The organism is Enhygromyxa salina (assembly GCF_002994635.1).
Classification (GTDB): Bacteria; Myxococcota_A; Polyangia; order Nannocystales; family Nannocystaceae; genus Plesiocystis; species Plesiocystis salina_B.
On record NZ_PVNL01000002.1, the window covers coordinates 1 to 57,671 of the forward strand.

A 57,671-nucleotide genomic window follows, 5' to 3' on the forward strand; every position below is an offset into this window, starting at 1 on the left:
CCAGTCGAACCCGACGCGACCCGTGCTCGGCTGCGCCTCCGCGCGGGTCGCCACCCTCGCTTCGCTCGGGCTCGAGGTCGGGTCCGCCTGTGGGAACGCTTCGCTTTCTCTTTTTACCCCCAGTCGAACCCGACGCGACCCGTGCTCGGCTGCGCCCCCGCGCGGGTCGCCACCCTCGCTTCGCTCGGGCTCGAGGTCGGGTCCGCCTGTGGGAACGCTTCGCTTTCTCTTTTTACCCCCAGTCGAACCCGACGCGACCCGTGCTCGGCTGCGCCTCCGCGCGGGTCGCCACCCTCGCTTCGCTCGGGCTCGAGGTCGGGTCCGCCTGTGGGAACGCTTCGCTTTCTCTTTTTACCCCCAGTCGACCGCTTCGCTTTTTCTCACTCGCGCGATGTGCGTTCAACCCACAGACAAGCCGGACATCGGTGGGTTAGCGTCCCCGCATGCGCAGGCCCTCGTCGTCCCCGCTCGTGCTCGCTGCTCTCGCGTCTTCGCTGACGCTGCTCGGTTGCTCGCCGAAACCGACCGACAGCAAGGCCGCGGCCAAGGCTGACACCAAGTCTGACAGCAAGCCCGCTGAGGAGGTTGGCGTCGAGGCTGGCGCCGACGCGCCCACGGCCGAGCAGGCCAAGGCGTTCGTGACCGAGGTCGACGCCAAGCTGCGCGAGCTGTGGACGGCCGAGTCCAAGGCCGCGTGGACCAACGCGACCGACATCACCGATGAGCACGCGGCAGCCGTGGCTGCGGCGAGTGAGCAGTCGATGGCGTACATCGGCCAGGCGATCAAGGACGCGCGCAAGTTCGATGGCGTCGCGGCGGACCCCGAGACGCTCCGCCAGCTGCACCTTTTAAAGGTAGCGACCACGCTGCCGGCTCCCAACGATCCGGCCAAGCGCAAGGAGCTGGCCGAGACGGCGACCAAGCTCGACAGCATGTATGGGTCGGCCAAGTGGGGCGACTGCACCGACCCCGAGGCCGACTCATGCAAGGACATGGGCGACGCGATGGAGATCATCTCGAGCAGCGACGACTACGACGAGCTGCTCGCCGCGTGGGAGGGCTGGCGGTCCATCGCGCCGCCGATGCGACCGCTCTATCAGCGCTTCGCCGAGCTCGGCAACGAGGGCGCGCGCGACATCGGCTACAAGGACGTCGGCGAGCTGTGGCGCTCGGGCTACGACATGAGCCCCGCGCAGTTCGAGGCCGAGATGGAGCGGCTGTGGCAACAGGTCAAGCCGCTCTACACCCAGCTGCATTGCCACGCTCGGGCCAAGCTCGGGGAGAAGTACGGCGTCGACAAGGTCCCGGCCGACGGCATGATCCCCGCGCACCTGGTCGGCAACCTGTGGGCGCAAGAGTGGCCCAACATCTATGACGACATGGTCCCCTACGCGGACCAGCCCAGCATCGACGTGACCGAGGGCTTGAAGAACGCCAAGTTCGACGAGCACAAGATGGTCAAGACCGCCGAGGGGTTCTTTGTCTCACTCGGCATGGACCCGCTGCCCGACACCTTCTGGGAGCGCTCGCTGTTCGTCCAGCCCGAGGGCCGCGACGTGCAGTGCCACGCGAGCGCGTGGGACGTCGACTACAACAACGATCTGCGCATCAAGATGTGCATCAAGATCGACATGGAGGACTTCGTCACGATCCACCATGAGCTCGGGCACAACTACTACTATCAGAACTACTACACCAAGCCGATGCTGTTTCAGAGCGGGGCCAACGACGGCTTCCACGAGGGCATCGGCGACACCCTGGCGCTCTCGGTCACGCCTGCGTACCTGCAGAGCATGGGGCTGCTCGACGAGATCAGCGAAGACCCCAAGGCCGTGATCAACAAGCAGCTCGCGGACGGCCTCGAGAAGATCGCGTTCTTGCCGTTCGGCCTGCTGATCGATCGCTGGCGCTGGGGCGTGTTCTCGGGCGAGATCAAGCCCGAGGACTACAACGCCGCGTGGTGGAAGCTGCGCAACGAGTATCAGGGCGTGGCCGCGCCGGTCGAGCGCAGCGAGGCCGACTTCGACCCTGGCGCGAAGTATCACATCCCCGCCAATACGCCCTACGCTCGCTACTTCCTCGCGAGGATCCTGCAGTTCCAATTTCACAAGGCGCTGTGTGACGCCGCGGGTCACGAAGGACCGCTGCACACCTGCTCGATCTACGCCAGCAAGGAAGCCGGGAAGAAGTTGAAGGCCATGCTCGCCATGGGCGCCAGCCAACCCTGGCCCGACGCGCTCGAGGCGATCGCGGGCACCCGCAAGATGGACGCGGGGCCGATGCTCGAGTACTTCGAGCCGCTGCAGGAGTACCTGAGCCAACAAAACCAGGGCCGCACCTGCGGCTGGTAGCCGGATGCGTACGCCGCGCGGCGTATGACCCCCCTAGGAGTCAGGCGATTTTGGCCGTGGAGCGGGACCCCACAAAACTACCCTGGCGCAAGCGCCCTTTGGCGGTTGGCGCCCGGTGCGGGCCGCAAATCGGTCTGAATCGCAAGTTCTTGCGCACTTTGAGGTTGTTCATGAGCTGCTATAAACGTAGTTCAGGGCACGCTATTATTGCTGGCATATGTCACCCACAATGCGAAACAGGCGCATGTTTGCCAGGTGACAATCTGCGCGTAATGATGCTGGGCATGCCAGGAACCGGACACAACCAGTCAAGAGGTCGCAGCGATGTCTAGAAAGAAGACCTTTCCGTGCGGACACAACGGAAAGGGCCGGTTTTGTCACCACTGTGCGGCGCTCAAGGCCAGCGAAGGCGCCTCAAACGCTGGCAAGGGTGACACGTCATCCTCTAAGGACGAGCCCGACCCCGCCGAAGATAAAGAGGCGTGGCGAGAGACCTTCGAGCAAGACCCGATCCCGTTGGCGCATCTGCCCAACAAAGGGCTTGTACGCAAGGCCAGGGTGATCCTGGAAGAGATCGGTAAGGGTGCGCCATGGCACCAGTTCAACGGTAAGCGGCTGCAGCACGACCGAAACGTGGTCAGCATACCGTTAGGGCGACGCTATCGGATCCTGTTTAGGACCGATGACGGCGCGCCCCAGCCTGTCGAGGTGATGTCACACGAGTCTTATAACGGCACCAAGCCGGGACGTCGCTGAGGCGCGGGACGGGTCACCCCGGTCTACGAAGTCGTCTACGAGGTCGTCTGGGAAGTCGCTGGGATGAACACGACGCGGCCGCGCACGCCGGGTTGCTCGGCCAGATCTAGCGCCGCCGGCCACTGATCCAGCGTGAAGCGGGCGGCGATCTGTTCGTGGAGATCCATGGCGACGAGCACCTCGAGCTCCGTTCGCAGCCGTGCATACCCGGCGGTCTCGGCCCAGCGGTGCAGCCAGAACCCGCGCGCCTTGATGTCGCGGAACACGAGCTGGTCGACGGGTAGCTGGATCGGCTTGCGGCTCGCGGCCCCGTAGATCGTCAGCTCACCGCCGACGCGCAGGCACGAGCCCAGCATGCCCGAGGTCTCGCCGCCGCTGCCGTCGAACGCGACACGCGGGAGCCCGAGCCCGAGCGCGGCGAGTCGCGCTTGCACGCCCGGCTCACGGACCAGGACGTTGTCGGCACCGAGTCCCCACAGCTCGGCGACCGGCTCGCGCGTGCCCACCAACGCGATGCTTCGCAGTCCACGATCGCGGGCCAGCACCGTCAAGTAGCGACCGACCGAGCCAGCTCCTGGCGAGTGCAAGAAGCACTCACCGGGCTCGAGATCTGCGAGCAGCACCGCGGCGGTCAGCGCTTCGATCCGCAGGGTGCACGACGCGACGGGATCTCGATGCGCCGAGAGGGGGACCAGCGTGACCGCGGGCGTCACCAGCCGCTCACGCCACGCACCCACTCGCACGGGCAGCAGCACGACGCTGCCCACCTCCGGCTCGCGCACGCCCGGACCATGCTCGACCACCAGCCCCACACCTTGCGCGCCCGGGATCCCAGACGCGGGATCCAGCGGGTACAGGCCGCGCAGGCTCAGTCGATCGATCGGGGAGATCGGCGAGGCGAGCACCTCGACGAGCACCTCGCCCGCACGCGGCTGCGGCTCGGGCAACTCGACGAGCTCGAGCAGCGGCCCCGAGTGGCCAGAAGGTGTGCAGCGGAGCGCTCGCAAGACGCCGACCTTAGCTTCCCCACGTGCAGTTTGGCAGCTCGCCGACTGCAGCCGCTTCGCGTCGGGTCAGTGGCTCTGAACGTTCGTGTGGGGATGGGCCGCGCTCGTCGGAGCAAGGTGCGGGTGGCGTCAGAGCAGGGCTTCGATCTGCGCTTCGATCGCGGGGACGATCAGCTGGGTGAAGCGCTCGGCTTCGTCGCCGGTCAGCCACCAGGCGATCAGGGCCTCGAGCGCGGTCGCGGCTCGGTAGGCGCGGACGTCTCGGCCGCCGCGGCCGCTGCCGCGGACGCTGGTGTTGCGCGCGCGACCGACGACGTTGAGCTCGTCCTCGCGCAGTGAGCCGGCGTCGAGCAGGCCCGCGAGCAGCTCGGCCTGGGCCTCGGCGTTGACGATGCGCGCGCGCAGCTTGTCGAGGCGGTCGGTTGGGTAGTCCCCGCGCCGGCTCAGCCGCAGTCTGACCTCGCGCTCGAACTCGGCGTCGCCGAGCCACGCCAGCGTGCGGATCGATCGACCGCGCAGGTTGGGTGCGGACATCGCCGGAAGGTAACATGGGGCCGGAGCATGAGCGCGAGCGCCGTTGCCATCGCGTGTGGTCTGGGCGCTGCGCTGTGCTTTGGGACCGGCGACTACCTCGCGCAGCGCCTCACCCATCGACATGGGTGGTTCGCGGCGGTGTGTTCCGTGCAGATCGCCGCGGCGCTGGTGCTCGGTGCCGTGGCGATCGCGTGGCACGGGATCCCGAGCGGGCTCAGCTGGGAGAGCGTCATCGGCGTGGCCGGCGTGGGGCTGGTCAACACGCTCGGGCTCGTGGGTCTGTACCGCGCGTTCGAGCGCGGCAAGCTGTCGCTGGTCTCGCCGATCGCGGGCTCGATGGGGGCGTTCTCGGTTGGGTTCGCGTGGCTGGCCGGGACGCCGCCGCCGCTGGCGGTGGTGCCGGGGGTGGTCGCGGTGGTGGTCGGGATCGTGGGCGGCAGCGTGGTCGTCGAGCCACCGAGCGAACATCAACAAGGGCACCAACAAGGGCACCAACAAGGGCACCAACAAGGGCACCAACCAGCGAGCCCGGCGAAGCTTGGTCGCGCGCTCGGGGTCGGCTGGGCGCTGCTGTCGGCGGTCGGGTTTGGCTGGGTGTTCTTCGTGCTGGGACCGACGAGCGAGGCGCTCGGTCCGGCGTGGGCGGTGTTCGGCCTGCGGGTGGTGGCGATCATGACGTTGCTGATCCCGAGCGTGCTGTTCGCCCGTGGGCGGGTGGCCGCGGGCGCGCGTGAGCTGCGGGCGCAGTCGGGTGGGCGGCTGGTGCTGGTCGCGTTGCTCGACGCTGGCGGGATGCTCGGCTTTGCGTTTGGCACCAGTCGCGGGATTGCGCCGGCCGAGCTCGCAGTCGTTGCGGTGCTGACCTCGAGCTTCCCGCTGGTGACAGTCGCGCTTGCACACGTGCACCTGCGCGAGCGCCTGGACTGGTGGCAGTGGCTCGGGATCGCGGCGGTGGTGGCCGGAATCCTGTGGATCTCGGCCTGGTCCCAAATGGGCTGAAGGATTACTCCGAGTTCGAACCATGTGAGCTGAATTGCGTGGCGCTCATTTGCGAGTCGGCAGCACACCGCCGCGAGTTGCAGTCCGCTAGAGGTTCATCATAGGGTTTGCGGTGTGCGACGCCTCGTCATTGGTCTTTGTCTGCTCGCCTCCGTGATCCTGGTTCCCGCGACGACATCGGCGGCCGAACCGGCGGCGGCACCCGAAGCGGCGGCCGAGGGCGAGACCCACGCGGCCTACGTCAAGGTTGCGCTGACCCGCGACGGCAACACCTTCGCGCATCCCGGCTTCCTGATGGCCGACGACGAGCAGGGCGTGTTCGTGATCCAGTGCGAGGGCAAGGACCACGAGATCACGCTCAGCTTCCGCGAGCTGGGCGAGTCGCGGGCGAGGGTGCTGGTCGAGTACGGGGTCAACGGTCGGGTGCAGTGGGCCGAGGAGATCGACGTCGAGGCCGGCGACGACGCGCAGCTGGTCAAGGGCAAGAGCACGCTGACGATCAACGTCGATCCGCACGGGCAAGAGGACACGTCGCGCGGTGACGGCGACCAGATCGACGGCCCCAAGAACGACAAGGATGATCCCCTCGGCGGGCTGTGAGCGCGGCCCGGAGCTGGCAAACTAGCGGCGTTGCCAGACAGAAAGTCCAGCGGGCGGGATCCGCTTCGAGAATTTCACCCGGCGGTCCGCGGGTGGTTCGAGGCTGCGTTCGAGCGGCCGACGCTCGCGCAGCGCAAGGGCTGGCCGGCGATCCTCGACGGGGACTCGATGCTGTTGCTGGCGCCGACCGGGTCGGGCAAGACGCTCGCGGCGTTCCTCGTCGCGCTCGATCGGCTGATGTTCAAGCGCGAGCTGGCCGGGACCGAGGCCCCGTCTGCGTCGAAGTCGGTCGACATTCTGTATATCTCCCCGCTCAAGGCGCTGGGCGTCGACGTCGAGCGAAACTTGCGAGCGCCGCTGGCGGGGATTCGAGCGGTCGCCCAGCGCGACGGCGCGGCTCACTACATGCCGACGGTCGGGATTCGCTCGGGCGACACGCCGCAGCGCGAGCGGGCCCAGATGCTGCGGCGTCCGCCCGACATCCTGATCACCACGCCCGAGTCGCTGTACCTGCTGCTGAGCTCGCGCGCCCGCGAGACCCTGCGGGGGGTGTCCACGGTGATCGTCGACGAGATCCACTCGATGGTCGCGAGCAAGCGTGGCGCCCACCTGTTCGTGTCGCTCGAGCGACTGGAACACGAGCGGGGGGCGAGCGCGCCGCCGCTGCAGCGGATCGGCTTGTCGGCCACGCAGCGCCCGCTCGATGAGGTCGCGCGGCTGCTGGGTGGCTGCACGCCAAGTCCAGCCGACGCCGAGCAGATGCTCCCGCGGCCGGTCACGATCGTCGACGCGGGTCGCAAGCGGGCGCTCGAGCTCGAGGTCCAGGTCCCCGTCGAGGACATGGCCCGACTTGGGGCAGAGGGCGGGGGAGAGGGCGGGGGAGAGCTCGACGGTCCGCAGGCTGAGGTGACCGTGGTCGGCGACAAGCGCTCGATCTGGCCGTCGATCCACCCGCGCCTGGTCGAGCTGATCCGGGCCCACCGCTCGACGATGGTCTTCGTCAACAACCGCTCGCTGGCCGAGCGCCTCAGCCAGGCGATCAACGCGCTAGCGGGCGAGGAGCTGTCGCTGGCCCACCACGGCTCGCTGTCGAAGGAGATCCGCGCGGTCGTCGAAGATCGGCTCAAGCGGGGCGAGCTGCCGGCGATCATCGCCACGAGCTCGCTCGAGCTCGGGATCGACATGGGCGCGGTGGACCTGGTCATTCAGATCGAGGCCCCGCCCTCGGTCGCGTCGGGCTTGCAGCGGATCGGTCGGGCCGGGCACCAGGTCGGTGGGATCGCGCGCGGGGTGATCATTCCCAAGTACCGCCACGATCTGCTGGCCTGCGCGGCGGTGATTCAGCACATGCACGCGGGCCACGTCGAGCCGACCTTCTACCCGCGCAACCCGCTGGACGTGCTCGCGCAGCACATCGTGGCGATGGTCGGCGTCGCCGAGCAGTGGGATGTCGACGCGCTGTTCGAGCTGATCCGCCGGGCCGCGCCGTTCGCCGAGCTGGGCCGCCGCGCGTTCGAGAACACCCTCGACATGCTGGCGGGGCGCTACCCGTCGAGCGAGTTCGCCGAGCTGCGCCCGCGGGTGATCTGGGATCGGGTCAACCAGCAGATCACGGCCCGCAAGGGCGCGCAGCGGCTGGCTGTCCAGAACGCGGGCACGATCCCCGATCGCGGGCTGTACGGCGTGTTCATGCTCGGCGAGGGCGGGGCCCCGGGGACTCGCGTGGGTGAGCTCGACGAAGAGATGGTGTTCGAGTCGCGCGACGGCGACGTGTTCGTGCTCGGGGCCAGCTCGTGGAAGATCGTCGAGATCACCCGGGATCGCGTGATGGTGGTGCCGGCTCCCGGAGAGCCCGGGCGCATGCCGTTTTGGCACGGCGACGGGCCCGGGCGGCCCATGGAATTCGGCCGCGCGATCGGGGCGCTGGGCCGCAAGCTCGACAAGCTCCCGCGCGAGCGAGCCGAGGCGGTGCTGCAGGCCGACCACGCCCTCGATCCGCTCGCGGCCCGCAACCTGGTCGACTACCTGCACGATCAGCGCGAGGCCACCGGGGTCCTGCCGAGTGACAAGACCATCGTGGTCGAGCGCTGGATCGACGAGATCGGAGACTGGCGGGTGGCCGTGCTCTCGCCGTTTGGTGCCCGCGTGCACGCGCCGTGGGCGACGGCGGTGGCGGGGCGGCTGCGCGAGCACAGCGGCGTCGAGGTCGACATGTTGTGGACCGACGACGGCCTCGCGTTTCGGCTGCCAGAGGTCGAGGAGCCGCCACCCGCGGCGATGTTCTTCCCCGAACCAGACGAGGTCGAGCGCCTGGTGATCGACAACCTCTCGGGCTCGGCCCTGTTCGCTGGGGCGTTTCGTGAGAACGCCGCGCGGGCGCTGCTGTTGCCGCGCAGGCAGCCAGGCAAGCGCACGCCGCTGTGGATGCAGCGCAAGCGCTCGGCCGATCTGCTGGCGGTTGCGAGCCGCTATCGCAGCTTCCCGATCATCTTGGAGACCTACCGCGAGTGCCTGCGCGACGTGTTCGATCTGCCCGCGCTGATCGAGCTGCTGCAGCAGGTCGCGGATCGTCGGGTGCGGGTCCGCGAGGTCCAGAGCACCAGCGCCTCGCCCTACGCGGCCGCGCTGGTGTTCACCTGGATCGGCAATTTTTTATACGACGACGATCAGCCCCGGGCCGAGCGTCGGGCCCAGGCGCTGGCGCTGGACTACGCGCAGCTGCGCGAGCTGTTGGGTGACGCGCAGCTGCGAGAGCTGCTCGACCGTGACGCCGTCGACGAGGTCGAGCTGTTGCTGCAGCGCCTGGATCCGCGCCGGGCGATCCGCGACCTCGATCATGTCCACGACGCGCTGCGCGAGCTCGGGGAGCTCTCGCGTGACGAGCTGCGCGAGCGCTGCGAGGTCGAGCGGCGCGGGCAAGTCGACGCCTGGGTCGATCGGTTGATCCGCGAGCGCCGCGTGACCGAGGTGACGATCGGCGGCGAGCGACGGGTGATCGCGGCCGAGGACGCCGGTCGCTACCGCGACGCCCTGGGTGTGGTGCCGCCGATCGGGCTGCCGCAGGCGTACCTCGAATTGGTAGACGCGCCGCTCGAGGATCTCGTCGCCCGCTACGCCCGGACCCACGTGCCGTTCTCCGCTGGCGAGGTCGCGCGGCGACTCGGCGTCGGGCTGGGGCCGGTCCACACGGTGCTCGAGTCGCTGCGAACCCAAGATCGCCTGCTCGAGGGTGAGTTCCTGCCTGGCGGGCGCGAGCGCGAGTGGTGTGACGTCGAGGTCCTGCGGCGGCTCAAGCGGGCCTCGCTGGCCAAGCTCAGCGCCGCCGTCGAGGCCGTCGAGCCGCGCCTGTACGCGCGCTTCTTGCCGAGCTGGCACCGGATCGACGCCCCGGGTGAGGGGCTCGACGAGCTGGTCGCGGTGATCGAGCAGATTCAGGGCGTGCCGATCCCGTTTGGTGATCTCGAGCGCGCGGTGCTGCCGGCTCGGGTCCGCGGCTACCACCCGGGCATGCTGGATCAGCTGTGCGCGAGCGGGGAGCTGTCGTGGCGGGGCTTCGAGGCGCTGGGCAACGACGACGGCCGGATCGCGCTGTACCTCAGCGGTCACCTCGCCGCGCTGGCGCCGAGCGCCGAGCCGGTCGAGGGCGAGCTCGCGGCCAAGCTCCGCGAGCAGCTGAGCCGGCGCGGGGCCATGTTCTTCGCCGATCTCGAGCGCGCGCTCGGGGGCTTTCGCAACGAGCTGCTGGTCACGCTGTGGGACATGGTCTGGGCCGGCGAGCTGAGCAACGACACCTTCGCGCCGCTGCGCTCGCGCGCCCGCGGAGCCGGCGGCAGCGGCAAGGCCCGCAGCTTCGCGCGCCGTCGGCCGTCGCTGCACGGGCACCTGCAGCACCGTCGGGCCGGGCCGGCCGGCAGCGAGGGGCGATGGTCGCTGCTCGACCCTGCGAACAGTTTGCTGCCCACGGTGAGCCAGTCCGCGAAGGCGTCCGCAAGCGGGCGAGAAGCCCTCGCCCGAGCTGACAACAGCCTCGACCCGCGGCCCAGCGAGACCGAGCGCGCGACGGCGCTGAGCGTGCAGCTGCTCGAGCGCTTTGGGGTCGTGACCCGCGAGGCGGTCCGCAGCGCCAGCGTGCCCGGCGGGTTCACGGCCCACTATCCGATCTTCAAGGCGATGGAGCAGGCCGGGAAGATCCGCCGGGGGTACTTCATCGCGGGCATGGGCGGCGCGCAGTTTGGCCTGCCGGGCGCCGAGGATCGCCTGCGCGAGCAGGGCGACGCCACGCCGATCGTGATCTTGAGCGCGTGTGACCCCGCCAACGCCTACGGGGCTGGCCTGCCGTGGCCGCGCCGTGAGACCGGCGCCAAGCCGCAGCGGGTCGCCGGCGCCCACGTGTTCATGTTCAACGGCTACCTGCTCGGCTGGCTGTCGCGCACCGAGAAGCTGCTGTTGTGCTTCATCGAGCCCGAGCAGATCCCCGACGTCGCCGAGCGAGAGCGCTGCGCCGCCGGGCTCGCCGAGGCGCTGCTCGAGCTGCTTCATCAAGAGCAGGGCCGCCGCAAGGCGATGCTGCTCGAGAAGATCGACGACGCGTTCGCCAACGAGCACTGGCTGGCCGACGAGCTCGGCAAGCTCGGGTTTCGCAAGACCCACGACGGGCTGCTGCGCCAGCGCGATCGCAGCTGGGACCGCAACAGCGCTCGCAGCGGGTCCGGGGCGGGGAACAGGGCGATCGTCGGCGTGGTCGAGCGGCGCGCTGCGCCCGAGCCTCAGCTCTCGGGCAGCGGGTAGGAGTCCCACGGCAGGCGACCGAGCAGCCCCGCCGCGACCGGCACCCACCAGGCCAGGCCGTCGTGCCCGCCGAGCTCCTCGAGCACCAGCGTGCGCGTGAGCGAGGGGTTGCCCAGGCGCAGAGCCTCGATCGCGATGACCATCATCGGCCCCAGCTGGCGATCACGCGGGAAGTCCTTGCGCCCGAGCATGGTCAGCGCGCCCTCGAAGTCGCCGAGCAACGCCCGGATCGCCACGACCTCTTCGCGCTGCGAGTCATCTTCGCAGCGGACCCAGGCCTCGTCGAAGTGGCGATCGAGCGCCAGCGACAGGTGCGGCGGCGCAGACTTGCGCGCGTGGCTGAGCACCGAGACCGACGAGTAGGGCGGAAACATCTCGGCGAGCTCCTCGCCGTGGGGCAAGCTGGGGTCGTTGGCGGAGTGATCGTCGTCGCCCGCGTGGACGTGGCCGATCTCGGCGAGGAGACGCTCGGCCCGCGCCGCCAGACCACCGAAGCCGCCCAGGATCGCAATTGCTCCGACCTCGCGGGCCCGCCAGCCGTGACGCCGGCCATCTTCGGACTCGAGCTCGAGCCAGGTGACCGCGCTGCGTATGAGCCCACGCGCCAAGTGTTGATCGAGCGCCGTGGTGGCCGGTTCCATCGGCCGGAACATGCCACGAGTCTCCCGCGACGACCAGCGACCCTGGTCCCAGGCCGGGGCCCGGTTCACGCCGAGTCGGCCCGGTAGGGGCCGTAGCCATGCAGCTCCCGCACGTGGTGGGCGATCGCTCGCGTCTCTTCCCGCAGGAACTCCCGCACGCCGTGGTCGAGGCCCGGGTGGCGCAGCCAGTGGGCCGAGTGGCAGATCACGGGCAAAAACCCACGCAGCAGCTTGTGCTCACCCTGGGCGCCGGCCTCGAACAGCGGCAGCCCGAGCTCGATGCAGCGCTCGATCCCGGCGTAGTAGGCGGCCTCGAAGTGGAGAAATTCGAGCTCGTGATCGCAGCCCCAGTAGCGCCCGTACAGGCCTTGCTCGGTCTCGAAGAACAGCGCGCCCGCGATCGGCTCGCTGTCGCAGATCGCCTCGAGGAACCGGACCCGCTCGGGCGCGAGCTCGAGCAGCGATTGAAAAAATGTGGGCCGCAGGTACTGGCGGCCGCCGTAGAGGTTGGTGGTCCGGCGATAGAATCGATCCAACGCCGCGCGCGAGGTCGCCGTGAGCTCGGCGCCAGGGACGAAGCGGATCGCGTCGACCTGCGCCTGGGCCCGGCGTCGCTCCTTGCGGATCTGCTTGCGCTTGCGCGACGTCAGCTGCGCCAGAAATTCGTCGAAGTTCGCGTACCCGCGGTTGTGCCAGTGGAACTGAAAGCTCGAGCGCGCCGCGAAGCCGGCGGCGACCAGCTGCTCGCGCTCGTCCTCGGTCGTGAACAGCCAGTGGATCGACCCGCACTTGCGGTCGTCGGCGAGCGCCCGCACGCCCTCGATCAGGCGCTGGGTCACGGCGTGTCGGCCGGCTTCGTCGAGCGACGGGTGCAGCAAGATCCGTCGGCCGGTCGCGGGCGTCGCCGGGGCGGCGATGACCAGCTTCGGGTAGTAGGGGATCCCGGCCTGGGTCGACGCCCGCGCCCAGTGAAAATCGAAGATGTACTCGCCGTAGCTGTGATCTTTGACATAGGCAGCGACGGCGCCGAGCAGCTGGGGACCCCGCTGATCCCGCTCACCTGCTCGATCAGGGGAGTTCTCCTGCGCAGCCCGCAGCTCAGCCCGGTCCGAGGGCGGGTCCCCGTGCACCAAGAGGTAGTGCGGATCCCATCCTGCCTCGGGCCCCACGGACCCGGAGATCTCCAGGGCGCGAAGGAAACCCCACTCCAAAAACGGCGATGGCGCGTGTTCTAGCGCGTTCCAGCTCGCGCGCTCGACGCTCTCGATGCTCTTGCGCTCGGTCAGAGTCAGATCCACGAGGCCGAGCATTACCCTTGCGCGGCCCGGCGCAAACTCCGAACTCCGCTACAATGCGGCGGCCGGGATCCGGGCCACCCTCGAGTGTCCCAGATCCGGGCCACACTGAACCCAGACTGCCTGCCTCCCGCCCGGCAATTTCTCGCCAGCCGTACCCCCGCCGCTGCGCCATGTCCGACCAGCGTAAAGACGAACCTCAACGTGGTGTCGCGCTCAAGACCCGCGACAAACAAAAATCGAAGCGGCCGCGCATGTACCGCGTGCTACTCCACAACGACGACTACACGCCGATGGAATTCGTGGTCCGCCTGCTGCAGACCGTGTTCCACCACGGCGAGTCGATGGCGCAACAGATCATGCTCCACGTGCACAACTCCGGCGTCGGCGTAGCCGGTGTCTTCACCCACGAGATCGCCGAGACCAAGGTCGCACAGACCCACATGCTCGCCCGACAAAACGAGAGCCCGCTGATGGCCTCGATGGAACCAGAGGACGATCCCGATGCTGAGTCCTGAGCTGCGCGATACCCTTGATTCCGCCATCCAAGACACTCGGAGGCGGCGCCACGAATACATCACCCTCGAGCACCTGCTGCTCGCGTTGCTCGACGATCCCAGCGCCCGCGACGTGCTGACCGGGTGCAACGCCCAGATCGAGCAGCTGCGCGCGGAGCTCGAGGCGTTCCTCGAGGCCCACGTGCCCAAGCTGTCGACCGACGGCGAAGAGGACGAGGGCCAGGTCCAGCAGACCGTCGGCGTGGGCCGGGTGCTGCAGCGAGCCGTGCTGCATGTTCAGGGCGCGGGCAAGGCCGAGGTCACGGGCGCGAACCTGCTCGTGGCGCTGTTCGCCGAGCCCGAGTCGATGGCCGTGTACCTGCTCGAGCAGCAGTCCGTGCGCCGCCGCGACGTCACCCTCTACATCGCCCACGGGATCGGCAAGAACAACCAGCGGCAGGCGCCGCGGGCTCGCCCGACGGGGCTGCCGCGCGGCGAGGAGGACGAGGACGCGGTCGCCGACGATCCGCTCGAGGCCTACGCGATCGATCTCGCCGCCCGGGCCGAGCGTGGCGACATCGACCCGCTCGTCGGCCGCGACCAGGAGCTCACGCGCTTGATCCAGGTGCTGTGTCGCCGTCGCAAGAACAACCCGGTGCTCGTTGGCGAGCCCGGCGTCGGCAAGACCGCCGTGGTCGAGGGCCTCGCGCTGCGCGTGCACGAGCAGCGCGTGCCCGAGGCGATCGCGGAGATCCGCGTCTACGCCCTCGACATGGGCGCGCTGCTCGCTGGCACCAAATTCCGCGGGCAGTTCGAGGAGCGGCTCAAGGCGGTGATCTCGGCGATCGAGGCCGAGCCCGGCGCGATCTTGTTCATCGACGAGATCCACACGGTGATCGGCGCGGGCGCGACCTCGGGCGGGTCGATGGACGCCAGCAACATGCTCAAGCCCGCGCTCAACGCCGGGCGGGTGCGGTGCATCGGCGCGACCACCTACAAGGAGTTCAAGAACTTCGATCGGGATCCCGCGCTCGCGCGGCGGTTCCAGAAGATCGAGATCGTCGAGCCAACCCAGGACGAGACGATCCTGATCCTGCAGGGGCTCAAGTCGGCCTACGAGTCGCATCACCACGTCGAGTACACGCCCGACGCGATCGAGCAGTCGGTCCGGCTGGCCCACAAGCACCTGCGTGATCGTCGGCTACCCGACTCGGCGATCGACGTGATGGATGAGACCGGGGCAGCCGCGCGGCTCGGCGAGATCGACCACACCAAGCGTGCTCCCGCCACGCCAGACGCGGACGGGGATGGGGACGGCGACGGCGAGGAGCTCGACGTCGATCTCGACGAGGAGGACGAGGGCGACTCGGCTGACGCGCCCGCGCTCGAGGTTGGCGGGGCGATCCCGCTGCCGGGCGACAGTGACCACGATAATCAGCGGGATGATCTGCGGGATGATCTGCGGCTCGCCGTCGGCGAGACCACCGCGCTCGAGCGACGCGATCCCGGCCCGGTCATCCAGACCGGTCCCCGGATCGAGCGGAGCGCCGAGTCAAACGACGCGCGCGATCCAAACGCGCCGATCATCGTCGACGTGCCCCAGGTCGAGGCCGTGATCGCCCGCATGGCCAGGATCCCGCCAAAGTCGGTCTCGACCGACGATCGCGAGGTGCTCAAGAACCTCGCCGAGGGCCTCTCGCAGGTGATCTTCGGACAAGACGAGGCCGTCAGCGCGGCGACCAAGGCGATCAAGCGGGCTCGGGCTGGGCTCGCGCGGCCCGACAAGCCGATCGGTTGCTTCTTGTTCGCGGGCCCGACCGGGGTCGGCAAGACCGAGCTCGCTCGCCAGCTCGCCCGCCTGCTGGGCATGCCGTTCCTGCGCTTCGACATGTCGGAGTACATGGAGAAGCACAGCGTCAGTCGGCTGATCGGCGCGCCTCCTGGCTACGTCGGCTTTGATCAGGGCGGCCAGCTGACCGACACGGTCAGCAAGAACCCCCACTCGGTCGTGCTGCTCGACGAGATCGAGAAGGCCCACCCGGACATCTTCTCGGTGTTGTTGCAGGTGATGGACAGCGCCAACCTGACCGACACGACCGGCAAGAAGACCGACTTTCGCAACGTCATCTTGATCATGACCAGCAACGCGGGCGCGTTCGAGATGACCCAGCGCAAGATGGGCTTTGGCGGCGACGAGGGGCTGGTCGACTCGGCCGCCAACAAGGCGCTCGAGCGCACGTTCAGCCCCGAGTTCCGCAACCGGCTCGACAAGATCGTGACCTTTGGCCAGCTGCCGCAGCCGGTCGTGGACAAGGTCGCCGACAAGCTGCTGCGCGAGCTCGAGATCCAGCTCGCGGATCGGGGCGTCCGCCTGACCTGGACGCCCGCCGCCCGCGACTGGATCGCGCGCAAGGGCTACGACAAGAAGTTCGGCGCCCGGCCGATGGGGCGGGTGATCGACGACAACATCAAGGGCGCGCTCGTCGACGAGCTGCTGTTCGGGCGGCTCGAGGGCGGCGGCGAGATCCGGGTCGACTGCGACCCTGGCAAGAACGAGCTGCGCTTCGTGTTCACGGCCGAGGACGAGGACGAAGACGCGGATGAGGTTTCCGTCAGCGGCGGGGTCGACATCCACGAGCTCGTGGAGGCCTGAGCGAAGCAGCCGACGTGCTCACCCGCCGCCTTCCATGGCGGCGAGCAGGTCGGCGCGCTTGAACGGCTTGGCGAGGAACACGGCCGGCGACAGCGCCTCGATGTCGGGCGACTCGCCGTGGCCGCTGATCAGGACCACGTGGACCGTAAACCCGTGCTCGCGGATCCGACGCGCCAGGTTGACGCCGTCGAGCCTGGGCATGCGGATGTCGGTGATCAGCACGCTCCAGCCCTGGGGTGCCTGCTCGAACAGCTCCCAGGCCTCGAGCCCATCGTGGGCGATCGTGGTCTCATGGCCGTGCACTTGCAGCAGCCGCGCGAGCGACTTGGCGATGCGAGGCTCGTCGTCGACCACGAGTACCTTCACGGGATCACCTCCATCGGTGCACCGCCCTTGGCAGCCTGACCCGCATGCGGGTTCCGAGCCCGCCCGAGCCCGCGCCTGACCCCCCGACTGACCCCCCGACTGAACAGGCCGCTTCGGGGGGGTGGGCCCCGGAGTTGGTTAGCGCTTCGACGGTGCCCCCATGGCGATCGATGATCCCGTGAACGATCGAGAGACCCAGACCCGCACCCCGCCCGACGGCCTTGGTTGTGAAGAAGGGATCGAAGATTCGATCCAGGTCGGCGGCGGGGATCCCTGGGCCATTATCGGCAACTTCAAAACCAACGACATCATGCTCGACGAAGCTGCGCGCGACAATACGGGCGTCGCTGCGGCCGCGCAGGGCATCGCGCGCGTTGATCACCAAGTTGGCGACAACCTGAAGCAGCTCGTCGACCTGGCATGAGATCGGCTCGATATCGGGTGCCAGGTCGAGCTCGAACTGGATCCCCTCCGACCGCACCTGGCCGCCCAGCGCGCTCATCGCCTGGGTGAGCACGTCGTTGACGCTGGCCAGCGTCGAGTCACCACCGTCCTCGCCATGGTCATTGTAGTGGGCATCCCGGCGGCTGAAGGCGAGCAAGTGCGCGGCGACGCTGCTGCCCCGGACGACCTGCTCCTCGATCGCGTCGAGCAGCTCGAGCGCCGTGGCCATGTCCCCAGCGGCGATCGCGTCGCGCGCCTCTTCGGCCGATAGGCCGATGATCTGCAGCGGTTGGTTGAGCTCGTGGGCGACCCCGGTCGCGAGCTGGCCGAGCGCGGCGAGCTTGGCCGAGTGCACCACCTGGGCCTGCGCGTGGGCCAGATCTCGCAGCGCGAGCTCGTATTGGTCACGCCTGACGACCGTCGCCTGCAGCTCTTCCGCGAGCATGTTCAGCGCAACGCAGATACCGTCGAGATCTTCGTAGAGGTCACTGTCGTCGCCGCCGTCAGTCAACAGCTCTGGATCGACGCGAGCGTCGAGCTCGCCACGGGCGAGATCGCACATGACCGCCAAGATCTCGCCGGTTCGCCGCTGGATGAGCAGTTCAGCCATTCGAGCGCGCTCCTTCGGCGGTCGTGCGGAGAACATTTGACCAGGCCTCCATGGCGACACACGGTAGCTTACCTTGGGTACTGTAGCCTATCTCGCAGGGATATTGTGCAATATAGCGTTTTGTTGACGAGGCACGACGTGACAGGGCGGGCGGGTAGTCAGCGTGTCCTTTGGATCGCCCGCAGATAATTCGCCACATGTAGATCGCCACACACGACCGGTGCGCGCGGGACGAGTTGTTCGTTGACCCCCGCGAGCGGGCGCGCGTAGCATCGCGGTTCACCATGCCGAGCTATACGACCCCTGACGGCCTCAACATCTCTTATCGCGTCGTTGGAGAGGGCGAGCCGGTCGTGTTGGTGCATGGGTGGATGGTCGGCGGTGCGATCTTCGACGCGATCACCCCCGCGCTCGTTGGCGCTGGCAAGCAGGTGATCATCCCGGACCAGCGAGGTGTCGGTGACTCGGCGCAACCCCCGACGGGCTATACGCTCGATCTGTACGCGCGGGACCTGATCGAGCTCGTCAACGCTGCCGGGCTCAAGCGCTTCAAGCTGCTCGGTCACTCGATGGGCGGTCAGATCGCCCAGCTCGTCGCGGCCGCCCTCGGAGATCGGGTGCAGACGATGGTCCTGCTGTGCTCGGTGCCGGCAGCGGGTGTGCCGCTGCCCGATGAGATGCGGCAGATGTTTCGCAGCTCGGGCGGCAATCCAGAGGCGCAGACCAAGATCCTCCAGACGGCCTGCAAGCAGCTCGACGACGCCGGGCTCGCGACGATCCTCGCGACCGCCGCGACCGTGTTCCCCAACTGCGTCGCCGAGAGCTTCGACGCATGGACCGGCGGCGGGTTCGAGAAGCGCCTCGCCGAGATCACCTGCGAGAAGACCTACGTGATCGGCACGGACGACCCGTTCTTGCCCCGCGAGGTGCTCGAGCCGATGGTCGTTCAGCCGATCGAGAACGCCGAGTTCGTGTACATGCCAGGGCCCGGCCACTACCCGCAGATTGAAGCCACGCAGGCGACCGCCGCCAAGCTCGTCGAGCTGCTCTAGCAAGCTCGTCGAGCTGCTCTAGCAAGCTCGTCGAGCTGCTCTAGCGCCCGTTGACCAGGTCACCGAGCCGGTTGACGGCGGCGCGGGTCTGCTTGGTCAACACGTGGCCGGGGCCGCGGACCTTGTCTTCGACGAGCAGCGACTTCTCGTAGTAGCGCAGCGCGTCTTTGTACTTCTTGCGCTTCTCGGCGATCAGGCCGCAGTTGAAGTAGCTGGTCGCGGTCACGATGTTGTCGGGGCCCAGCATGTCTTCGCGGACCTTCAGCGCCTGCTCGGCGAGCGTGTTGGCCTCGTCGTATTGCTTGAGCTTGTAGTGGGCGGTCGCCATGGCATCGAGTGTCTTGGCGGTCTCGAGGTGGTGCTCGCCAAACGCCAGCTTTCGCAGGGTCAGGGCCTTGGCGTACCACTCGAGCGCGCTCGCGTAGCCCTTGCGGGCGGCCCAGACCTCGCCGATGCCGTGGAGGCTGACGGCGACCTCGGGGTGACCGGGGCCGAGGATCCGCTGCTGGACCTCGATCGCGTGGTTGAGCAGCGCGTAGGCGTCGTCGATCTTTTCTTGCAGCAGCAGCACGCTGGCGTAGTTGGCCTCGGACAGCGCGGTCGCGGGGTGATCTTTGCCGAGCGAGCGGGTCTCGGCCTCGATCGCTTTTTGGTACCAGGCGACGGCGCCCTCGACGTCGTCGAGGCCAATGTGAACGAACCCGAGGTTGTGATAGGCGCGCGAGGTGACGGGGTCGTCGGCGCCAAAGGTCTTGGTCCAGATGTCGAGCGCGCGCATGTACAGCTCGTGCGCGGTCTTGTAGCTGGCGACGGCGGCCTCGAGGTTGCCGAGCCGGTTGGCGGCGTCGGCGACCCGCGGGTGGTCTTTGCCAAAGAACGACTCGCGCTGGCGCATGGCCGACTCGAGGTGGGTGCGGGCCTCCTCGTGGTTGCCGCGGCGCAGCTCGGCGGTGCCCAGGCAGGTCAGGGCGTCGGCCTCGCCGATCGCATAGCCCAGCTTCTGGGCCTGGGTCAGCGACGGGGCGCCGTAGACGATCGCCTTGTCGTACTCACCCTGCAGGACCGCGTGGTTGCAGGCCGCGATCGTGGCGTCGAGGCTGCGGCGCTCGTCGCCCGAGCGCTTGGCCGCGATCGCGGCGTCGTTGAGCAGCCCGCTGGCGGCCTCGCTCTTGCCCAACGCGAGCAGGGTCTTGGCCTCGGCGGTCTTGCTGTCGGCCGTCTGCGCGGCCTCGGAGTCGGCGGTCTCCTCTGGGGTCTTGTAGTAGGCCAACACCGCCTGGTTTTGACAGGTCGCAATGTTCTCGGAGATGTCGAGCATCGCCCGGTCGATGTGCTCGTAGCTGGTGCGGTCGACCTCGCCGAGTTGGGTGATCAGCGTGCGCTGCTGGACCAGCGCGGTGTTGAGGCACAGCGAGACCCGCACGTAGATCTCTTCGGGCATCGTCTGCCGCTCGAGCGTGTCCTTGCAGGCGCGGCGGTTCATCATCACCCAGTCGGTCGTGATCGCGTCCATCTTGGTGACGATGCGATCGACGTTGACCACCTGGCTCTCGCCCGCGAAGGTTCGCAGCCCGTCTCGGACCTCGCGGCGCTTGGCGTTGCCCCAGATCTTCTCGACGTCGAGATCGAAGTCGTCGCACGCGCCGCGAGCTTGAGGGGGCCCAGGGGTCGCGCAGCCGGGTGTCAGGCCGAGGCCAGCGCCCGCGAGCAGGCCAGCGCTCAGGACCCAGGTAGAGAGGGGAGAGGTGCTTGGCTTGGTCACGGCTGGTCTCCAGGGTCGGGGTCGGAAGCGGTGTGGGTCTGGCAGCTCGGCGGCGCGGCCACGAGTTGATTGACCGCGCCCTCGACGGCGGCGAGCTCGCCCTCGCCAGCCAGCGCCTGCGCCAAGGTCCGCTGGCGCTCGAGGCGATCGTCGAAGCAGCGCACGCGGGCCGCGTACTCGTCCTTGCTGATCAGCGCGCGCACAAAGTGGTCCTTGCACACCGACGTTCGCATCATCACCCAGTCCTCGGAGATGCGGTCCATCTTGTTGACCACCCCGCTGCGCTTCTCGAGCTCGATCTCGCCGCCATGCTGGAGCGCCTGGGCCTTGATCGCCGCGGACCAGTAGGTCTCGACCTGGACCTCGAAGTCGGCGCAGGGGTCGGCCTGGGTCGAGCTGGTCTGCCGCGCGCCCGCGCAGCCGGTCTGCGTGGTGATCAGCATGGCCAGCGCGCAGGTGATCACGGCCCTCATGTCGCGCGGGTGCACCGCCGAATGGTCGGCAATCCTCGCGGCGCAGACAACCCCCGCGCCGCTCACCCTGCGGGTCGGCGCTCTAGCCACCCTCACGGGTAGCCTGTGGGTGCTCAGACCGGGCGCGGTGTCGCTCGAGACCGGTGACCTCGAAGGTGTGTCCCCGCGCTTCGACGTCGCGTCGCAGCTCATCGAGCTTGGTCATGACTGTGTGATCGACGAGCCGCGTACCGGACAGATCAATCACCAGATCGCGGTCGCTGTCGAGCTTGGCCAGCCGGCTGTCGAGCGCGATCCAATTGCTGAAGATCGCGGCGTCGTGGACCCTCACGACAATCGCCGGACCCTCATCCTCGATCTCGACCTTGGCGCGAAACAGTGACCGCAGCGGGGCGCCGCTGAGCACATGCAGCAGGATCTTCGCCCCGACGCCCGCACCAATCCCGAGCAAGAGATCCGTGGCGAGCGTGACCACCACCGTGGTCGTGAAGATCGCCAGCTGGTCCTTGCCAACCCGGTAGGTGTTGATGAACTCCCGCGGCGAGGCCAGGCGAAACCCGGTGTAGACAAGCATCGCAGCCAGGGCCGCGAGCGGGATCTCGTGAATCAGCCCGGGCACCAGGGCGACGAAGCCAAGCAGAAACAGCCCGTGATAGAGGTTGGAGAAGCGTGTGCGCGCGCCGTTGTTGATGTTGGCCGAGCTACGCACGATCTCCGAGATCATCGGCAGCCCACCGACGAGCGAGGCGAGCATGTTGCCAGCTCCGACCGCGACGAGATCACGGTTGAGGTTGCTCTTGCGCTGCCACGGGTCCAAGAGATCGATCGCCTTGGCGCTGAGCAGCGACTCGAGCGAGCCGACCAGCGTGAACATGACGATGTACTTGACTCCGACGGCGGTCGTGACCGCCGAGAAGTCCGGGTAGGTCATCGCGTCGAGCATGCTCGACGGCACGTCGACCAAGTAGGTGGGCCCGACGGCGTAGAGGTGATGGTTGAACAGGTAGGTGTGCTGGTGGCCGAGATCAAACAGCACGCCGAGCGGGATCGCCAACACCAGCACCACCACGGGGCCCGGGACCTTGCGGAGCTTCTCGTGCTCGATCATGGGCAGCCCAAACAAGATCAGCAGGCTGCCGACCCCGATCACCGCGACCTCCGGGTTGAGGTTCATGAGTGAATGCGGGATCTCGGCGATCAACCAAAGCGGCGCCTGGGCGGCTGGGACTACCCCGAACACGGTGTGAATCTGCTTGGTAGCAATGATGATGCCGATCGCCGCGAGCATCCCGTGGACGGCGGCGGTCGGAAAGAACTCGCCGAGCACGCCCGAGCGCAGCAGCCCAAGCACGATCTGCAGCACACCCGCGACCACGCCGACCCCAAGCGCGAGCTTGTAGCCGAGCCAGGGATCGCCCTGCCCGAGCTCGGCGATGGCCCCGACGGCGATCACGATCAAGCCAGCCGCCGGGACCCTTGATCGTCAGCTCGGAGTCCGACAAGAAGACTGTCAGGGTGCCACCAATGATCGCGGTGAAGATGCCCGCGATCGGTGGGTAGCCGCTGGCCATGGCGATCCCCAGGCACAGCGGCAGGGCGATCAAGAACACCAAGAAGCCAGCGGCCAGGTCGAAGCGGAGGTTGTCTCGCAGACCGGCGAGGGTCCCGCGTGGGGTCTCGCCAGCCGGCTTGGGGGTGGGGGCTGAAGCTGGAGCGGTCATGAGCAGCTAAACGTGGATGCACAGCCGGGCGAGCCCGACGACGTCGACAGCGAGGCGCGGCCACAGGCCAAGCCCAAACACGACAGCGGCCAAGCCCGCGACGACCCACAGCTCGCGGGCGCGCAGGTCGGCCGGAGCCGCGATCTTCACGGGGCCCAAGAACACCCGAAACAGCGCGCGGATCAGCGCGATGCCGTTGAGCGCGGTGGCCACGAGCATCAGGACCCCGAGCAGCGGATGGCTGTCGAGGACACCGTGAATCAGCAGATCTTCGCCGACAAAGCCGAGCGAGCCAGGGAACCCGACACTGGCCACGGCGAACGCCGCGAACGCGACGGTCAAGCGCGGACACGACTCGACGAGCCCACCGAGCTGGGCGATTGTCGTGGTCCCCGTCCGTGCCTGCACGGCCCAGACCGTCAGCGCCAGGCCGGTCACCGCGGTCCCGTAGCTAGTCCAGTAGACCACCGCGCCCGCGACACCGTCCGACTCGAGCGAGCAAAGCCCGATGATCATCAGACCCGCCTGGCTGACGCTGAGCCACCCGATCAGGCGGCGCAGATCGTCTTGGATCAACGAGATGACCCCACCGTAGAGGGCCGAAGCCACGCCGCCGAGCGTCAACCAGGTGGTCAAGCCGCCCGCGTCGCCGGGAAAGAACACAAACGCCACCCGCACGAACAAGTACGCGCCCGACTGCGACGCGACCAACAGCACCGTCGGGCCGAGCGGGCCGTGCTGGGTCATTGCCGGGAGCCACGAGTGCAGCGGCAGCAAGGCCATGCGAACCAACACGGTCAGCATCAGCAAGCCCAGCACCACGCTCGCGCCCCGATGGGGGAGCATGGAGATCACGCGAAGGTCGAACACGTCAGGCCCGAGCGACCCGAGGTTGGCGAACGAGATCAGCCCAACCGCCGCCGCGAGCGGGAGCGCTCCCGCGATGAACACCGCGCGATACAGGCGTGTGGTGTCGGGTCCCTCGCGCCGGCTCGGTCCGTGCGCGCCGGCCGGGCTCACCAAGCACGCGAACGCGAGCGCGAGGATCACCAAATCCAGGCTTGCGAGCATGGTCAGGATCAGCCCCTCCGTCGCGAGTAATGTGGTGATCCGGGGGCGCTCGTCGCGAGAGCGCGGGGCGCCGACGATCACCGCGAATGCCGTAATCGCGTTGGTCAGCGCCAGCACGGCGCTGAGCGCATCGAACCCAAACAGCGGACGCACGCCGAACCATCCGAGCGCGAGCGCGGGGTCCTCGACCCGGCCACCGCCGTCCTGCGCGACCACATCGAGCAAGACATACGCCAGCGCGAGCAGCACCGCGCCCGCGATCACGCCGCCGATCTGCCTGGCATGATCGGGCCCGCTCGAGCGCTTCACCAGCGCCGCGCCAAGCAGCGGCAACGCGACGATGATGAAGATGAGGGAGAACGGGTAATTCATGCCAAGTCCTCATCGTCGAGCTGCGAGCTCGAGATCGACCCACGCCCGGTGCGGGGCCGCACCAACATCGCCGTCACCGCTCGCTCGAATCGCGCAGCCCGATGCGCGACCGACAACAACGGCGCGACCAGCAGCAGATCGAGCAGACTGTCGATGTCGAAGCCCGCTCGCGCGAGCGCGTACAGGCGCAGCCGCAGCCGCGCCGGAAACATCCGCTCGAGGTGTCGCCCCGTCTCGACGTGCGCACCACCGAGCGCCCCAAGCCGGTGATGCCGGTCCGCGAGGATCGCCGGGGCACGCAGCAATTGAAAGGTGCGCAGGCTGATGTGCCCGAACAAGTGAAAGATCGCTAGCCAGCGTAGATCCAGAGCGATCCACACAAACACCAGGCCGATCTGGGTCGCCGATGCGTAGGTGAGCTGGGTCTTGGCGTCGGTCTGCACACGCCCGACGATCGTCGCATGGACAGCTGTGGCGACGCCGACCAGGCCAAGCGCAACACGAGCGACCATCGACTCGGCGAACAGCGGCGCCACCCGCAGCAGCAGATACGCGCCAGCCGAGACCGAGAGACCCCCATAGAACAGCGCGCTCGATGGTGTTGGACCCTCCATTGCGCGGGGCAGCCACCCTCCAACCGGGAACGCCCCGGCCTTGCCCATTGCGGCCAGCATGAACAAGAGCGCGATCAAGGTCGCCGCGTGTGGCTCGAGGTGCGCGGTCCCGACTGGCCAGTGCCCGGCACCAAAGGCGCCATCAAATGCGGAAGTGTGGGCGTAGTGATGGAGCAGGACCGCGCCAGCGAGCAGGCCCACGTCACAGCTGCGGTAGGTGACGAACGCTCGGAGACCAGCAGCGAGCGGCGCGTCGCGGCCATGAAAGAACGCAATCAGGAACGTCGAGGTGAGCCCGACGATCTCCCAGCCGATGAATAGCAGATCGATGGTGCCAGCCTCGAGCAGCAACATCAGGCCGGCCTCGAACAGGGCGATCAGCGCGAAGAATCGGCGAAAGCCGGGGTCGCGGTGCATATAGCTGACCGAGAAGCGGACGCCGATCAGCGTCAGGGTGGACGCGAGCACCAGCATGATCGCGCTGAGGCTGTCGACGGTCAGCCGCGCGGCGAATTTATAGTGGCCAACCTCGAACCATGGGCTGCGGTCGAGCACCAGCTCGGTCGCGGGCGAGCGGGCCAGCGCGATCGCCAGCCACACCGACCCCACCAAGGCGACGGCGGCCCCCAACCGCACGCTGCGGGCGACAACCCGCTCGCTCGCGGGCGTGGGCAAGCCCAGCTCGGCGAGCGCGACGACGACAAACGCGAGCAGCGGCGCGAGCGGGACCGCGATCATGACCTGCGCGGTCAGGTCGACGAAGCTCATGACTGGCCCCCGAGCGCGGCCAACACCCGCGCGGGCGGCAGCGGCTCACGGCGCCCGGCGTAGTACGCCCCCGAGGTCGTCGCGGTTGCCAGCGGCGCGGGCTCGTGGGTGTCGCAAGCTACGAACGCGCCAGCTTCGAACAGCTGCATCTCACCAGTGTCGGGGTCTACGCTGACCAGTCGGATCCAACCCTTGGTGATCAGCTCGGCGACAATCGGTTCACGCGCGGCGGCAGCGAGCAGCGCTTGCGGGGTCGCCTCGACGATCACCAGCAATCGCATGGGTTCGTGGATCTCGGTCATCTGGGTGCTCAGCCCGGTGCGGAGATCCCCGGAGGTCCCGTTGAGCACGCCGATGTAGCCGCACACGTTGTGCGGCAGCTTGGTCCCACAGCCGAACCGCTCGGGGTCGACCCGCGAGAAGTAGTACTCGAGGTTGATGCCTGCGCCGACCGGGGCCGCGATCGCCAGCAGGCGATCCAGGACCGCGCCCGTGCGGTCACTGTCTGGGTCGTAGGAGACCAAGAACGCGCGACGATCCAGGAACAGGCCGCGGGTCAGGCTGCGGCGGCTGACCACACACATCGCGTTGGTGCAATGGTTGTACTCGGGTCGGGTCTCGCCGAAGTGTGACGCGCGAGCCTCGACATGACGCAGCCCGACCTGGGCGCTGGACGTCAGCGCCGCGTGCTCGAACTTGCGCGAGCGCTCGTGCCCGTTGCGGGTCCGGGCCTCCTCCATGACCGCGCGGGCCCGCTCGAGCTGGCCAGCGTGACTCGCAGGCAGCAAGTCGAGATCGAACAGCTCGATCCGATCCGCGGTCGTGTCGTGCTCGCCCGCGACAAACCACGTGTCGCTCGGGATCTGGATGCCGCGCGCCGCGATGGCGACTCGCACGGCGGGATCGTTGGCGAAGCTCACCAGCAACCGACCGGTCGCGCCGCCGCGTCGTCCACCGCAGGCGCCGCAGTCGTAGGCCGCCGCGTGCGGGTTGTTCACGCTGGTCGAGCCGTGCGCGAGCAGGAACACCAGCGGCGCAACTGACTCGCGCAGGCCGATGCCCTCGAGCAGCGCATGGACCCGGTCAACCTGCTCCGCGAAGCCGTAGCCGCTGGCGAGGCCCCGCGGACTGGGCCCGCAAGCTTCGTCGTTGGTCAGGCGTGTGCGCGGCTTCGGCAGGACCCGCGCGCCGACCCAAGCGAGCGCCCGCACGCTGGCCCGGGGCGCCATGATCCGCACGCCGAGCGGCAGCCATGCAAGCGGGCCGATAGCGAGGCTGGTCAGCGCACCTCGGACGGCGCTGCGGCTGCCAAAGAACAGCTGATGGAGGAACGCCCCCCACCGCCGCCGTCGACTCCGACGCCGCTCGCCGATCGCAGCGTCCTGCGTCAGCGGATGCTCGAAGATCTCGTGGCGGGGGCGCACGCCAGCGGGCGCGAGCGGGATGTGGCCGGCGGCATCCAGGCCGCGATAGGCGATCGCAAGCCCGAACGAGCCCGCTGCGCCAAAGGTCTCCACGCTCGGATCGACCTCTTCGATGTGGCGACGAAACGACTCTTCGCGATCATCGATGCAGGTGACGAATTGCGCAGACGGTCGGGCAGCACGCAGCCCCGGCTTGGCCGGCCGGTTCGACCGCATACCGTCGAGGATCTGGGTCCGGTAGCGCAGCTCGTAGGCCTCGAGAAACACCCGGCAGCGGTCGAGCTCGTCAAACGTGTCGAGCGCGTCGAGCAGCTCGTTGGCGGCCGAAGGCGTGAGCGTGTCGAGCTGGGCGGGCGCCAGTCCAAGCACCTGGGCCAGGATGAACAGGCGATAGGCCGCGTGGGTGTCCGGGTGCGGCGCGTCCCGGCGCGTCGCGGCGGTCCGCACGAGCGTGTCGATCGCTCCCAACCCGTGCTCGGTCGCAGCGAGCTCGACCGCGGCCCACTCGAACACCAGCCGCACCGCACAAAACTCTGTGAGCGAGGTCGGTGGCGCCAGCGTGGCGCGCTCGTGTGGGTGCCGCTCGAGCCGGCTGAACATCCCGGCGAAGCCCGGGGTCACCGCCAACAGCTCGAGTAGATACTGGTCGTATTGTTCGGGGGCGACCCCGAGGGCCGCGAGCGCGGTCAGGATCGCATCGGTCGCGGTCGCCTCGCGCAATTGTTCGAGCCGCTCGACGGCTCGGCGGATCCACGGGCGCACGTGTCCACGTGCGAGCAACAGCTCACGAACCGCGCCAAAGAAGCCCGCCTCGCGCCCAGGCATTGGCCAGTACGCGAGGCCTTCCTCGAGATAGGCCGCCGCCCAGCCCAGCAGCTCGGGCAAGGTTTGCTCCCAGATGTCGCGCCCGGTCCGGTTCAGGAGCTCGTCGCGGTGGGTCCACGTCCGCGCGGGAGCTTCAGCGCTGGCGTGCACCTCACACTCGCGCGCCAGCACCCGACAGGTCTGCCACATGGAGCCGGCGACGAGCGGCTCGGGGTCGGTCTCGAGCTGACGCAGCAGCGCCCCGATTTCGAGCGGGATCGCGTAGCGCTCACCCATCCGGCTCGGCACGCCGTTGGGGCCCAAGAACCGCTGCGTCAGCTCGGCCGTGGTCGCGCGTGTCACCAGCTCGCGCAGATAGTCACGACCGGCCTCGATCATTCGGTTGGTGTCGGCGCGGGCTGCTAGCCTGCGGTCGAACTGCTCCTCGCGTACCCGCCAGCGCAGCGCGGCCCGGGTCGGCGGGGCTAGATCGACCCGCAGCGCCACGGCGTAGAGCGCCCGCCGAGTGCACAGACCACCCATGTCCTGGGTGGGGTCGAGCCCGCGCTGATGGAGGTAGCGATCGAGCTCGCGGTCGAGCTCCTCTGGGTCGATCCGGCCGCACGCCAGATCGCTGCGGAATTCTTGCTCGGACCGGTAGACCTGGGCGTCGTAGACCCCGTGGGCGATGCGCAGCGCGTGGTGGAAGGGCAGGTGCGCGAGCGCGTGCAGCGTGTTGTGGTGCACGAACATCTCGAGCGGCGCCTGATCTGGGAGCAGGTGGGCCGCGTGCTCGAGCGCGTGGTGAAGCCGGTCGCGCGCGTCGGCGGGTGGCTGCGCGGGAGCTATCGAGGGCGCGGGCCCAGGATCAGACACACGGACGGCATGGGTCTGGAGATGCACAGATTCAAAGCTCGTGTCCAAGGACCGAGACGACGTCGATTGCATGACAAATACCCCTATTGACCAGAGCGACGAGAGCAGCGCGTGACCGACCGGGTTCGTGTCAATTCCAACCCGTCGTTGGGCTCCTGACTGGAACCACACGCGCGCGGTCGGACCCGCGAACGCGGACCTGACACGGAGCCAGCGCTCAGATCATTGGCGGGCCGCGCTCGCGCGCGAGCACGTTGTGAGCGGCTGAGAGCCGCTCGCGCTCATACTCGGGCGCCGCGAGCCTCGTCGAGCCAGCCGCGGTCAGACGCAGGCGTGGCGCGTACAGCTGGGGCCCGACAAACGACGACTCCGAGTCCTCGCCGTCCTCGGCCTCACGCGCCGCGCTCGGGGCTTCGTTGGCTTCCAATTCGCCAACCGGGCTGTCGTCGGCCTCTGCACGGCTGACTGTGGACTCACTGGGAGGCGCGATCTTGGCACCCAAGGCCTGCGTCCCCGGTACCCACAGCAGCACGCCCAACAAGACGGCGAGCAGCTTGGCCAGACGGCGACCGTGAGCGGACGCGAACATCGTACGCCGCGGAGTCTTGCACGCACGTGGTCACAGTCAAGCGAAAATTGAGGCTGAGCCTAGAGCACCGACCAGTTTGAATTCACGACGCCAGGCACATCTGGGGCCGCTCCTGCCGTTGTCGCTCGGCGCTCGCAGTATGCCGGATACAGCTTCGGCCTCGCTCCTAGGCAGGAACGGCCCCAGACGCACCTGACGACGCGACTCCAAACTGATCGGCGCTCTAGCGACAGGGGTTCTTGGCGAGGGCCGGCAGCCCGCCGTCCACGGTCGCCTCGCACGCGGGCCGAGTGCGATGCACGACGAGCGAGCGGTTGTCATCAATTCGAACGAATCGCTGGGTCGTCAATACAGCGTTGATGCGCCGAAGATCTTGAGCCGTGTCCGGACACGGGAGCGCACAGTCGTGAGTGCCGGGCTCGCTCCGAACACCCGCCCCACGATCACCCCGGTTACCGGCCTCGCTGGACCACGCGTCCAGTCGAATACCCACGCGCTCGAGGCAGCGGCGCGCGTGACCGACGACGCCGTGGCGCTGGTTGAGGAGCTCCGGGCGGGCTTGCTCGCTGATGCCTTCGGCGATCAACGCTTCGTCGAGCGCGGCGACCGAGTCGGCGGAGCACGCATACTCGACCCACATGAGGTGGTCGGCCTCGACCGCGAGCGCCCAGGTCTTCGCGTAGCGCAGCTCGAGCTCGTTGGCGGCGACGAGCGACCAGGCCTCGTCCCAGTTATCGGGGACGCCGAACGTGGCTGAACCGCTCCCGCCGCCAGACGGGAGCTCGGTGTCACAAAACTGCGGTCCCGTGGGGCGAAACAAGCGCCCAACCTCGACCGCGACCGTGCACGTCACGTCGGCCTTGCGAACGACCTCGTGGCACTGCTCGAGCGAGGCGTGCTCGTCGGGCTCGGGAGCCAGGGCGATCGGGCGGCACTGCTTGCCGACACGAACCCATACGGTGTCGACCTCGCCCAGCCACGCCGGGGGATCGGCGAGAGTAATCTGCGCGTAGTCGTTGGTCTCGGGCAGCGCGGTGCGGACCTCGTCCCAGGTCATGGGCGGGGGCGCAGGCTCGGGGTCGGGCTGTTCGGGAACAGGCTCGGGATCGGCGGCGACCTGCTCGACCGGAAGCTGCGTCGGTTCGGAATTGGGCGTGCTCTGGCACCCGATCAAGCAAATGAGCAGACCAGGTGTACAGCTGAATTTCGGGTTACTCGCCATGGGTCAGCACGTCCAATTCGAGGCGCCAGTCGCTCGGTGTTCGGCGTTGGCAGGCATGGCGCTCGGCGCCAGTCTAACCCAACACAATCCCACATTGTGCTGCGAGCGCTAGAAGAACACCCGGGCCTCGAGGTAGGCGCTGATCGGCGAGAGCCCAAACTCGCTGCCGAGGCTCAGGCTGCCCGACATCGGGTCCACGCCGCGCACCCCAGCACCCCAGGGCACGAACACACCCAAGATCAGGTCCGACTCGTCGGCGACGTTGTAGATCAGGGAGACGCCCGCGAGCCCCGACCCGTCCGTGGCGCTGACGATCCCGGTGACGGAGGCGCGCAGGATGGGGATGATCTCGGCGCTGGCGGCCAGACCCACGTAGTGCTGGCCGAGATAGGGAAGATCATCCGAGTAGCTGGCGAGCGCGCGATCGATGTAGTTCGCTGGCTTGGCCGCGCCGTCGGAGGCGAAGTGGTACTCGGTCACAATTGATGCGTTCTGCCAACCAAACGTGACGCTGGGCCCGGCCGAGAACCGGCCGTAGATCGGTCGGTCGGTGCTGTCGTGGCCGTCGCCGTGTTCGTCGGCGATCCCGATGTGGAACTCGCCGCGAAGATCGATCGGTCCCGCGCCGCCCTGGATCGAGCCGCCCGCGATCCATCGCTGCGCCACCTTGCCGCCGAGGGCAGCCCACTCGAAGCCGCCGCCGACGACAGCCGCGCGGGTGAACACGGCGCTGCGGCCCCAGCTGGGCTCGTCGCTGTCGGGGTCGTAGCCCAGCACGCCGACCACGTCGACGCTGCCGGTCGAGCCGAACCCAGTCGAGACCCGGATCGCGTCGACGCCGGGCTTGTAGATGCGGTTGACGGCGGTCGCAGAGAACGGCGCGAAGAAGTCGTTGGTCGTGAACATGCTCGCGACCGTGTAGGTGACCGGGAATCGCCCGACCTCGATGTTGACGGGGTCGAATTTCAGCCGCATCGACGCACGATCGACCCCGAGCTGGCCCCCGACCGCGCCGTCGTCCCAGTACTGCCAGGTCAGATAGCGGGTTCGATACGAGCTGCGAGTGCTCCCCGCGCTGGCGAAGCTACCGCCCAGGCTCGCCCCGCCGGGGACCCGTGAGAGCTCGCCAAAGCCGTTGAACGAAAAGTGCACATGCTCGCCGACGTCGGCCTCGAGCAGCAGGCGGGCGACGGTCACGAGCATCGCGTCGTCGCCGTTGGGGAACACGTCGGGGTTGTCGTCAAAGTGCAGGTACGATCCGGTCAATCGCACGCTGCCGGCCAGGATGTCGCCAGCTTTGAGTTTGTCCTCGTCTTCCTCGCTCGACACCGCGTCCGCGCTCGAGCTCCCGGCGGTCGAGTCGTTCCATTGGCTCCAATCGGAGCCCGCATCTGGCTCGATTGGGCCCTCGATTGGGTCCTCGGCCGGCGGTTCACCGCCCCAGCCCGCGGCGTCCCACGCCGAGTTGGGCTCGGACTGCGGGGCGGCCTCGCTCGGCTCGGGGCCCTCACTTTCTAGTTTGGGACCCTCTGCATGCGGCTGCGCGGCGGGTTCGACCAGCTCGGCGGGCTGCGTTGGTGCGCTACCCCAGCCCGCGGCGTCCCACGCCGATCGCTCGTCCTGGGTCGACTCGGGTCGCGGTGGCGGCTCGGCGTCGACTCCGGGCGCCCCGAGTAGCGCCAATAGGAGTCCAAAGCTGTCCATTTGGGCTAATTCTTGACTTCGTCAGTCTCAACCATGCCATCGACCATGTGGACCAGCCGATGTGCTCGGGCCATCACGCGTGGATCGTGCGTCGAGAAGATGAAGGTGACGTTGCGCTCGGTGTTGAGCCGCTCCATCAATTGCAACAACAGCTCGGCGGTCGCAGAGTCGACGTTGGCGGTGGGCTCATCGGCCAGCGTGACCAGGGGACCCGACGCGATCGCCCGAGCGATCGCCACCCGTTGCTGCTGGCCTCCCGACATCTCGGACGGGCGCCGGTTCTCCATGCCCTTCAGACCCACGTCCTCGAGCAATTGGACGACCTTCTCGCGTCGCTCGGCGGCGCCCATGCCCTGCAGGCGCAGCACCATCTCGGCGTTCTCGAACGCGGTCAGCACCGGGACCAGGTTGTAGGCCTGAAACACAAACCCGATCTTGTCGCGCCGCAGCCGGCTGCGCTCGCTACGGGTCATTTCTGCCATGTCGGCGCCCTGCAGGAACGCCTTGCCGCGGGTCGGCTTGTCCAGCCCGCCGATGATGTTGAGCGCGGTGGTCTTGCCCGAGCCCGAGGGCCCGGTCAGCGCCATGAACTCACCGCGGCGGATCTCGAGATCCAACCCGCGCAGAGCCGGCACGTCGATCGAGCCTTGCTTGTAGATCTTCTCGACACGCTCGAGCTTGACGATGACTTCGGATTCCGTGGACATGATCGCTCCCAACAATGCGAATGACGTGATTGCGCTGAATCGGGCCTGCGCGCTAGACGATACGAATGGCTTCGACCGGTGAGACCCGGCCGGCCTTGTAGGCCGGATATAAGCCCGCGAGCATGGTCGCGGCGACCACCGCCAAACCGATGAACAGCAGGTGCGGCGGGTAGATCTCGGCCAAGATGATCGGTGAAATGCTCACGCCCCCGGCCTGCGCCTGCCCGCTGCCGCCGGTCATCTGTGCGGTGTCGATGCCCGTCGTCGCCAGGTAGTAGTAGGGCCACGCGGTGAGCAGCGCGCCCGCCACGATCCCGCACAAGCCCAGCCACAGGCTCTCCCACAGCACCAGGCTAAACAGCTGGCGGGCCGAGAACCCGATCGCCGCGAGGATTCCGAGCTCCCGCATGCGCTCCATCACCGAGACGAACAGGGTATTGAAGATCCCCGCCGCGATCAGGACGGTGACGATCAGCTCCATGATGATCGTGCCACCGACCTTCATGCTCACGAAGCCGGCCAGGTCCGGCTGGGCCTTGAACCATGGCAGCGTGGCGCTGACCGGGCCAAGGCGCTCGCCGAACGCGGCGTCGAGCTCGAGGGCGACGTCCTCGGAGTGGCGGTGATCCCCCAAGAACACGGCGATCTGCGTGACCTCGTTGGGCTCGTAGCTGAGCAGCTCGCGAAACGGGTTGATCGGCAGAATACAGATACCCGCGTCGAGCTCCATCGCGCCGGTCTCGATGATGCCCGACACCCGCGCGAGCCCGCTGGCGATCTCGCCGTGCTTGTCGGTGACCGTGTAGACCACCTTCTTGCCGAGCTCGACGTTGAGGTTCTCGGCCAGGACCTTGCCGATGATGATGCCCTCGTCGTCGGGGCTGGTGAACATCTCGCCTTCGACGATCGAGCCGGCGAGACCGAAGGTGGTCTCGTCTTCCACGGTCGGGTCGATCGCCAGGACCCCGGCCCCGACGTTGTTGCTGCTAGTTGCGAGCATGACCCCACCGGTAATTCGGGGGACCGCGGCGTGAACCCGCGGGACCGAACGAATCTCGTCGATCAGCTCGGGCTCGGCCTGCACGGTCTTCTTGAGCGAGGGCGCGTCGAGGTAGGTCGAGTGTTGGACGATGACGTGACCGGTACCCATTCGCGCGGAGTGGTCGATCATGTCGGAGTAGGTGTAGTCACCGATCGCCGTCATCACCACCGCCAGCATCGCTCCAAACGCGATGCTGAACAGGGTGATGAGCGTGCGACGCCTGTTGCGCCAGATGTTGCGCCAAGCGAGCGTGGGTAGATTCAGTCCTGACATGGCTCGTTGCTCCTTTAGTCACGAATCGCATCCAGGGGCTGGATGTACGCCGCACGCAGCGCGGGATAGAGGACCGCCAGCGCGACGATGATGACCATCGAGATCATGGGCCCGGTGTAGGTCTCGAGCGTGATCGAGGACCGCCAGATTGGGTCCCAGGCCATGCCCATGACCGACATGTTGCCCATGTTGATGCCCGTGTGGACCAGGTAGTAGTTCACCGGGATCGCCACGAGCACACCCGCCGCCATCGCGACGGCGGTCTGCACCGCGGTCTCGAGGAAGATCAGCTTGAGGACCTTGAGCGGCGTGAAGCCGATCGCCTTGAGCACGCCGAGCTCACGAATTCGCTCGAACACGGCCATCAGCATCGCGTTGAGGATCAGGATCCCCACCGCGATATAGATGATCACCGCCATGATGCCCATCGAGACCTCTGACGACTCGAGCATCGACGCCAGGGTTGGCTTGATGGTCTTCCAGCTGGAGATCTCCACGCCGTCTGGCCCAAAGCCCTGGGCCGTGGCCGTCGCGGCCTCGAGCTCGGTGCCGGGCGGCTTGCGCACGATCATCTGATGGACCCCCTCGGGCAGCACCATCAGCTCGCGAAACTCGGCCTCGGTCATGAACACGCCCGCGCGATCGACCCCGTCCGAGATCCCCTTGAGGACCCCGCGGATCGGGTACACGTCATTCGCCATCGAGCCGTCGGCGCCCTGGGAGAGCACCACCAATTCGCCGCCGACGTCCAGGCTCAGGGTCTCGGCGAGGCGCCAGCCGATCACGACGCCCTCGTCGTCGGGCTCGAGCCAGGTTCCGGCCCGTGTTTGCTGGGAGATCGTGCTGACGTCGGCGTCGGCGACCACGTCGAGTCCGATCATCTGTACGCCAGAGGAGTTCTCCTCGCTGGCGCCGAGGCCCGAGGCCAACAGCCGGCTCGAGACCTGATAGCCGGCCCCCTCGAGGTCTGCGGTCAATTTGGCAGGATCTGCGATTGTGGTGTAGAGCGATGGCTTCTCGCGGTATTCGTTGGCGAACACCTGAATGTCACCGACCTCGAGGTTGAGGATGTTGGCCTCGAGCCCCTTGAGGTAGCCCGTGATGATCCCCGTGTAGGCGATCATCACGAACAGCGCGAGGCCAGTGGCGGCCATCGTCACCACACTGCGCCGAGTATTGCGCCACACGTTGCGCCACGCGAGCTTGAGGTCATCCATGGGTTAGATCGCCTTTAGCTGAGCCACGCTGAAGAACGACTTGTCGATGCCAACGTCAAACTCGAGCTTCGAGTAGGTCATCTCGGTGTACTCGCCGAGCCTGTCGGCGTCGAGCGGACTCATGCGCATGCGCATGGGCACCTGACGGCCCGCGACGGTCTGAAAGTCGAAGAACTCCATCTTGCGGACCGGGTCCAGGTCTTCGTCGTAGAACAGCTCACCGACGGGCATGAGATCGGACTTGCGGACCATGACGTCGACCTGACCCCAGACGACCACGGCCTTGGGCTTGGGGGTGAGGATCAGCGCCCAGGTTGGCTCGCCGTTGATCGTGGGGCCGTCCTTGACGACATAGTCGAAGTCGGTGTCGAGCCGGCTGTCCTTGACCAGGTCGTCGTTGGTGAAGTGGCTGCCCATCCACGAGCCGCCCATTGACGCGCCCGAGATCTTGATGGTTCGGCCGGTCTTGCTCAAGAACGTGTAGAGGTCCTTGTTGGACTTGAGCGTGGCGGTGCCGCGCTCCTTCTTGGGCTCGAGGATGCGGATCAGCGAGTAGTCCTCGCCGACAGACCATGCCTCCATCGACATCGATCGCTCCCAGCGGGCGGTCTTGACGTGCATCGACACCAGCGCGTGGCTCGACTTGCCGCGGTGCAGATCGTCGAGCTGGGTGAGCAGGTAGGCGCCAAACGCTGGGTCCGAGGGGCTGGGCGGCGCCGCGGTGACCGAACCGGGGATCAAGGCAGCGACACCGGCGACCCCCGACAGCAGCAGGGCGCTGAGAATGAAACGACGGGATGTGTTCATGATGATGGCTCTCCTTCGGGTCGGGGACGGATACCGTCGACGACGAGATCAGCGAGAATGGCGGCGAACCGCTCGGGCGACGTGCCCGGGCGAAAGGTTTCATGGCGGAGCACGGGGGCGAGGTGGCCGAGCCCGGTGATGACGTTGACGCGGTCGCGCAGCTCGATCGGACTCCAGCGGTGATCGGGACCTGCGATCTCGTCGAGCAGGGGCTGAAGCAGGTCGACCGAGAAGTTGTTGCTCTGGGACAGCAGCTCCGGCGGGCAGTCGGCCAGCATCGCGGCCATCTCGGCGTCTTCGAGCAGGCGAAGCATCAAGGGCGAGCGAAAGGGCAGCAGTAAACACGACATGATCCACTTCTTGAGGCGGACTGGTGCCGGTTCGTCGCTCTCGAGGATCGTCGTGAGCTCCGGCACCCATCGCAGCTCCTCGTAGGCAGCGCACGCGAACAGAAGGTGGATCTTCTTGGGGAAGTAGAGGTACAGGGTGCCCTTGGCGACCCCGACGTTGGCCGCGAGCTCGTCCATGCTGGTCCCGTGGTACCCGGACGCTGCGAACAGGGGGATCGCGGCCTTCAGGATGGTCAGGCGCTTTCGACCCTTCTTGGTGCGAGGGTCGATGTCGCCCACGAACTTCTCGATCTCGTGGGTCAGGTCTACCGGGAGGGTCACGACATGACTATCGTGGGTCATCGAGTCAGTTTTGGCAAACCGGACTCAGAGTCTTTTTGGGTCGTGATGGGTGGGTGAGACCGTGAGTTTGCGGACGTTTCGACCGAAAAGCACTATCTGTGCCACTCCATGGCTGCGGCCTGTTCTGCCTAACCAGACCTGACCAGTACTGACTAGTATCCTTGAGAACGTCATTTCAGCGTGCCACGTTAGCCCTCGACTCCAGCGGTCAGACGTGAAGGTCTCGACCCCAGGTAGCGCTACCATGTCATCTCGTCTCCGTTCCGTTGGTTTTTCCTCATGCGCAGCGCTGCTGCTCACGGCCTGCCCGACCGAGCCCGCCGCGGACCCCGTCGAGCCCGCCCCCGCCGTCGTCGACGTCCGTACCCTCGAGGTCACAGCCAGCGACTGGCGCGAGACAATCCTCGTATACGGAGCAGTCGAGTCGGTCCAAGAGGTCACCCTGTCCGCGAGCCTCAGCGCCACCGTGCTCAGCGTGCACTTCGACGTCGGCGACCAGGTCGAGGTCGGCACGCCGCTCGTCGAGTTCGACCCAGCCAACCGCAAGACCCAGCTCAAGCAAGCCCGGGCAGATCTCGCCGCGGCCAAGGCCGCAGTCGAGGACGCCCGCGTAGACCTGGAGGAGGCGCGCGACCTCGAGCGGAGCGGCGCCATGGCGCGGACCGACGTCGAGGCAGCTCAGCGGGCCCTTCGACGCGCAACGGAGACCTACGAGAACTCGCGCTCAGGCTACAGCCTGGCCCGGACCGACGTGGTCGACACCAAGATCGAGAGCCCAGTCACCGGCACGGTCAGCGAGCGCTTCGTCGACGCGGGTGAGACTGTGTCGCTCGGTGCGTCGCTAGCGACGATCGTCGTCGCTGACGCGCTGCGGGTCCGGGCGTACGTGTCGGAGCGGCGCGTCAACCAGGTCCGGGTCGGCGACCAGGCCACCGTCGAGGTCAGCGGGGTGCCGGGCAAGACCTTCGCTGCGCGGGTCGAGCAGGTCGGGCTCGCGGCGGATCCCCAAACCGGCAATTTCGAGGTGCGGGTGGCGATCAGCGTGGTCGACCCACTGCTGCGCCCCGGCATGACCGCGCGCGTCTACATCCAGACCCTGCCCGAGTCGGACGTCATCGTCGTCCCGATCCAGGCCATGACCGAGCGAGATCGCCGACGGGTGCTGTTCGTCGCCCGCGACGGCGCAGCCTACGAGATCGAGCCGGTTGTCGGGCTGGGCAACGACCAGCTGATCCCGATCTACGACGGCCTCGGGGTCGGCGATCAGGTCATCGTCGACGGCCTCGACTACGTGCTGGCGGGGACCACCGTCAACCCGACGCCGATCGATCCAAAGACCTTCGCGCCCGCGCCCGTGCCCGCGCCCGCGCCACCGATGCCCGCAGACAACGGCGGGGGGCAGGTCTCGCAGTGAAGAACCTGATCCAGTTCTTCGCGTCGCGCTCGCTGCTTGTCAACCTGCTGATGCTGGCCGCGCTCGCGGCTGGCCTGACCGCGGTCCGCAGCATGAACGCGGAGACCATGCCCAAGATCGACATGGGCATGGTCACGATCACGACCGCCTACCCCGGGGCGGGGCCCGAGGACGTCGAGCTGTCGCTGACCGATCCGATCGAGGACCAGCTGCGCGGCGTCGATGGCATCGACACGATGCAGTCGACCAGCACCGAGGGCGTCTCGATCGTCAGCGTCACCCTCGATCCCGACATCGAGGACAAGGACGCCGCCGTTCGAGATCTGCGCGAGGCGGCCGATCGCGCCTCGCTCGAGTTCCCGGATCAGGTCCCCGGCAAGCCGGAGGTGATCGAGATCTCGACCGACGAGTTCGCGGTCATCGAGCTGCACCTGTCCGGGCCGGTCCCCGAGGAGACGCTTCGCCGTGAGGCCAAGCGGCTCGCCGACGGGCTAAGCGGGCTCGAGGGCGTCGGCCGCATCGACAAGGTCGGGTATCGCGAGCGCGAGCTCAAAGTGCTGCTGGATCCGGTCGAGGTTCAGCGTCGTGGGATCCGCTACGACGAGATCTCGGCGGCGCTGCGCGGTGGCGCGCTGCGTGCCTCGGGTGGCTCGATCGAGTCGTTCGTGACCGAGCGCCAGGTGCTGACGGTCTCGGGCTACGACGACACGGGCGACCTGCTCGACGTCATCGTTCGCTCGACCGACGTCGGCAACGACGTGCGGATCCGGGACATCGGCGACGTGTTCCTGGACTACGAGGAGTGGACCAAGCAGGCCCGGTCCGGTGGCGAGCTGGGGATCGTGCTCATGGTTCGCAAGCAGGGCAACGCGGACACGCTCGACACCGCCGCGCTGATCCGCGACTACTGCGATGAGGTCCGGCCCGACCTGCCGCCCGGCGTGCGGCTCGACGTGCTCAACGACACCTCGCGCTTCACCAAGGACATGCTCTCGACGCTGGTCGACAACGCCGTGATGGGCGTGGTCCTGGTGTTCTTCGTGCTGCTCGCGTTCTTCGACATCCGGCTCTCGTTCTGGGTCGCGCTGGGGCTGCCGATCTCGGTCGCGCTGACCTTCGTCGGCATGAACCTCATGGGTCTGGATCTGGACCTGATGACGTTGATGGCGCTGCTGTTGATGCTCGGGATGCTGGTCGACGACGCGGTCGTCGCGGGTGAGAGCGTCTACCGTCATCGCGAAGCCGGGCTCGATCCGCTGCGCGCCGCGATCGACGGGACCCACGCCGTCGCGGCTCCGGTGATCACCAGCATCATCACGACCGCGCTCGCGTTTGCGCCCGTGCTGTTCCTGGGTGGGATCGAGGGCAAGCTGCTGCGGGCGATCCCGATCGTCGTCGCGCTGACGTTGGCCAGCTCGCTGATCGAGAGTCAGCTGATGCTGCCCGCTCACCTGGCCCACGGTCGCAAGCCCAGCAAGGCCCGCGGGTGGTTTGACTGGGTGCGGGCTCGCTACGACACGCTGGTCGCCAAGCTGGTCCGGCGCCGCTACCTGACCGTGCTCGGGTACCTGCTCGCGGCTGGGGTGCTGGGCTCGCTCGCGTTCAGCCGGGTCCCGTTCAACCTGTTTCCGACCACGGACTCCGACATGTTCATGATCAAGGTCGAGCTCGCGGAGGGCGCGGCGTTCGAGCGCACGGCCGCCAAGGCCGAAGAGCTCGAGGCGCTGATCCGGGCCGAGACCGGCGACGATCTACTCAGCGTCAGCACCGAGGTTGGTCACCACGACTATGGCGTCGGCGGGGGTGGGACCCACGCTTCGTGGGCGCTGACCAAGGTCTACCTGCAGCCCGCGGGCGCGCGCGAGCGGACCTCGACGCAGATCATCGAGTCGCTCGAGTCCGTGTTCGCCACGGTCGAGGACGTCAAATTGCTCGAGGTCGTCAAGGGTGGGGCCTCGCCGACCTCGGGGCAGCCGATCGAAGTCGTGGTGTCCGGCCCGGCGAGCGAGCGCCTGCGGGTGACCGACATTCTGGTCAACAAGCTGCGCGCGAACCCGGCCGTGACCTCGGTCGAGACCAGCTACGAGCCGGGCAAGCCGGTGCTCGAGGTTCGCCTCGATCCGGTCCTGATGTCGGCGCGAGGTCTGACCGAGTCCGATGTCACCACGGCGATCCGGGTAGCGATCGACGGGACCCACATCGGCGACATCCAGTTTGGGAGCGAGAAGATCCCGTTCAAGATGGCGTTCCAGGACCGCGATCGGGCCAGCCTCGACACCCTGCAGGGGCTCGTGGTCCAAAACGGCGCGGGCGACTCGATCCCGCTCAGCGGGGTGCTGTCGGTCAGCGAGCGGCCGGGAGAGTCCAGCATCGTGCACGTCGATGGTGAGCAGACCGTTACTGTGTTTGGCGACATCGACCGGGCCCAGGTCACCGTCGAGGCGATCAATCAAGAGCTGCAGCAGTTCGTGCGTGACTCGAAGCTCGAGCAGCAGTTTCCGCAGGTGCGGCTCGAGTTCGGCGGCGAGCTCGAGCAACAACAAGCCGCGCTCGGGGAGCTGGCGATCGCGCTGGTCCTGTGTCTGGGCTTGATCTTCATGGCCCTGGTCATCCTGTTTGGCTCGCTCACGCAGCCGGTGCTGATCATGATCGTGATCCCATTTGGGATGGTCTGCTCGGTGATCGGCCTGATGATCCAGGGAATTGATCTGAGCATCATCGCGATGGTCGGGATGCTTGGCCTCGCGGGGGTGCTGGTCAACGACTCGCTGGTGATGGTCTCGGGCCTCAACGACGCACGCGGCGAGCGAGCTTCGCTGACGCCAGCCGAGATCTGCGCGGGCGCGAGCCTGCGGCTGCGGCCGATCTTGATCACCTCGGTGACCACGACCGCGGGCTTGTTTCCGACGATCTATGGGTCCACCGGATCGACGGCGTTCATCGTGCCGATGATCTCGACGATCGCCTGGGGTGTGCTGTTTGGCACGGTGGTCACGCTGGGGCTGCTGCCTGCGCTCTACGGGATCGAGCAGGATATTCGGCTGGGGTTCGGGCGTCTGGTTGGTCGCGGCGGTGGGTCGTCGGCGGACTGACAGCGGCACACCTCCGCGCGGATGCGCCGCAGAATGTTCGGCGATCCTGACTGTGCAGAGATTCTCGCGCCCCCCCTCCAACCTGCCGTGGACCGATCGCGCCACTCCAGTTCCTGCGGGAGGCTTGCGGGTTTGGTATGCTACTGAGCGATCGTATGGAGAAGAAGGGAGCCCAGCGGAGTCGGATCATCGAGCTGCTCGAGGAGCACGGCGGCATGCGTCCAGGCGCCGCGCGGGAGGTCGCGCGCGAGACGGGGGTCCCCGAAGCCGACATCTTCGGCGTCGCCAGCTTCTACACATTGCTGGCGCGACCCGGGGCCCGCACGCGCGTGTGCCAGGGTTTGACGTGCATGATGGCCGGCGCGGATCGGCGCATGCAAGAGTTGCGCGACAGCGGCGTCGAGGTCGAGCCGGTCAGCTGCCTAGGTCAGTGCGATCGAGCGCCCGCGGCTCTCGACGACAAGCTCGAGCTGGTCGCCGGGCCGCGCGGCGCGATCAGCCCGGCGCGCGACGATCAAGCAATGCAGCTGGCCGCCGAAGATGACGCCAGCTACGCCGCGCTCGCTCGCGCCGTCGAAGCCGGGCCGCAGTGGGTGATCGACGAGCTAAAGACCGCAGGGCTGCAGGGTCGCGGCGGCGCGGGGTTCCCCGCCCACTTCAAGTGGAATTCGGTGCGGACCCAGCAAGAGCCGGTTCGCTATGTGGTCGTCAACGCCGACGAGGCCGAGCCGGCCACCTTCAAAGATCGGGAGGTCATGCTCCGCCGCCCGCACCTGATGCTCGAGGGCATGGCGATCGCGGCGTTCGTCGCCGGGGCCAAGACCGCGTTCATCTACGTGCGCGGCGAGTTCAAGGACTGTCGGCGCGCGCTCGACCGGGCGATTGAGCAGGCCAAGCCGCACCTCGACGAGCTGATCGGCGGGCTCGAGATCCGCATCGTCGAAGGCCACGGCGCGTACATCTGCGGCGAAGAGACCGCGCTGCTCGAGGCGATCGAGGGCCGCCGGGGCATGCCGCGGCTCAAGCCGCCATACCCAACGGAGGCCGGGCTGTGGGGCAAGCCCACGCTCATGAACAACGTCGAGACCCTGGCTTGCGTGCCGTCGATCGTGCGCCGCGGCGGGGCCTGGTTTCACGCGCTCGGCCGGACCGAGCCGGGCTCGAAGCTGTACTGCATCTCGGGTCACGTCGCGCGACCGGGCGTCTACGAGCTGCCGCTCGGGGTCACGCTCGACGAGCTGGTCGAAGAGGCGGGGGGCTACCTGGGCACGCCGCGGGCGTTCTCGCCGGGTGGCGCGTCGTCGGGGTTCCTGCCAATGAGCGAGCGCGCGGTCCCGCTGGACTTTGGCGCGCTCGCCAAGCTCGGCAGCATGATGGGCAGCGCGGGCGTGGTCGTGCTCAACGACACGATCGACATGGCCCAGGCGGCGCGCTGGCAGCAGATCTTCTTTGAAGACGAGAGCTGCGGGCAGTGTGCGCCGTGCCGAATTGGGGCCCGGGTTCAGCGTCAGGCGGTCGATCGCTGGATCGACGGCAAGAACCGCTCGGGCCTGGCCCAGGTCGAAGAGGTCGCGTGGGAGATGAACGAAGGTTCGATCTGCGGCTTGGGCATGGTCGCGAGCCTGCCCTTGCAGAGCGCGATGAAGTATTTTTCGGAGGACTTCCAATGAACCAGCTGATCGAGACTACCGTCGTGCTCGAGATCGACGGCGAATCCGTCGAGGTCCCGCAGGGCGAGACCGTGTTGAAGGCCGCGCGCGCGCTCGACATCGAGATCCCCGTGCTGTGTCACGACGACCGGGTCGAGCCGGCCGGGTGCTGCCGGATGTGCCTGGTCGAGGTCGAGGGCCAGCGTCGGCTGCAGCCCGCGTGCACCTTCAAGGCCAGCCCCGGCATGAAAGTGCGGACCGACACCGAGCGGGTCGCTCGCCACCGCCGCGGGTTGCTGTCGCTGTACAAGGCCGACCACCGGCTCGACGAAGCGGGCAAGCCGGTCTCGCGGGGTGTGCACGACATGCTCGCGGACCACATCGCCACCTATGGGACGGGGCCGGAGCTCGAGCCGGTCAACGCCCCGCGAGTCAGCCGCGAGCACGACACCAACCCGTATATCCAGTTCGACCCCGACGCCTGCGTGGTGTGTGGCCTGTGCGTGCGCTACTGCGACGAGGTCGAGGCGGTCAGCGCGATCACCTTGCTGGGCCGCGGGTCGGCGACCACGATCGGCACCGCGGATCAGCGCAACCTGCTCGACACCAGCTGCGAGCTGTGCGGTGGCTGCATCGCCGTGTGCCCGACCGGGGCCATGACGGAGAAGCCCTCGCTGGCGCTGCCGACCGAGCAGATCGTGCGCTCGACCTGCAATTTTTGTGGGGTCGGCTGCCAGCTGGATCTGCATGTCGCCGAGGTGCCGGTCACGATCGGCGCCCCGGCCAGCGCCAAGCAGACCAAGCGGGTCACGCGGGTGACCTCACCCGAGCCGGGCACCACCGTCAACGACGGCAACCTGTGCATCAAGGGCCGGTTTAGCTACGAGTTCATCAACCACGACGAGCGCCTGAAAGAGCCGCTGATCCGCGGCGCGGACGGCCAGCTGCACCCAGCCACGTGGGAGCAGGCGATCGCTCGGGTCGCCGAGGGTCTGCACGGCGTCAAGCAGCGCCACGGCGCCGACGCCCTCGGCTTTGTCTCGTCGAGTCGCTGCACGGGCGAAGAGAACTACCTGATGCAGAAGCTATCCCGGGCCGCGTTCGGGACAAACAACTGCCATCAGTGCGCGGCGACATGACACGCTCCAACTGTCGCCGGTCTGGTGACAATGTTCGGTGCGGGGGCGATGACCAACTCGATCCCCGAGATTCGTGACGCGGACCTGCTGTTCGTCATTGGGTCCAACACGACTGAGGCGCACCCCATCATTGCGATGGAGATGAAGCGCGCGGTCGGGCGTGGGGCCAAGCTGATCGTCGCGGACCCGCGCAAGATCTGGCTGTCGGAGATCGCCGACCATCACATGCAGCTGCAGCCCGGCACCGACGTCGCGCTGCTCAACGCGATGATCCACGTGATCATCAGCGAGAACCTGTACGACGCAGAGTTCATCGCCAAGCACACCGAGGACTTCGACTCGGTCCGGGAAGCCACGCTCACGACCACGCCCGAGTGGGCCGAGCAGATCACCCACGTGCCCGCGGACATGATCCGCGAGACCGCGCGGGCCTACGCGACCACGCGCAAGGCCGGCATCTACTACACGCTGGGGATCACCGAGCACACCCACGGCACCGACAACGTGTACTGCCTGGCCAACTTGGTGCTGATGACCGGGCACCTCGGGATTCGGTCGGCGGGCATGAACCCGCTGCGTGGGCAGAACAACGTGCAGGGGGCCAACGACGCGGGCGCCAGCCCGATCTTCTACCCGGGCTATCAGCGCGTGGACGACCCGGCGGCGCAGGCCAAGTTCGAGCAGGCGTGGGGCGTGCCGCTGTCGCCCGATGACGGCATGAACCTCAACGTCATGATGAAGGCCATGGCCAAGGGCATGGTCAAGGGCATGTACGTGATGGGCGAAGACATCTTGTTGTCCGAGCCCAACGCCAGCAACATCGAGCAGGGGCTCAACAACATCGAGTTCCTGGTCGTGCAGGACATCTTCCTGAACGAGACCACGCGGTTCGCCGACGTGGTCTTGCCGGCCGCGTGCTTCGCCGAGAAGGACGGGGTGTTCACCAACTCGGACCGCCGCGTGCAGCGGGTCCGCAAGGCCGTCGACGCGCCGGGGCAGGCGCGGGCGGACTGGGAGATCCTGTGTGACGTGGCCCGGGCGTGCGGCTATCCGATGCCGCATTACGCCAACGCGGGCGAGGTCTACGCCGAGATGGCGGGGCTGGTCGATCAATTTGGCGGGATCAGCCATGAGCGGATCGATCGGGACGGCGGGCTGCAGTGGCCGTGTCCAGATCCCGAGCATCCGGGTACGGTCACGCTGCACGCGGATGGACCGATCAAGGGTAAGGCGCCGTTTCAGGCGACTTTCTATCGGCCGAGCGAAGAGCTGCCGGATAACGAGTATCCGTTGTTGCTGAGCACCGGGCGGACGCTCTATCACTACAACGCGGCCACCCAGACCCGGCGCAGCTCTGGGGCGGTGGCTCGGCAGCCGGAGAACTTCATCGAGATGCATCGCAAGGACGCGAAGAAGCGCGGGTTTGTCGATGGGCAGATGGTGAAGGTGAGCTCGCGGCGGGGGGAGATCCTGGCGCGGGTGAACGTGAGCCCGCGGATGCGGCTTGGGTGCGTGTGGATGCCGCTGCACTTTGGGGAGTCGAATATCAACTATTTGACGAATGATGCTGGGGACCCGATCACGGGGACGGCGGAGTACAAGGTCTGCGCGGTGCGGGTGGAGGCGCTCGAGGAGGCCTCGGCGGCGGAGTAGGGGTTGGGCTTGGGGGGTCAGGCGGGCTTTGGTTAAAGCAGCTCGATCGCGCCGACGCTGGCGGGGGTCTCGTCGTCGCCGACGTTGTTGGTGTTGCCGTAGCCGAGCCCGCCGCCGTAGCCAGAACCCCAACACACGACCGAGTAGTCCTCGCGCACTGCGCAGGTGTGGCCGTAACCTGACGAGATCGAGATCGCCGCGCCGCCTAGTTCAATCGGGTCGACGGCGGTCGGGAGCTCGTCGTCACCGATGTCAGCAGGCACTCCGAGTCCGAGTTGACCGTCGGTGTTCCTACCCCAGCAGCGGACGTCGCCACCGTCCAGCAGCGCACATGTGAAATCATACCCTGCGCTGATGGCCGTGGCGACGCCCCCGAGGCTGATCGGCGTCAGATCTCCGGGGGCCTCATTCAATCCGTCGCCCCAGTTTTGAGTGTTCCCTTGCCCGAGTTGTCCCCGGGCACCGCCCCCCCAACACAGCACGTCACCAGTCGAGAACAACACACAAGTATGACCGTCACCCAGTGCGAGTTGGACAATCGAGGCGTTGCCGGGAAGCGAGGGAGGATATACGTCAACAGCTCCGTTGCTGTTGGGTGGCTCATCGTCACCGAGATTGTCGATGTTGCCATAGCCAAGTCGACCGTTGTTGTTCAGGCCCCAGCAGAACAGATCATCGGCGCCCGTGACTGCACAGGTGTGGGATCGGCCGGCGGCGACGAGCGAGATGCCGTTGGGTCCGAGGTACACCAGTCCTCCGACGCTGGCGGGCTCGTCGTCGCCAATGTTCGTGGTAGTTCCGGTCCCGAGCTGACCGTGGTTGTTGTAGCCCCAGCAGCGGACATCTGCGGTATCAAATCGCGCGCAGGTGTGTCCGCCGCCACTAGCGACGTAAGTGGCTGTGCCTCCAAGCATGACGGCAGGCAGAGCGCGAAGCGTTTCGTCGTCACCGAGCCAACTAGTCGAGCCGTAACCGAGCACGCCGGAGCCGCCGATCCCCCAGCAGCGGACGAGATCGTCTTCGAACAGCGCGCAACTGTGGAAGTCGCCAACCTCGAGCGACCGCACGGGTCCGGGCAACGTGACATCCCCTACGCTCGCAGGGGTCTCATCGTCGCCGATGTCATCCAGGTTTCCGTAGCCGAGCCCGCCGAACATTGCCGAGCCCCAGCACCGCACGCGACCACCTTCGATGAGGGCGCATGCGCGCCCATTGCCAGCGAACACCTCGACGGTCGTGAACGTACAGTCGGTGTCGCAGCCATCGCCGTCGACGTCGTTGCCATCGTCGCAGGACTCGTCGTCGTCAGGTGTCCCGTCGCCGCAGGTCTGCGGGACGCACTCGCCACCCTCGCAGATCAGACCTGGCTCGCAACTCTCGGGCGTGCCGTCGCACATGCAGCCTAGCTCGGTGCAGGATGGATCGCCGTCGCCATCGCCGGGGTCGCCATCGCCGTCGCCGGGGTCGCCGTCGCCATCGCCCGGATCGCCGTCGCCGTCGCCCGTGTCGTCTGGGTCCGCGGTCTCACTCCCTGTCGACTCCCCGGCAAACCCGGGACACCCCTCGCTCTCGGGAAGCACGTCGCAAAACGGGACCGTGCACCCGGTCGTCATCACGAGGTTGCCCGCCAGCGCCATCATCCATTTCGCGTGTCGCATCTTGATCCTCTGTGGCCGTCGCTCCAGTCACGTCACAACGACCTCCCGGTCGGTGAAGGGCCAGCGTACCCGACCTTGGCGAGTATGGCTCGCGCGCTCCAAGACGAAGCCCGTCACGCCTTCGCGTGACGGGCTTGCCTGCCGGTTGGGTGCTCAGGGAGCGAGATTCAAGGTGCCGACGAGCCCCGTGAGCTCGAAATCGATGGTGAGCGAAACGGGATCCTCGATCATGAACTGGTCCGTCGCAAGCACGAACTGCCCGTCAGCCCACGACAGCGTGCCCGCTTCACCGCCGCCGGTGATGTTCGCGGTGAAGATCGGCAGCGCGCCATCCAGCATGAGCTCCGACTCCATCGGATCCCCCATCTGGCCGACCTTGGCGTTTAAGGTGGCCGTCGACAGCACTGGCGGCGGGATGTCAGAGTCGCCCGCGACCTGGCCACCGTCGTGCATCGCCGAGGTGTGCGGCATCGAGACAGGGAACGGGCCGCCGCTGTTGGCGATCACGAAGTTGGTCAGCGAGACCGTGGCAGTGGCGAGCGTCAGATCGCACTCCTTGTCAAGGATGTCTGCAATGTTGAGGTTGACGATCTCGAAGCCAGCCACGGCGGCGTCGTCATCGAGTTGAACGAGGATCTGCCCCTCGAGCACATCGACCACGAGCGGAATGTCGCATTCGAAGTTGGTGCCTTGCACTGCCGCGTTGGCAGTGGTGTTGAGCGTCCCCGTCGCGTTCATCGTCAGCACATCACAGCTGTTGCCCTTCCCGTTCCCGTCGAAGTCGAGCTGATTCGGGTTCGCAACATCCGGGCAGTTGTCCGCCGAGTCCGCAACCCCATCCATGTCGGAGTCCGGCTCGTCGGTGTCCGCGTCCCCATCCCCAGGATCCCCGTCCCCGTCCCCACTCGGGTCTCCATCGCCATCGCCGGACGGGTCGCCATCACCATCACCGTCACCGGCCGTGGTGTCCGTACCGTCGGTGGTAGGAGCATCATCACCGCCGCAGGCGAAGGTGAGTGAAACGACTGCAAGAGTCAGGGGGACCAGGCCAACGAATGATCGCGTCATGGCCCGACAAATACCACCGCGACATGGCCACAAACAACACGGATTCGAGCGCCTCGACATGAAACCGGCGAAATTTTACCCCGCCGCCTGGCACCGGTGCGCGTGACACCAGAGCGACGTGCCACCCGCCGCAACGTGCGCTGTCCGATCACCTCAGCAGCACCAGAACCCCGAAGATCACCCCACAGAGCACGGCCAACGGCACCCCAAGGCAGATCACCGCCGCCCCAACAAACGCCAGTCGATCCCCGATCGTCGCCGCCAACGGTTGCTCGAGGCTGTCCCGCTCCAGCCCCAGCTCGGCCCGCAGCTCTCCGACTCGCCGGTTGAGCAGTATGTCATTGAAGTCGCGGTCGTACAGATTACGCGTGTGACACCCCCGAATGAATGCCGCTCGCACCCGCCTCGGACAGCTGATCAGTCCAAACGCAAACGCGGCCCCGTTCAGGACCCAAGCGGCGTAGAGATCGCGGCAGTTCGACGCCAGCTCCCACGCGCCGATCTCCGACTCGCCGCTCATGTGCGTCGTGTAGCCGGTCATGATGTGATGAAGATCGTGGTAGCGGACCGCGTGAACGCGTCCGGGTGTATTCGGGATCCGCAGCTTGATCCCGGCGACCTCGACCGTGACCGTCTTGGCCGAGTAGCCGCCGTCGGCGCCAAACCCGTTGCGCTCGAAGTACTGGGTGCGAGCGTCGAGCAGCGTCGCGTCGAGGTCGTAGTGGTCGGCCGTCGCCATGGCGCGTCCAGCATGCGGCCTGCGCGGTCGGTTTGGTAGAGTGGTCGCTGATGCGCCTCCAGATCGCCGCCACGCTCGCGCTCTTCATCACCCTGCTCGGCTGCGCCAAAGCCACCGTCGACCCGCCACCGGCGACCCAGCCTGGCGAGCTCACCGAGGGTTCCAGCGCCGACCCCAGCCCGACCGGGATCCTCGACGAGGACAGCTTCGCGGCCCTGCACCAGCTGACCGAAGCCGAGGCGCCGCCGCTGCGCGGCCAGACGATCGAGCTCGGCGGCGGCCAGGCCTATCTGTCGCTGCCCGAGGACGCGACCGCACCGGTTCCGGCGGTGGTCGTGATCCACGAGTGGTGGGGCCTCAACGATCACATCCGGCACTGGACCGACCGCCTGGCCGAAGACGGCTACGCGGCGCTGGCCGTGGACCTCTACGGTGGTGGTGTTGCGACGGATCCCGACGGGGCGATGAGCTTGATGAAGGCGGTCGACCCCGCCAACGCGCAAGCCATGCTTGGCGCCGCCCATGAATTCCTCGCCAGCGACGCGCGCATCCAAGCCGACAAGCAAGCGGTGATCGGTTGGTGCTTCGGCGGCGGGTGGTCGCTGCGCGACGCGATTGCGACCCCCCGCCTGGACGCCGCGGTCATCTATTACGGCAACCCGGTCACCGACCCCGCCGAGCTGGCGAAGATCGAGGCGCCGCTGCTCGGCGTGTTTGCCAATCAGGACCAGGCGATCCCGCCCGCGGTCGTCGACGAGCTCGCGCAGGCGCTCGAGGACGCGGGTAAGTCGATCGAGCTGCACCGCTACGACGCGCTGCATGGGTTCGCCAACCCGTCGAACGCCAAATATGACAAGGACGCAGCCGCCGACGCCTGGGCACACACGCGTCGGTTCCTGGCCGAACACTTGCGAGCGGAGTAGCGCGGGGCGGGATGCGTACAACCTGCCGACTGCGGCCGCGTGCGACTTCACCAACGCTTGCGCACCGAGTCGTTTCTGCGCGCAAGTTGCAGGATAGGCGCCCAGCTCTCGCGGTATAGTCTGCGCGATGTCAGACCCAGATCTGATCCTCGCGATCGACCAAGGCACCACCGGCAGCACCGCGCTGATCCTGGACCGCGAGCTGGCCGTGCTCGCTCGCGCGAACCGAGAGTTTGCCCAGCACTTTCCCCAGCCCGGCTGGGTCGAGCACGATCCAGAGGACATCTGGACCTCGGTCGGCGACGCGATCATCGAGGCCCTCGGCCGCGCCAACGTCGAAGCCACGCGGATCGCCGCGGTCGGGATCACCAACCAACGCGAGACCAGCTTGCTGTGGCGGCGCGCGGATGGCCGACCGATCCACCGCGCGCTGGTCTGGCAGGACCGCCGCACGGCCGACACCTGCAAGGCCCTGCGCGAGGCCGGCCACGAGGCGCTGATCAAGCAGCGGACCGGTCTGGTGTTGGACCCCTACTTCTCGGCGACCAAGCTGGCGTGGGTGCTCGACCACGTCGAGGGCGCCCGCGCGGACGCAGACGCGGGCAAGCTCGCGGCGGGCACGATCGACACCTACCTGGTGTGGCGCATGACCGGCGGGGCCGTGCACGCGACCGAGCCGAGCAACGCGTCGCGGACCTTGCTGTGGCCGCTGAAGGGCAAGGCCGGCGAGGGTCGCAGCGACTGGGATCAGCAGCTGTGCGAGCTGCTGCGGGTGCCGGCTTCGGTGCTGCCCGAGGTTCGCCCGTGCACGGCGGCGTTTGGCCTGACCAAGTCGGTGCCGGGCCTGCCCGACGGAATCCCAATCCACGGGATCGCGGGTGATCAGCAGGCCGCGCTGTTCGGTCAGGCATGCTTCGCCCGCGGGCAGGCCAAGTGCACGTATGGCACGGGCGCGTTCGTGATGCTCAACACCGGCCCCGAGATCATCGGCTCGGACCACGGGCTGCTGACCACGGTCGGCTGGCAGATCGGCGACGAGACCACCTATTGCCTCGAGGGCAGCGCGTTCATGGCCGGCGCCGTGGTCCAGTGGCTGCGCGACGGGCTGGGCTTCTTCAAGAGCTCGAGCGAGGTCGAAGAGCTGGCCCGCAGCGTCAACGATGCCGGCGGCGTGATCATGGTCCCGGCCCACGCGGGGCTCGGCGCGCCGCACTGGCGGCCCGAGGCGCGCGGGCTGATCCGGGGTCTGAGCCGCGGGACCAACCGGGCCCACCTCGCCCGCGCCGCGCTCGAGGGCATCGCGCTCGAGGTCACGGATCTGCTCGAGGCCATGGCCGAAGATCTCGGCGCGCCGCTCTCGAGCCTGCGGGTCGACGGCGGCGCCGCGGCCAACGATCTGCTCATGCAGATCCAGAGTGATCTGCTGGGGGTCACGCTCGCGCGCCCAACCATCCTCGAGTCGACCGCGCTGGGGGCCACGTTCTTGGCCGGGCTCGGCGTGGGCTTGTGGCCCAACAAAGAGGCGGTCGCGGCCACGTGGAAGCAAGATCGCCAGTTCGTGCCCAAGGCCGACCCAGCCACGCTGGCCCAGCTGCGCGCGGCGTGGAAGGTCGCGGTCGACTGTGCGTAGGCCTGGGGCGAGCGGCCGATGACCAGCGAGCTCGACGCGGTCAGGCTCGCGTTCGATCAGGACAACCTGTTCGTGCTCGAGATCGTGCTGGGCTTCGTGATGTTCGGGGTCGCCCTGGATCTGAAGCTCGACGACTTCAAGCAGCTGATCAACCAGCCCAAGGCGCCCGGCATCGGCCTGCTCGCGCAGTTCGTGTTGCTGCCCGCGCTGACCTGGGGGCTGAGCCGGGTGTTGCTGGCGGTCGGCATGATCACCCCAAGCATGGCGCTGGGCATGATCGTGATCGCGGCGTGTCCGGGCGGGAACGTGTCGAATTTCATCACGCACCTGGGCGGCGGTCGGACCACGACCTCGATCGGCATGACCGCGGTCTCGACGACGGCCTCGGTGCTGATGACCCCGCTCAACATCGGGCTGTGGGGCTCGCTCAGCCCGGAGACCTCGGCGATCCTGACCGAGGTCGCGCTCGATCCCGTCGACATGCTGCGCGCGGTCATGATGATGCTGGGCATCCCGATCGTGATCGGTGTGTTCTTGGCCACGCGGTTCCCCACGCTCGCCAAGCGGGTCCACCCGCCGTTCAAGTGGCTGTCGGTGATCTTCTTCGTGACCTTCATCGTGTTGGCGGTCAAAGCCAACAGCCACGTGTTCGTGCCCTACCTGCCCAAGGTGTTCTTGCCCGTGTTCATCATGAACGCGCTTGCGCTAGCGCTGGGGTTTTGGCTGGCCAGGCTTGGCGGGCTCGACGAGTCGGATCAGCGGGCGGTGTCGATCGAGGTCGGCATCCAAAACTCGGGGCTTGGGTTGGTGCTGATCTTCGCGTTCTTTGCGGGGTTGGGTGGCATGGCCATGATCGCCGCGTGGTGGGGGATCTGGCACATTGTCGCCGGGCTGACCCTGGCGTTTTGGTGGACGCGGCGCGACCGAGCGCGAGCTCGTGGTGCGTCGACCTCGTGACTGTGGCGTCGCGCTGACCCTGCGCGTTTTTGAGCAACGCGGGTAGGCTGTGAATTCTCGAATCTCCGCTATGCTCCGGCGGTGCGTGGACGCGTGCGTTCTCTGTCCCTCGCAGCTTGTCTGCTGGCCTCTCCCTCGCTCGCCCAGGCGGCCCCGTCGATCAGCAAAGAACGCATTGGTCCAGTCCCAACGGAGTCCAACCTCAGTCACGAACAAGCCCTGCGGGTGCTCGTCGAGGGTGAGACGCTGCTCGAGCAGGAGCTCATCGCCGAGGGGCTTGCGAAGATGCTCGAGGCCTATATCGCGCTCGAGCTCAGCGATGGACCCGAGGCCAGGGGCGTCAAGGAGCTACGCAGCTGGCTGGTCAAGGCGCTCGAGACCGTCGAGCTCAAAGACGAGGCCAACACCCTGCGCGCGCGCGGCAGCTACGTCGAGCACCCGCTCACGGTGATGCCCTCGACATGGTTCTCGGCCGGGGCCGCGGCGAACACCGCTCAGATGGGCATCGCCGACGCGGAGCTGGCCGTGAAGCAGGGCCTGGACCTGCTGCAGGCCGGCAACATCGATGGGCTGGACCGGCTGCTGCTCGCCTACGAGATCCTCGAGCGGGAGCTCGGCCCCGAGGGGGGTGACACGGTGGAGGTGCGCAGCTTCCTGGTCGGCCTGCTCGAGACCGGCGGGTTCATGGACGAGGCCAAGATCCTGCGCCAGCGCGGCAGCGTGAACGAGGCCACCGCCGACGACAAAGAGGTCTACGCCGCGACCTGGCTGCGCGTGATCGAGGCCTCGGGCTCGGCCGACTCGGTGCTGGGGACCGGTGGGATCTCGGGCTCGAGCATCAAGGACACCAGCAGCTCGTCGAGCTCGAGCTCGAGCACCGGGATCGCTGCGACCAGCGAGACCAGTGAGACCAGCGAGGACGAGATCGAGGTCGACGACGGCAAGTCAAAGGTCGTCGAGAAGGGCAACGTGATCCCCAGCGTGCTGATCGACCTGGGGGTCGGCAGCTTCCAGCCCGAGTACGGCCGCAAGGGGCTGATCTGGAACGCCGGCCTGGCGCTGCACTGGACCTTGTTCACCGCCAAATTCTTCTCGATGCAGCTCGGCGGCGGCGGGCAGTTTGGCCGCAATCGAGACAAGCGCTGGCTGGCCGATGCGCGCGGTGAGCTGCGCCTGAACTTCAACTTTGGCAAGGTCTACCTGACCCCCGAGTTTGGGGGCGGGTATGATCAGATCGCCGGCGGCAAGCTGACGATCGCCGAGGCCTACCACGTCGCGCCCGCGGCCTATTATCACTTCGGTGGGACGCTTGGGGTCCACTTCACCGATCGGATTGGCATGTATGCCCGGGCCGTCCGGCTCAACCGCGACGACCCAGCCATGCGCAACGAGACCCGCGTGCGCGGCGGGTTCTTGATGCAGGTCGAGAAGGCCACGATCGACCTCGCGTTCACGTTCAGCGACTACGACGCGCGCGAGGACGACCCAGGCGCCCGGATCTACTCCGGGAACCTGGGCTTTCGGTTCTAGTTTTGGGTTCTAAGCCAGGTTCTAGGCCAGCGCCGCGAAGGCTGCGTCGGCTGCGGCGAGGGTGTGCTCGATCGCGGCCTCGTCGTGGGCGGTGGACACGAACGCGGCCTCGAATTGCGAGGGCGCAAAGTAGACCCCGCGGGCGAGCATCTCGGTGTGAAAGCGGGCGAATCGTCCGAGATCGCTGCGCTTGGCTTGCTCGTAGTCCCAGACCGGATCGGCCTGAAAGAAGAACCCGAACATGGGCCCAACGACCACGTAGGTGAAGTCGATGCCGTGGGCCTTGGCGCGGGCGGCCAGGCCCTCGCACAGCAGCTTGGTCGTGGCCTCGAGCGCCTCGTGGGGCTTGTCGCGCTTGATCTGCTCGAGGGTTGCGAGCCCGGCAGCGACCGAGAGCGGGTTTCCGCTGAGCGTGCCGGCCTGGTACACGGGCCCGAGCGGGGCGACCTTGGACATGATCTCGCGGCGGCCACCGTAGGCGCCGACCGGCATGCCGCCGCCGACGATCTTACCGAGGCAAGTCAGATCCGGGGTCACGCCAAACCGCGCTTGCGCGCCGCCTGGGGCGACCCGAAAGCCGGTCATGACCTCGTCGAAGATCAGCACGGCGCCCTCGCGGGTGGTGATCTCGCGCAGGGCCTCGAGGTAGCCCGGTCGCGGCGGGATGCAGCCCATGTTGCCGGCGACGGGCTCGACGATGATCGCGGCGATCTGGCCGGGGTGGGCGGCGAACAGCTCGGCGACGGCGTCGGCGTTGTTGTAGGGCACCAGCAAGGTGTCGCGCACGGCCTGGGCGGGGACCCCCGCGCTGCCCGGAATGTTGAGGGTCGCGGCGCCCGATCCGGCGGCGACCAGCAGCATGTCGGCGTGGCCGTGGTAGCCGCCCTCGCACTTGATGATCTTGTCGCGGCCGGTGAAGCCCCGGGCCAGGCGGAGCGCGCTCATGGTCGCCTCGGTGCCGGACGACACCAGCCGGACCATGCCGTCGCGCATGCTGGGCACGAACTCGCAGATCAGCTCCGCGAGCTCGACCTCGGCCGCCGTGGCGGCGCCGAAGCTCAGGCCGTCGCGGGCGGCCTTGATCACGGCCTCGACCACGGCCGGAGGCGCGTGGCCGAGCAGCGCCGGGCCCCAGCTGCCGACGTAGTCGATCACCGCGGCCCCGTCCTCGGTCACGAGGTGGCAGCCGGTCGCCTTGCGGATGAACGGGGGCTCGCCACCGACCGACGCAAACGCCCGCACCGGGCTGTTCACGCCGCCGGGGATCACTTTTTGGGCAGCCGCGAACAGCTCTTTGCTGCGTGGCCCGGCGCGGCCGTCGTCTTGCGTGCTCATTCGGCGTCTCCGTCGTCGTCGGCTTGCTCGGCTGCGTCGTCGTCGGCTACGGCGTCGTCGTCCTCGAGCTCGTCGGCCTCGTCGTCGTCGTCTTCGTCGTCGACGATGTCCTGCTCGTCGGGCTCGAGCGGACCCTGAACCTCGACGCCCGACGGCTCGGCGTCATCGGGATCGTCGATCCGGGCGGTCCCGACCACGACCTCGTCTTCGCCCAGCCGGATCAGCCGGACGCCCTGGGTGGCGCGGCCGAGCTCGCTGATGCCGGACACCGGGGTGCGGATGATCTTGCCCTCCGAGGTCACGACCATCAGCTGATCGCTCTCGCGGACCTTGATCACGCTGACGACCTTGCCGTTGCGCGCGCTGACCTTGATGGTCTTCAAGCCCAGGCCCGCGCGGCTCTGCGAGCGATACTCGGCCGCGGGGGTGCGCTTGCCGTAGCCCTTCTCGCACACCGTGAGGAACTGGATGTCCTGCTCTTCCTCGCGCTCGAACACGAGGATGTTGACGACCTCGTCGTCCTTGCGCAGGCCCATGCCCCGCACGCCTCGCGCGTTGCGACCCATGACGCGGACGTCGGCCTCGTCGAACCGGATCGCCTGGCCGTTGCGGCTGGCCATCAGGATGTCGCAGCGGCCGTTGGTGAGCTTGGCGTCGATCAGCGTGTCGCCCTCGGCGACGGTCGCGGCGATCAGGCCCGAGCTGCGGATGTTGGCGAAGTCGGCCAGCGAGCTGCGCTTGATGTAGCCCTGCTTGGACGCCAGGACCACGAAGTGATCGTCGTCGACCTCTTCTTCGCGATACGCGACCATTTCCAGGATCTTCTCGTCCTCGCGCAGATCCAGGAAGTTGACGAGGGCCTTGGGCCGCTGGCCGCGGGTGCCAAGCGGGAACTCGAACACGCGCTTGCGGAACACCCGACCAAAGTTGGTGAACAGCAAGATCACCGCGTGGGCCGAGGCCTCGAACAGCTCGATGACCTGGTCGTCCTCGTCGCGCTGCGAGCCCGAGTTGAGCCCGACGCCGCCGCGATTTTGGACCCGATACTCACCGGTGGGGATCCGCTTGACGTAGCCCTGACGGGTGATCATCAGGACCATCGACTCGTCGGCGACCAGGTCGATCGGCATGATCTCGAGCTCGTTGGGGACGATCTCGGTCCGCCGCGAGCCCTTGCTGCCGACCGAGCCGTCGCCGCTGTCGGCCCCGTCACGATCGCCGTACTCGTTGCGGATCTGCACGAGCTCCTCGCGGATCACCGACATCAGCTTGGCCGGGTCGGTGAGGATCGACTCGAGCTCGGTGATCGTGAGCGACAGCTCGATGAACTCGGCCTCGATCTTCTCGCGCTCGAGCCCGGTCAGCCGCTGCAGGCGCATGTCCAAGATGGCCTTGGCCTGGCGCTCGTTGAGGCGGTAGGGGCCCTGGCTGGCGGCCTCGATCTCGGCCTCGGGGCGACCGCAGCGGCGCAGGAAGCCGGCGAACCCGTCGAGCGGCTCGGCCAACAATTTGGCCTTGGCCTCGTCGGGGTCACGGCTGCCGCGGATCAGCGCGATGATCCGATCGATCGCGTCCACGGCGACGCCGAGGCCCTCGACGATCTCGCGGCGGGCCATGGCCTTGGCCAGCTCGAACCGACACCGCCGGGTGACGATCGTGCGGCGGTGATCCACGAACTCGCTCAGGCAGCGGTGGAGGTTGAGGACCTCCGGGCGGCCGTTGACGATCGCGATCATGTTGACCCCGAACGTGGTCTGCAGATCGCTCATCTTGTAGAGCTTGTTGAGGACGATCTGCGCGGCGCTGTCCTTCTTGACCGAGATCCAGATCCGCATGCCCGTGCGGTCGGAGTAGTCCTGGATGTCGGCGATGCCCTCGATCTTCTTCTCGCGGACCAGCTGGGCGATGCGCTCGATCAGCCGGGTCTTGTTGACCTGGTAGGGGATCTCGGTGACGACGATCGACTCGCGGCCCTTGGCGTCCTCTTCGATCTCGCAGCGGGCCCGCACGGTGACCGAGCCGCGGCCTTCGAGGTAGGCCTGCTTGATCCCGCCGCTGCCCAGGATGATCCCGCCGGTCGGGAAGTCGGGGCCCTTGACGTACTCGAGCAGCTCCGGGACCCGGTAGTGGGGGTTGTCGATCAACGCCACGGT

At 67.6% G+C, this 57,671-nt stretch carries 41 protein-coding genes and 1 pseudogene (1 of these 42 running past the window's edge); 16 read left to right on the top strand and 26 right to left on the bottom strand.

The features are described 5' to 3' along the window. The first annotated feature begins 443 nt into the window (after positions 1 to 443). The gene (locus ENSA7_RS00360) at positions 444 to 2,351 is read left to right on the top strand and encodes a M2 family metallopeptidase (protein WP_106087185.1); all 1,908 of its coding nucleotides are present in this window, start codon (positions 444 to 446) and stop codon (positions 2,349 to 2,351) included. A 324-nt stretch (positions 2,352 to 2,675) separates the two neighbouring features. Then, positions 2,676 to 3,107, top strand: coding sequence for a DUF7682 family zinc-binding protein (locus ENSA7_RS00365; protein WP_106087186.1), 432 nt, complete (start codon positions 2,676 to 2,678; stop codon positions 3,105 to 3,107). 35 nt (positions 3,108 to 3,142) lie between these two features. Here the strand turns inward: ENSA7_RS00365 and ENSA7_RS00370 are convergent, their stop codons facing one another. Both ENSA7_RS00370 and ENSA7_RS42915 read right to left on the bottom strand, forming a co-directional pair. Continuing rightward, entirely contained in the window at positions 3,143 to 4,114 is a 972-nt protein-coding gene (locus ENSA7_RS00370) for a zinc-binding dehydrogenase (protein WP_181232820.1), read from the bottom strand. A 129-nt stretch (positions 4,115 to 4,243) separates the two neighbouring features. Then, positions 4,244 to 4,648, bottom strand: coding sequence for a ribonuclease III domain-containing protein (locus ENSA7_RS42915; protein ID WP_106087188.1), 405 nt, complete (start codon positions 4,646 to 4,648; stop codon positions 4,244 to 4,246). Between the two features lie 27 nt (positions 4,649 to 4,675). Between ENSA7_RS42915 and ENSA7_RS00380 the strand changes: the two genes are divergently transcribed. The 3 genes from ENSA7_RS00380 (at position 4,676) to ENSA7_RS00390 (ending at position 11,035) form a co-directional block, all read left to right on the top strand. Beyond that, the gene (locus ENSA7_RS00380; RefSeq protein WP_106087189.1) at positions 4,676 to 5,647 is read left to right on the top strand and encodes an EamA family transporter; all 972 of its coding nucleotides are present in this window, start codon (positions 4,676 to 4,678) and stop codon (positions 5,645 to 5,647) included. Positions 5,648 to 5,761: 114 nt separating this feature from the next. After that, positions 5,762 to 6,247 (top strand): hypothetical protein, encoded by a 486-nt coding sequence (locus tag ENSA7_RS00385; protein ID WP_146157157.1) that lies wholly within the window; start codon positions 5,762 to 5,764, stop codon positions 6,245 to 6,247. Between the two features lie 30 nt (positions 6,248 to 6,277). After that, on the top strand, positions 6,278 to 11,035 hold the full coding sequence (locus ENSA7_RS00390; protein ID WP_106087191.1) for an Lhr family ATP-dependent helicase: 4,758 nt from the start codon (positions 6,278 to 6,280) through the stop codon (positions 11,033 to 11,035). Here ENSA7_RS00390 and ENSA7_RS00395 read toward each other — a convergent pair. After that, positions 11,014 to 11,676 (bottom strand): hypothetical protein, encoded by a 663-nt coding sequence (locus tag ENSA7_RS00395; RefSeq protein WP_146157158.1) that lies wholly within the window; start codon positions 11,674 to 11,676, stop codon positions 11,014 to 11,016. The genes ENSA7_RS00390 and ENSA7_RS00395 overlap by 22 nt on opposite strands. A 65-nt stretch (positions 11,677 to 11,741) precedes the next feature. Beyond that, positions 11,742 to 12,974: a GNAT family N-acetyltransferase gene (locus ENSA7_RS00400; protein ID WP_244923670.1), complete on the bottom strand. Its 1,233-nt coding sequence runs from the start codon at positions 12,972 to 12,974 to the stop codon at positions 11,742 to 11,744. Positions 12,975 to 13,144: 170 nt separating this feature from the next. On the opposite strand from ENSA7_RS00400, the gene ENSA7_RS00405 reads away from it, so the two are divergent. Together ENSA7_RS00405 and ENSA7_RS00410 are read left to right on the top strand one after the other, a co-directional pair. Next, entirely contained in the window at positions 13,145 to 13,489 is a 345-nt protein-coding gene (locus tag ENSA7_RS00405) for an ATP-dependent Clp protease adaptor ClpS (protein WP_052547715.1), read from the top strand. After that, complete coding sequence (locus ENSA7_RS00410) at positions 13,476 to 16,121, top strand: AAA family ATPase (RefSeq protein WP_106087194.1); 2,646 nt, start codon at positions 13,476 to 13,478, stop codon at positions 16,119 to 16,121. The genes ENSA7_RS00405 and ENSA7_RS00410 overlap by 14 nt, the downstream gene beginning before the upstream one ends. 18 nt (positions 16,122 to 16,139) lie before the next feature. Here the strand turns inward: ENSA7_RS00410 and ENSA7_RS00415 are convergent, their stop codons facing one another. Next, entirely contained in the window at positions 16,140 to 16,487 is a 348-nt protein-coding gene (locus tag ENSA7_RS00415; RefSeq protein WP_106087195.1) for a response regulator, read from the bottom strand. A 4-nt stretch (positions 16,488 to 16,491) separates the two neighbouring features. Further along, the gene (locus ENSA7_RS00420) at positions 16,492 to 17,541 is read right to left on the bottom strand and encodes a sensor histidine kinase (RefSeq protein ID WP_181232823.1); all 1,050 of its coding nucleotides are present in this window, start codon (positions 17,539 to 17,541) and stop codon (positions 16,492 to 16,494) included. 284 nt (positions 17,542 to 17,825) lie between these two features. On the opposite strand from ENSA7_RS00420, the gene ENSA7_RS00425 reads away from it, so the two are divergent. Further along, entirely contained in the window at positions 17,826 to 18,593 is a 768-nt protein-coding gene (locus tag ENSA7_RS00425; protein ID WP_106087197.1) for an alpha/beta fold hydrolase, read from the top strand. Positions 18,594 to 18,633: 40 nt separating this feature from the next. On the opposite strand, the gene ENSA7_RS00430 is transcribed toward ENSA7_RS00425, so the two are convergent. The 15 genes and pseudogenes from ENSA7_RS00430 to ENSA7_RS00495 form a co-directional block, all read right to left on the bottom strand. Next, entirely contained in the window at positions 18,634 to 20,355 is a 1,722-nt protein-coding gene (locus ENSA7_RS00430) for a tetratricopeptide repeat protein (RefSeq protein ID WP_106087198.1), read from the bottom strand. After that, a complete protein-coding gene (locus ENSA7_RS00435) occupies positions 20,352 to 20,828 on the bottom strand; it encodes a hypothetical protein (RefSeq protein WP_106087199.1) in 477 nt (158 codons plus the stop codon). The genes ENSA7_RS00430 and ENSA7_RS00435 overlap by 4 nt, the downstream gene beginning before the upstream one ends. 82 nt (positions 20,829 to 20,910) lie before the next feature. Next, positions 20,911 to 22,281 (bottom strand): SulP family inorganic anion transporter, encoded by a 1,371-nt coding sequence (locus ENSA7_RS00440; protein WP_244923673.1) that lies wholly within the window; start codon positions 22,279 to 22,281, stop codon positions 20,911 to 20,913. Positions 22,282 to 22,357: 76 nt separating this feature from the next. Further along, positions 22,358 to 22,549 (bottom strand): annotated as a pseudogene (locus ENSA7_RS45245) (SulP family inorganic anion transporter); the annotation flags it as partial. Between the two features lie 6 nt (positions 22,550 to 22,555). Then, complete coding sequence (locus ENSA7_RS00445) at positions 22,556 to 23,992, bottom strand: proton-conducting transporter transmembrane domain-containing protein (protein ID WP_106087200.1); 1,437 nt, start codon at positions 23,990 to 23,992, stop codon at positions 22,556 to 22,558. Then, positions 23,989 to 25,374 carry a proton-conducting transporter transmembrane domain-containing protein gene (locus tag ENSA7_RS00450; RefSeq protein WP_106087201.1) on the bottom strand — a complete coding sequence of 462 codons (1,386 nt, stop codon included), beginning with the start codon at positions 25,372 to 25,374 and terminating at the stop codon, positions 23,989 to 23,991. Before ENSA7_RS00450 ends, ENSA7_RS00445 begins: the two co-directional genes overlap by 4 nt. Beyond that, a complete protein-coding gene (locus ENSA7_RS00455; protein WP_181232824.1) occupies positions 25,371 to 28,478 on the bottom strand; it encodes a putative inorganic carbon transporter subunit DabA in 3,108 nt (1,035 codons plus the stop codon). Before ENSA7_RS00455 ends, ENSA7_RS00450 begins: the two co-directional genes overlap by 4 nt. A 217-nt stretch (positions 28,479 to 28,695) precedes the next feature. Then, positions 28,696 to 29,067 (bottom strand): hypothetical protein, encoded by a 372-nt coding sequence (locus tag ENSA7_RS00460; RefSeq protein ID WP_106087203.1) that lies wholly within the window; start codon positions 29,065 to 29,067, stop codon positions 28,696 to 28,698. A 223-nt stretch (positions 29,068 to 29,290) separates the two neighbouring features. Then, positions 29,291 to 30,241 (bottom strand): hypothetical protein, encoded by a 951-nt coding sequence (locus tag ENSA7_RS00465; protein WP_106087204.1) that lies wholly within the window; start codon positions 30,239 to 30,241, stop codon positions 29,291 to 29,293. Between the two features lie 156 nt (positions 30,242 to 30,397). Next, entirely contained in the window at positions 30,398 to 31,993 is a 1,596-nt protein-coding gene (locus tag ENSA7_RS00470) for a hypothetical protein (protein ID WP_106087205.1), read from the bottom strand. Between the two features lie 5 nt (positions 31,994 to 31,998). Next, positions 31,999 to 32,700 carry an ABC transporter ATP-binding protein gene (locus tag ENSA7_RS00475; protein ID WP_106087206.1) on the bottom strand — a complete coding sequence of 234 codons (702 nt, stop codon included), beginning with the start codon at positions 32,698 to 32,700 and terminating at the stop codon, positions 31,999 to 32,001. 52 nt (positions 32,701 to 32,752) lie between these two features. Then, complete coding sequence (locus tag ENSA7_RS00480) at positions 32,753 to 34,015, bottom strand: ABC transporter permease (RefSeq protein WP_106087207.1); 1,263 nt, start codon at positions 34,013 to 34,015, stop codon at positions 32,753 to 32,755. Positions 34,016 to 34,029: 14 nt separating this feature from the next. Further along, positions 34,030 to 35,232 (bottom strand): ABC transporter permease, encoded by a 1,203-nt coding sequence (locus tag ENSA7_RS00485; RefSeq protein ID WP_106087208.1) that lies wholly within the window; start codon positions 35,230 to 35,232, stop codon positions 34,030 to 34,032. Between the two features lie 3 nt (positions 35,233 to 35,235). Next, positions 35,236 to 36,039, bottom strand: a complete 804-nt coding sequence (locus ENSA7_RS00490; protein ID WP_106087209.1) for an outer membrane lipoprotein-sorting protein — start codon at positions 36,037 to 36,039, stop codon at positions 35,236 to 35,238. Further along, positions 36,036 to 36,710, bottom strand: a complete 675-nt coding sequence (locus tag ENSA7_RS00495) for a TetR/AcrR family transcriptional regulator (RefSeq protein WP_181232827.1) — start codon at positions 36,708 to 36,710, stop codon at positions 36,036 to 36,038. The genes ENSA7_RS00490 and ENSA7_RS00495 overlap by 4 nt, the downstream gene beginning before the upstream one ends. A 265-nt stretch (positions 36,711 to 36,975) precedes the next feature. On the opposite strand from ENSA7_RS00495, the gene ENSA7_RS00500 reads away from it, so the two are divergent. From ENSA7_RS00500 to fdhF, 4 genes are all read left to right on the top strand, one after another. Then, positions 36,976 to 38,145 (top strand): efflux RND transporter periplasmic adaptor subunit, encoded by a 1,170-nt coding sequence (locus tag ENSA7_RS00500; protein WP_106087211.1) that lies wholly within the window; start codon positions 36,976 to 36,978, stop codon positions 38,143 to 38,145. Further along, positions 38,142 to 41,237 carry an efflux RND transporter permease subunit gene (locus tag ENSA7_RS00505; RefSeq protein WP_106087212.1) on the top strand — a complete coding sequence of 1,032 codons (3,096 nt, stop codon included), beginning with the start codon at positions 38,142 to 38,144 and terminating at the stop codon, positions 41,235 to 41,237. Before ENSA7_RS00500 ends, ENSA7_RS00505 begins: the two co-directional genes overlap by 4 nt. Positions 41,238 to 41,392: 155 nt before the next feature. Then, positions 41,393 to 42,907 (top strand): NADH-ubiquinone oxidoreductase-F iron-sulfur binding region domain-containing protein, encoded by a 1,515-nt coding sequence (locus ENSA7_RS00510; protein ID WP_181232829.1) that lies wholly within the window; start codon positions 41,393 to 41,395, stop codon positions 42,905 to 42,907. Next, positions 42,904 to 45,678, top strand: coding sequence for a formate dehydrogenase subunit alpha (gene fdhF, locus ENSA7_RS45250; protein ID WP_342352802.1), 2,775 nt, complete (start codon positions 42,904 to 42,906; stop codon positions 45,676 to 45,678). The genes ENSA7_RS00510 and fdhF overlap by 4 nt, the downstream gene beginning before the upstream one ends. A gap of 32 nt (positions 45,679 to 45,710) precedes the next feature. On the opposite strand, the gene ENSA7_RS00525 is transcribed toward fdhF, so the two are convergent. The 3 genes from ENSA7_RS00525 to ENSA7_RS00540 form a co-directional block, all read right to left on the bottom strand. Further along, the gene (locus ENSA7_RS00525; protein WP_146157160.1) at positions 45,711 to 47,336 is read right to left on the bottom strand and encodes an RCC1 domain-containing protein; all 1,626 of its coding nucleotides are present in this window, start codon (positions 47,334 to 47,336) and stop codon (positions 45,711 to 45,713) included. 153 nt (positions 47,337 to 47,489) lie between these two features. Beyond that, positions 47,490 to 48,074 (bottom strand): hypothetical protein, encoded by a 585-nt coding sequence (locus tag ENSA7_RS00530; protein WP_146157161.1) that lies wholly within the window; start codon positions 48,072 to 48,074, stop codon positions 47,490 to 47,492. Between the two features lie 478 nt (positions 48,075 to 48,552). After that, complete coding sequence (locus tag ENSA7_RS00540; protein ID WP_106087219.1) at positions 48,553 to 49,143, bottom strand: hypothetical protein; 591 nt, start codon at positions 49,141 to 49,143, stop codon at positions 48,553 to 48,555. A gap of 50 nt (positions 49,144 to 49,193) precedes the next feature. On the opposite strand from ENSA7_RS00540, the gene ENSA7_RS00545 reads away from it, so the two are divergent. From ENSA7_RS00545 to ENSA7_RS00560, 4 genes are all read left to right on the top strand, one after another. Next, complete coding sequence (locus ENSA7_RS00545) at positions 49,194 to 50,066, top strand: dienelactone hydrolase family protein (protein ID WP_106087220.1); 873 nt, start codon at positions 49,194 to 49,196, stop codon at positions 50,064 to 50,066. A gap of 127 nt (positions 50,067 to 50,193) precedes the next feature. After that, positions 50,194 to 51,696, top strand: a complete 1,503-nt coding sequence (gene glpK / locus ENSA7_RS00550; RefSeq protein ID WP_106087221.1) for a glycerol kinase GlpK — start codon at positions 50,194 to 50,196, stop codon at positions 51,694 to 51,696. Between the two features lie 18 nt (positions 51,697 to 51,714). After that, positions 51,715 to 52,653, top strand: a complete 939-nt coding sequence (locus tag ENSA7_RS00555; protein WP_106087222.1) for a bile acid:sodium symporter family protein — start codon at positions 51,715 to 51,717, stop codon at positions 52,651 to 52,653. Between the two features lie 93 nt (positions 52,654 to 52,746). Then, a complete protein-coding gene (locus ENSA7_RS00560; protein ID WP_146157162.1) occupies positions 52,747 to 54,183 on the top strand; it encodes a dihydrofolate reductase family protein in 1,437 nt (478 codons plus the stop codon). Between the two features lie 21 nt (positions 54,184 to 54,204). On the opposite strand, the gene hemL is transcribed toward ENSA7_RS00560, so the two are convergent. Beyond that, a complete protein-coding gene (hemL, locus tag ENSA7_RS00565) occupies positions 54,205 to 55,518 on the bottom strand; it encodes a glutamate-1-semialdehyde 2,1-aminomutase (protein ID WP_106087224.1) in 1,314 nt (437 codons plus the stop codon). Continuing rightward, a protein-coding gene (gene gyrA / locus ENSA7_RS00570) for a DNA gyrase subunit A (RefSeq protein WP_106087225.1) crosses the window boundary here: on the bottom strand, positions 55,515 to 57,671 show its 3' portion. 570 nt of this gene lie beyond the right edge of the window; only the last 2,157 of its 2,727 coding nucleotides appear in the window; its start codon lies off the right edge, out of view — the gene reads right to left on this strand; the stop codon is at positions 55,515 to 55,517. Before gyrA ends, hemL begins: the two co-directional genes overlap by 4 nt.

Bases quoted from the DNA above. Each gene is read 5' to 3' on its own strand.
- ENSA7_RS00410 (WP_106087194.1), top strand. From the start codon at position 13,476: ATGCTGAGTCCTGAGCTGCGCGATACCCTTGATTCCGCCATCCAAGAC.
- ENSA7_RS00510 (WP_181232829.1), top strand. From the start codon at position 41,393: ATGGAGAAGAAGGGAGCCCAGCGGAGTCGGATCATCGAGCTGCTCGAG.
- ENSA7_RS00460 (WP_106087203.1), bottom strand. From the start codon at position 29,067: ATGTTCGCGTCCGCTCACGGTCGCCGTCTGGCCAAGCTGCTCGCCGTC.
- ENSA7_RS00525 (WP_146157160.1), bottom strand. From the start codon at position 47,336: ATGCGACACGCGAAATGGATGATGGCGCTGGCGGGCAACCTCGTGATG.
- ENSA7_RS00420 (WP_181232823.1), bottom strand. From the start codon at position 17,541: ATGGCTGAACTGCTCATCCAGCGGCGAACCGGCGAGATCTTGGCGGTC.
- ENSA7_RS00490 (WP_106087209.1), bottom strand. From the start codon at position 36,039: ATGAACACATCCCGTCGTTTCATTCTCAGCGCCCTGCTGCTGTCGGGG.
- ENSA7_RS00545 (WP_106087220.1), top strand. From the start codon at position 49,194: ATGCGCCTCCAGATCGCCGCCACGCTCGCGCTCTTCATCACCCTGCTC.
- ENSA7_RS00380 (WP_106087189.1), top strand. From the start codon at position 4,676: ATGAGCGCGAGCGCCGTTGCCATCGCGTGTGGTCTGGGCGCTGCGCTG.
- ENSA7_RS00425 (WP_106087197.1), top strand. From the start codon at position 17,826: ATGCCGAGCTATACGACCCCTGACGGCCTCAACATCTCTTATCGCGTC.
- glpK (WP_106087221.1), top strand. From the start codon at position 50,194: ATGTCAGACCCAGATCTGATCCTCGCGATCGACCAAGGCACCACCGGC.
- ENSA7_RS00475 (WP_106087206.1), bottom strand. From the start codon at position 32,700: ATGTCCACGGAATCCGAAGTCATCGTCAAGCTCGAGCGTGTCGAGAAG.
- ENSA7_RS00450 (WP_106087201.1), bottom strand. From the start codon at position 25,374: ATGAGCTTCGTCGACCTGACCGCGCAGGTCATGATCGCGGTCCCGCTC.
- ENSA7_RS00470 (WP_106087205.1), bottom strand. From the start codon at position 31,993: ATGGACAGCTTTGGACTCCTATTGGCGCTACTCGGGGCGCCCGGAGTC.
- ENSA7_RS00405 (WP_052547715.1), top strand. From the start codon at position 13,145: ATGTCCGACCAGCGTAAAGACGAACCTCAACGTGGTGTCGCGCTCAAG.
- hemL (WP_106087224.1), bottom strand. From the start codon at position 55,518: ATGAGCACGCAAGACGACGGCCGCGCCGGGCCACGCAGCAAAGAGCTG.
- ENSA7_RS00500 (WP_106087211.1), top strand. From the start codon at position 36,976: ATGTCATCTCGTCTCCGTTCCGTTGGTTTTTCCTCATGCGCAGCGCTG.
- ENSA7_RS42915 (WP_106087188.1), bottom strand. From the start codon at position 4,648: ATGTCCGCACCCAACCTGCGCGGTCGATCGATCCGCACGCTGGCGTGG.
- ENSA7_RS00530 (WP_146157161.1), bottom strand. From the start codon at position 48,074: ATGAACGCGACGGGGACGCTCAACACCACTGCCAACGCGGCAGTGCAA.
- ENSA7_RS00485 (WP_106087208.1), bottom strand. From the start codon at position 35,232: ATGGATGACCTCAAGCTCGCGTGGCGCAACGTGTGGCGCAATACTCGG.
- ENSA7_RS00360 (WP_106087185.1), top strand. From the start codon at position 444: ATGCGCAGGCCCTCGTCGTCCCCGCTCGTGCTCGCTGCTCTCGCGTCT.
- ENSA7_RS00435 (WP_106087199.1), bottom strand. From the start codon at position 20,828: ATGAGGGCCGTGATCACCTGCGCGCTGGCCATGCTGATCACCACGCAG.
- ENSA7_RS00555 (WP_106087222.1), top strand. From the start codon at position 51,715: ATGACCAGCGAGCTCGACGCGGTCAGGCTCGCGTTCGATCAGGACAAC.
- ENSA7_RS00480 (WP_106087207.1), bottom strand. From the start codon at position 34,015: ATGTCAGGACTGAATCTACCCACGCTCGCTTGGCGCAACATCTGGCGC.
- ENSA7_RS00395 (WP_146157158.1), bottom strand. From the start codon at position 11,676: ATGGAACCGGCCACCACGGCGCTCGATCAACACTTGGCGCGTGGGCTC.
- ENSA7_RS00540 (WP_106087219.1), bottom strand. From the start codon at position 49,143: ATGGCGACGGCCGACCACTACGACCTCGACGCGACGCTGCTCGACGCT.
- ENSA7_RS00445 (WP_106087200.1), bottom strand. From the start codon at position 23,992: ATGAATTACCCGTTCTCCCTCATCTTCATCATCGTCGCGTTGCCGCTG.
- ENSA7_RS00365 (WP_106087186.1), top strand. From the start codon at position 2,676: ATGTCTAGAAAGAAGACCTTTCCGTGCGGACACAACGGAAAGGGCCGG.